57 protein-coding genes are annotated in these 57671 nt (G+C 35.0%); 26 read left to right on the forward strand and 31 right to left on the reverse strand.

Annotated elements, in window-relative coordinates:
- Positions 1-51: 51 nt before the first annotated feature.
- Positions 52-636, reverse strand: coding sequence for a phosphoribosylglycinamide formyltransferase (gene purN, locus EKL98_RS12105; RefSeq protein WP_126562653.1), 585 nt, complete (start codon positions 634-636; stop codon positions 52-54).
- A gap of 176 nt (positions 637-812) precedes the next feature.
- On the opposite strand from purN, the gene EKL98_RS12110 reads away from it, so the two are divergent.
- From EKL98_RS12110 to EKL98_RS12135, 6 genes are all read left to right on the forward strand, one after another.
- A complete protein-coding gene (locus EKL98_RS12110) occupies positions 813-1049 on the forward strand; it encodes an acyl carrier protein (RefSeq protein WP_007137004.1) in 237 nt (78 codons plus the stop codon).
- 178 nt (positions 1050-1227) lie between these two features.
- Entirely contained in the window at positions 1228-2481 is a 1254-nt protein-coding gene (fabF, locus tag EKL98_RS12115; RefSeq protein WP_126562655.1) for a beta-ketoacyl-ACP synthase II, read from the forward strand.
- 6 nt (positions 2482-2487) lie between these two features.
- Positions 2488-3228, forward strand: a complete 741-nt coding sequence (locus EKL98_RS12120) for a ribonuclease III family protein (protein WP_126461796.1) — start codon at positions 2488-2490, stop codon at positions 3226-3228.
- Between the two features lie 113 nt (positions 3229-3341).
- Entirely contained in the window at positions 3342-3830 is a 489-nt protein-coding gene (locus EKL98_RS12125; protein WP_126461799.1) for an IPExxxVDY family protein, read from the forward strand.
- 5 nt (positions 3831-3835) lie between these two features.
- Positions 3836-5266, forward strand: coding sequence for a pyruvate kinase (pyk, locus tag EKL98_RS12130; RefSeq protein WP_126562657.1), 1431 nt, complete (start codon positions 3836-3838; stop codon positions 5264-5266).
- Positions 5267-5614: 348 nt separating this feature from the next.
- Positions 5615-6397 (forward strand): alpha/beta fold hydrolase, encoded by a 783-nt coding sequence (locus EKL98_RS12135; RefSeq protein ID WP_126452739.1) that lies wholly within the window; start codon positions 5615-5617, stop codon positions 6395-6397.
- Here EKL98_RS12135 and EKL98_RS12140 read toward each other — a convergent pair.
- The 7 genes from EKL98_RS12140 to EKL98_RS12170 all read right to left on the reverse strand — a co-directional run bounded on the left by EKL98_RS12140 (position 6394) and on the right by EKL98_RS12170 (position 17134).
- Positions 6394-7065, reverse strand: coding sequence for an ATP-binding cassette domain-containing protein (locus EKL98_RS12140; RefSeq protein ID WP_126562659.1), 672 nt, complete (start codon positions 7063-7065; stop codon positions 6394-6396). The genes EKL98_RS12135 and EKL98_RS12140 overlap by 4 nt on opposite strands.
- Positions 7062-7301 carry a hypothetical protein gene (locus EKL98_RS12145; RefSeq protein WP_126461807.1) on the reverse strand — a complete coding sequence of 80 codons (240 nt, stop codon included), beginning with the start codon at positions 7299-7301 and terminating at the stop codon, positions 7062-7064. The genes EKL98_RS12140 and EKL98_RS12145 overlap by 4 nt, the downstream gene beginning before the upstream one ends.
- Positions 7302-7367: 66 nt before the next feature.
- Complete coding sequence (locus EKL98_RS12150) at positions 7368-10145, reverse strand: PD-(D/E)XK nuclease family protein (RefSeq protein WP_126562661.1); 2778 nt, start codon at positions 10143-10145, stop codon at positions 7368-7370.
- A 63-nt stretch (positions 10146-10208) separates the two neighbouring features.
- A complete protein-coding gene (locus EKL98_RS12155; RefSeq protein WP_126562663.1) occupies positions 10209-11561 on the reverse strand; it encodes an OmpA family protein in 1353 nt (450 codons plus the stop codon).
- A gap of 112 nt (positions 11562-11673) precedes the next feature.
- Entirely contained in the window at positions 11674-12867 is a 1194-nt protein-coding gene (gene kbl, locus EKL98_RS12160; RefSeq protein ID WP_126562665.1) for a glycine C-acetyltransferase, read from the reverse strand.
- Positions 12868-12914: 47 nt separating this feature from the next.
- A complete protein-coding gene (locus EKL98_RS12165; RefSeq protein WP_126562667.1) occupies positions 12915-16505 on the reverse strand; it encodes a UvrD-helicase domain-containing protein in 3591 nt (1196 codons plus the stop codon).
- Positions 16506-16678: 173 nt separating this feature from the next.
- Positions 16679-17134, reverse strand: coding sequence for a DinB family protein (locus EKL98_RS12170; protein WP_126554694.1), 456 nt, complete (start codon positions 17132-17134; stop codon positions 16679-16681).
- A gap of 75 nt (positions 17135-17209) precedes the next feature.
- Here EKL98_RS12170 and EKL98_RS12175 point away from each other — a divergent pair, with 75 nt between their 5' ends.
- The 5 genes from EKL98_RS12175 to EKL98_RS12195 all read left to right on the forward strand — a co-directional run bounded on the left by EKL98_RS12175 (position 17210) and on the right by EKL98_RS12195 (position 20989).
- Complete coding sequence (locus tag EKL98_RS12175; RefSeq protein ID WP_126452753.1) at positions 17210-17560, forward strand: arsenate reductase family protein; 351 nt, start codon at positions 17210-17212, stop codon at positions 17558-17560.
- A complete protein-coding gene (locus EKL98_RS12180) occupies positions 17560-18447 on the forward strand; it encodes a DMT family transporter (RefSeq protein WP_126554696.1) in 888 nt (295 codons plus the stop codon). Before EKL98_RS12175 ends, EKL98_RS12180 begins: the two co-directional genes overlap by 1 nt.
- Before the next feature lie 184 nt (positions 18448-18631).
- The gene (locus EKL98_RS12185) at positions 18632-19492 is read left to right on the forward strand and encodes a YicC/YloC family endoribonuclease (protein WP_126554698.1); all 861 of its coding nucleotides are present in this window, start codon (positions 18632-18634) and stop codon (positions 19490-19492) included.
- Positions 19493-19521: 29 nt separating this feature from the next.
- Entirely contained in the window at positions 19522-20097 is a 576-nt protein-coding gene (gmk, locus tag EKL98_RS12190) for a guanylate kinase (protein ID WP_126554700.1), read from the forward strand.
- Positions 20098-20119: 22 nt separating this feature from the next.
- Positions 20120-20989: a helix-turn-helix transcriptional regulator gene (locus EKL98_RS12195; RefSeq protein WP_126562669.1), complete on the forward strand. Its 870-nt coding sequence runs from the start codon at positions 20120-20122 to the stop codon at positions 20987-20989.
- Positions 20990-21195: 206 nt separating this feature from the next.
- On the opposite strand, the gene EKL98_RS12200 is transcribed toward EKL98_RS12195, so the two are convergent.
- Together EKL98_RS12200 and EKL98_RS12205 are read right to left on the reverse strand one after the other, a co-directional pair.
- Positions 21196-21993 carry a hypothetical protein gene (locus tag EKL98_RS12200; protein WP_126562671.1) on the reverse strand — a complete coding sequence of 266 codons (798 nt, stop codon included), beginning with the start codon at positions 21991-21993 and terminating at the stop codon, positions 21196-21198.
- Positions 21994-22176: 183 nt separating this feature from the next.
- A complete protein-coding gene (locus EKL98_RS12205) occupies positions 22177-22758 on the reverse strand; it encodes a DUF4468 domain-containing protein (RefSeq protein ID WP_126562673.1) in 582 nt (193 codons plus the stop codon).
- Positions 22759-23106: 348 nt separating this feature from the next.
- Here EKL98_RS12205 and nadD point away from each other — a divergent pair, with 348 nt between their 5' ends.
- A complete protein-coding gene (nadD, locus tag EKL98_RS12210) occupies positions 23107-23718 on the forward strand; it encodes a nicotinate (nicotinamide) nucleotide adenylyltransferase (RefSeq protein ID WP_126461831.1) in 612 nt (203 codons plus the stop codon).
- Here nadD and EKL98_RS12215 read toward each other — a convergent pair whose 3' ends face one another.
- Positions 23719-24615, reverse strand: a complete 897-nt coding sequence (locus EKL98_RS12215; RefSeq protein ID WP_126562674.1) for a LysR family transcriptional regulator — start codon at positions 24613-24615, stop codon at positions 23719-23721.
- Positions 24616-24701: 86 nt separating this feature from the next.
- Between EKL98_RS12215 and EKL98_RS12220 the strand changes: the two genes are divergently transcribed.
- The 5 genes from EKL98_RS12220 (at position 24702) to EKL98_RS12240 (ending at position 28452) form a co-directional block, all read left to right on the forward strand.
- Complete coding sequence (locus EKL98_RS12220; protein ID WP_197037211.1) at positions 24702-25466, forward strand: type 1 glutamine amidotransferase domain-containing protein; 765 nt, start codon at positions 24702-24704, stop codon at positions 25464-25466.
- Between the two features lie 4 nt (positions 25467-25470).
- Positions 25471-26634, forward strand: a complete 1164-nt coding sequence (locus tag EKL98_RS12225) for an iron-containing alcohol dehydrogenase (RefSeq protein ID WP_126562675.1) — start codon at positions 25471-25473, stop codon at positions 26632-26634.
- A 310-nt stretch (positions 26635-26944) separates the two neighbouring features.
- Positions 26945-27940 (forward strand): NAD(P)H-dependent glycerol-3-phosphate dehydrogenase, encoded by a 996-nt coding sequence (locus EKL98_RS12230; RefSeq protein ID WP_126562677.1) that lies wholly within the window; start codon positions 26945-26947, stop codon positions 27938-27940.
- Positions 27941-27978: 38 nt separating this feature from the next.
- Positions 27979-28194: a hypothetical protein gene (locus EKL98_RS12235; protein WP_126461843.1), complete on the forward strand. Its 216-nt coding sequence runs from the start codon at positions 27979-27981 to the stop codon at positions 28192-28194.
- 9 nt (positions 28195-28203) lie between these two features.
- Positions 28204-28452 carry a hypothetical protein gene (locus EKL98_RS12240; protein WP_126562679.1) on the forward strand — a complete coding sequence of 83 codons (249 nt, stop codon included), beginning with the start codon at positions 28204-28206 and terminating at the stop codon, positions 28450-28452.
- Here EKL98_RS12240 and EKL98_RS12245 read toward each other — a convergent pair.
- The 3 genes from EKL98_RS12245 to EKL98_RS12255 form a co-directional block, all read right to left on the reverse strand.
- The gene (locus tag EKL98_RS12245) at positions 28423-28830 is read right to left on the reverse strand and encodes a hypothetical protein (protein WP_126461849.1); all 408 of its coding nucleotides are present in this window, start codon (positions 28828-28830) and stop codon (positions 28423-28425) included. The two genes, EKL98_RS12240 and EKL98_RS12245, sit on opposite strands and share 30 nt — an antisense overlap.
- Before the next feature lie 78 nt (positions 28831-28908).
- Positions 28909-29928, reverse strand: a complete 1020-nt coding sequence (pheS, locus tag EKL98_RS12250; RefSeq protein ID WP_126562681.1) for a phenylalanine--tRNA ligase subunit alpha — start codon at positions 29926-29928, stop codon at positions 28909-28911.
- Between the two features lie 83 nt (positions 29929-30011).
- The gene (locus EKL98_RS12255; protein ID WP_126461854.1) at positions 30012-30368 is read right to left on the reverse strand and encodes a hypothetical protein; all 357 of its coding nucleotides are present in this window, start codon (positions 30366-30368) and stop codon (positions 30012-30014) included.
- Between the two features lie 146 nt (positions 30369-30514).
- On the opposite strand from EKL98_RS12255, the gene EKL98_RS12260 reads away from it, so the two are divergent.
- Positions 30515-31018, forward strand: a complete 504-nt coding sequence (locus tag EKL98_RS12260; RefSeq protein ID WP_126461857.1) for a CvpA family protein — start codon at positions 30515-30517, stop codon at positions 31016-31018.
- A gap of 251 nt (positions 31019-31269) precedes the next feature.
- On the opposite strand, the gene rpe is transcribed toward EKL98_RS12260, so the two are convergent.
- From rpe to EKL98_RS12285, 5 genes are all read right to left on the reverse strand, one after another.
- On the reverse strand, positions 31270-31932 hold the full coding sequence (gene rpe, locus EKL98_RS12265; RefSeq protein ID WP_126461860.1) for a ribulose-phosphate 3-epimerase: 663 nt from the start codon (positions 31930-31932) through the stop codon (positions 31270-31272).
- Between the two features lie 477 nt (positions 31933-32409).
- Positions 32410-33273: a sigma-70 family RNA polymerase sigma factor gene (locus tag EKL98_RS12270; protein ID WP_007137700.1), complete on the reverse strand. Its 864-nt coding sequence runs from the start codon at positions 33271-33273 to the stop codon at positions 32410-32412.
- 163 nt (positions 33274-33436) lie between these two features.
- Positions 33437-35578: a polyribonucleotide nucleotidyltransferase gene (locus EKL98_RS12275; RefSeq protein ID WP_126452801.1), complete on the reverse strand. Its 2142-nt coding sequence runs from the start codon at positions 35576-35578 to the stop codon at positions 33437-33439.
- A 233-nt stretch (positions 35579-35811) separates the two neighbouring features.
- Positions 35812-36078 (reverse strand): 30S ribosomal protein S15, encoded by a 267-nt coding sequence (gene rpsO / locus EKL98_RS12280; protein ID WP_066079886.1) that lies wholly within the window; start codon positions 36076-36078, stop codon positions 35812-35814.
- Between the two features lie 112 nt (positions 36079-36190).
- Positions 36191-36646 carry a GAF domain-containing protein gene (locus tag EKL98_RS12285; RefSeq protein WP_126461863.1) on the reverse strand — a complete coding sequence of 152 codons (456 nt, stop codon included), beginning with the start codon at positions 36644-36646 and terminating at the stop codon, positions 36191-36193.
- A 77-nt stretch (positions 36647-36723) separates the two neighbouring features.
- Between EKL98_RS12285 and xrtF the strand changes: the two genes are divergently transcribed.
- The 7 genes from xrtF (at position 36724) to EKL98_RS12320 (ending at position 42501) form a co-directional block, all read left to right on the forward strand.
- Positions 36724-37269 (forward strand): exosortase family protein XrtF, encoded by a 546-nt coding sequence (gene xrtF, locus EKL98_RS12290; RefSeq protein ID WP_126461866.1) that lies wholly within the window; start codon positions 36724-36726, stop codon positions 37267-37269.
- Positions 37250-37693, forward strand: coding sequence for an exosortase F system-associated membrane protein (locus EKL98_RS12295; protein ID WP_126562682.1), 444 nt, complete (start codon positions 37250-37252; stop codon positions 37691-37693). The genes xrtF and EKL98_RS12295 overlap by 20 nt, the downstream gene beginning before the upstream one ends.
- 523 nt (positions 37694-38216) lie before the next feature.
- Complete coding sequence (locus EKL98_RS12300) at positions 38217-38486, forward strand: hypothetical protein (protein WP_126562684.1); 270 nt, start codon at positions 38217-38219, stop codon at positions 38484-38486.
- 213 nt (positions 38487-38699) lie between these two features.
- Complete coding sequence (locus tag EKL98_RS12305) at positions 38700-39104, forward strand: HYC_CC_PP family protein (protein WP_126461880.1); 405 nt, start codon at positions 38700-38702, stop codon at positions 39102-39104.
- 71 nt (positions 39105-39175) lie between these two features.
- Entirely contained in the window at positions 39176-41188 is a 2013-nt protein-coding gene (locus EKL98_RS12310) for a TonB-dependent receptor plug domain-containing protein (protein ID WP_126554722.1), read from the forward strand.
- A 15-nt stretch (positions 41189-41203) separates the two neighbouring features.
- Entirely contained in the window at positions 41204-41548 is a 345-nt protein-coding gene (locus EKL98_RS12315) for a heavy-metal-associated domain-containing protein (RefSeq protein ID WP_317125142.1), read from the forward strand.
- A 272-nt stretch (positions 41549-41820) separates the two neighbouring features.
- Positions 41821-42501: a DedA family protein gene (locus EKL98_RS12320; RefSeq protein WP_126562686.1), complete on the forward strand. Its 681-nt coding sequence runs from the start codon at positions 41821-41823 to the stop codon at positions 42499-42501.
- 73 nt (positions 42502-42574) lie between these two features.
- Here the strand turns inward: EKL98_RS12320 and EKL98_RS12325 are convergent, their stop codons facing one another.
- The 12 genes from EKL98_RS12325 to EKL98_RS12380 all read right to left on the reverse strand — a co-directional run bounded on the left by EKL98_RS12325 (position 42575) and on the right by EKL98_RS12380 (position 56749).
- On the reverse strand, positions 42575-44896 hold the full coding sequence (locus EKL98_RS12325; protein ID WP_126562688.1) for a hypothetical protein: 2322 nt from the start codon (positions 44894-44896) through the stop codon (positions 42575-42577).
- 224 nt (positions 44897-45120) lie between these two features.
- The gene (groL, locus tag EKL98_RS12330) at positions 45121-46749 is read right to left on the reverse strand and encodes a chaperonin GroEL (RefSeq protein ID WP_126452813.1); all 1629 of its coding nucleotides are present in this window, start codon (positions 46747-46749) and stop codon (positions 45121-45123) included.
- Positions 46750-46808: 59 nt separating this feature from the next.
- Complete coding sequence (locus tag EKL98_RS12335; RefSeq protein ID WP_126452815.1) at positions 46809-47084, reverse strand: co-chaperone GroES; 276 nt, start codon at positions 47082-47084, stop codon at positions 46809-46811.
- A 140-nt stretch (positions 47085-47224) separates the two neighbouring features.
- The gene (gene secG, locus EKL98_RS12340; protein WP_126461888.1) at positions 47225-47572 is read right to left on the reverse strand and encodes a preprotein translocase subunit SecG; all 348 of its coding nucleotides are present in this window, start codon (positions 47570-47572) and stop codon (positions 47225-47227) included.
- A gap of 3 nt (positions 47573-47575) precedes the next feature.
- Positions 47576-48427, reverse strand: a complete 852-nt coding sequence (locus tag EKL98_RS12345; protein ID WP_126562690.1) for a tetratricopeptide repeat protein — start codon at positions 48425-48427, stop codon at positions 47576-47578.
- Between the two features lie 103 nt (positions 48428-48530).
- A complete protein-coding gene (locus tag EKL98_RS12350) occupies positions 48531-49034 on the reverse strand; it encodes an LptE family protein (protein ID WP_126461894.1) in 504 nt (167 codons plus the stop codon).
- 91 nt (positions 49035-49125) lie between these two features.
- Positions 49126-50382: a sigma-54 interaction domain-containing protein gene (locus tag EKL98_RS12355; protein ID WP_126562692.1), complete on the reverse strand. Its 1257-nt coding sequence runs from the start codon at positions 50380-50382 to the stop codon at positions 49126-49128.
- Between the two features lie 88 nt (positions 50383-50470).
- The gene (gene miaB / locus EKL98_RS12360) at positions 50471-51916 is read right to left on the reverse strand and encodes a tRNA (N6-isopentenyl adenosine(37)-C2)-methylthiotransferase MiaB (RefSeq protein ID WP_126562694.1); all 1446 of its coding nucleotides are present in this window, start codon (positions 51914-51916) and stop codon (positions 50471-50473) included.
- A 161-nt stretch (positions 51917-52077) separates the two neighbouring features.
- Positions 52078-52863 (reverse strand): hypothetical protein, encoded by a 786-nt coding sequence (locus EKL98_RS12365; protein WP_126461903.1) that lies wholly within the window; start codon positions 52861-52863, stop codon positions 52078-52080.
- A 23-nt stretch (positions 52864-52886) separates the two neighbouring features.
- Entirely contained in the window at positions 52887-53618 is a 732-nt protein-coding gene (locus EKL98_RS12370; protein WP_126461906.1) for an MIP/aquaporin family protein, read from the reverse strand.
- 18 nt (positions 53619-53636) lie between these two features.
- Entirely contained in the window at positions 53637-55133 is a 1497-nt protein-coding gene (gene glpK, locus EKL98_RS12375; protein WP_126461909.1) for a glycerol kinase GlpK, read from the reverse strand.
- 32 nt (positions 55134-55165) lie between these two features.
- Positions 55166-56749, reverse strand: coding sequence for a glycerol-3-phosphate dehydrogenase/oxidase (locus tag EKL98_RS12380; RefSeq protein WP_126554736.1), 1584 nt, complete (start codon positions 56747-56749; stop codon positions 55166-55168).
- 146 nt (positions 56750-56895) lie between these two features.
- Between EKL98_RS12380 and EKL98_RS12385 the strand changes: the two genes are divergently transcribed.
- Entirely contained in the window at positions 56896-57660 is a 765-nt protein-coding gene (locus EKL98_RS12385; protein WP_126461915.1) for a DeoR/GlpR family DNA-binding transcription regulator, read from the forward strand.
- The last annotated feature ends 11 nt before the right edge of the window (positions 57661-57671 follow it).

Below are 57671 nucleotides of genomic sequence, written 5' to 3' on the forward strand. Positions count from 1 at the left end.
AAAGGACTGTTGATTCATATCTTCGGAAAAATCGCTTCCGCTTTTATAAACTTAACATTTTAACCCTTGATTCGCATGAGTTAATAATCTTTCAATCACTTCCGGAAAATACTTTTGTTCCAATTCATGAATTTTCTGGGCAACTTCTTCTGGAGTTTCGTGCCCTGATAAAATTATTTTTTTTTGAAAAAGAATATTTCCTTCGTCATAATTTTCATTAACATAATGAATGGTAATTCCGGTTTCTTTTTCATTATTTTCTACAATGGCTCGGTGAATATTCATCCCGTACATTCCTTTACCACCATATTTTGGCAACAAGGCAGGATGTATGTTTATGATCTTATCCGGATAGGATGTGATGATATTTTCAGGGAATTTCAATAAAAAACCAGCCAAAACAATCAGATCAGGCTGAATTGTATTTATTTTATGTAATACTTCCCCTTCAATAAATTGTTCTTTAGTAAAAATATTCGTTGCAACACCATGGTTTTTTGCTTTGTCAAGCACCTTGGCGATGGAGCTGTTTGCAAAGACTGCTTGAACCGTTGCAAGTTTAGATTTTGCAAAATACTTTATGATGTTTTCAGCATTAGTACCCGATCCAGAAGCAAAAACGACAATTTTTTTCATAACCTAGCTTGTTTTAATGATGCAAAAAAAGGGATAAAAAATGAAAATAAATAACATTGTGGCAGCTTTGTTAAAATAAATTTCATAATTTAGTTGTCACATTTATTAACTAAATAGTTGTTTTCAAATAAAGTTTTTTATTTTTGCCAACAAATTAAATTCTAAAATTAAAGATTATGTCAGACATTGCATCAAGAGTAAAAGCGATTATCGTAGACAAATTAGGTGTTGACGAAAACGAAGTTGTAACAGAAGCAAGCTTCACTAATGATTTAGGAGCTGACTCATTAGACACTGTTGAGCTTATTATGGAATTCGAAAAAGAATTTGACATTCAAATTCCAGATGATCAAGCAGAAAACATCGCTACTGTAGGTCAAGCAATCTCTTACATCGAGGAAGCAAAAAAATAATAAATACGCACCCGTTTACAATCTTGTAAGCGGGTGTTATTATTATTTTGAAATTAAATTCGAGATTGGATTTCAATCAAAAAGATATTTATTGTAATACCCATGGCTCTTTTTGTAAAAATACAGTAAAGAAAGCATGGGTTTTATTTGTTTAAAGATAACAAAAAATAAAGAATTTATGGTATTAAGACGAGTTGTTGTAACAGGTTTAGGTGCTCTTACTCCTATTGGAAATAACATTCAAGAATATTGGAATGGACTTATTAATGGCGTTAGTGGAGCAGCACCAATAACTTATTTTGATGCTTCAAAATTTAAAACTCAATTTGCGTGTGAATTGAAAAATTTTAATGCTGAAGATTTCTTAGACAGAAAAGAAGCTAGAAAAATGGATCGCTATGCGCAGTATGCTATGGTTGCCTCTGATGAAGCGGTTGTAGATGCCGGTTTCAATTTTGAAAAATTAGACAAAGACAGAGTAGGTGTTATCTGGGGCTCTGGAATTGGAGGATTAGAAACTTTTCAAATTGAAATGTTGAATTTTGCTGCAGGTGATGGTACTCCTAAATTTAATCCTTTCTTTATTCCAAAAATGATTTCGGATATCGCAGGAGGACATATCTCTATAAAATACGGATTCAGAGGTCCAAATTTTACCACTGTTTCTGCTTGTGCTTCTTCTACAAATGCTATTATTGATGCTTTCAACTATATAAGATTAGGTCATGCTGATGCTATGATAACCGGAGGCTCTGAAGCTGCGGTGACCATAGCCGGAATGGGTGGCTTTAATGCCATGCATGCTTTATCTACCAGAAATGACGATCCTAAAACCGCTTCAAGACCAATGGATAAAGATCGAGATGGTTTTATCTTAGGCGAAGGAGCTGGCGCATTAGTCCTAGAAGAATACGAACACGCTATTGCTCGTGGAGCAAATATTTACTGCGAAATTGGCGGTGGCGGAATGTCAGCTGATGCTTACCATATTACGGCACCGCATCCTGATGGATTAGGCGCTAAAAATGTAATGTTAAACTGTTTGAGAGATGCCGGTTTACAAGCAACTGATGTAGATGGTGTGAATATGCACGGAACCTCTACGCCACTTGGTGACATGGCAGAATCTAAAGCAATACTTCATGTTTTTGGGGAACATGCTTACACGATGAATTTAAATTCGACTAAATCTATGACGGGCCATTTACTTGGCGCAGCCGGAGCAGTAGAAACAATTTCTTCGATACTTTCCTTAAAACATGGACTAGTGCCACCAACAATAAATCATTTCACAGATGATGAAAATATCGACGCTAAACTAAATTTTACGTTCAACAAAGCTCAGAAAAGAGAAATGAATGTAGTGATGAGTAATACTTTCGGTTTTGGAGGTCACAATGCTTGTGTACTAGTAAAAAAATTAGAAATCTAATTATAAATGCGTATAATTAGAAAAATATTTTCAAAATCCCGTTCTCCAGAAGACGGGATTTTTTTTGATTCTATTCAGAAAATTTTAGGATTTGCCCCTTTAAATCTTGATTTTTATAAAAAAGCATTCACCCATCGTTCCTCTAATCGCCTTGATATTTTAGGAAATCCAATCAATTACGAACGGTTAGAATTCTTGGGAGACGCAATGTTAAGCTCCGTTATTGCGGCTCATCTATTCAATAAAGCACCCGCTGGGGACGAAGGATATTTGACTAAAATGCGTTCTAAAATTGTGAGTAGGGAGCATTTGAACGAATTAGGGAAAGACTTAAATTTAGTGCAATACATAGAAAGCAAAGTGCCACTTCAGCATTTTGGCGAGAACATCCATGGTAATATTTTTGAGTCATTGGTGGGAGCGATTTACTTAGACCGAGGTTATGTATATTGCGAAAAATTCATTCAAAAAAGAGTAGTAGTGCCTTATGTAGATATTGCAAGACTCGAAGGAAAAGTAATCAGCTACAAAAGTCTGGTGATAGAATGGTGTCAAAAAGAAAAAAAAATATTTCATTATGATATTTTTGAGGACAATGCCATTGACGGGCAACGTCTGTTTGGTGTAAAACTTAGCATTGACAATAAAGTGATTGCTAAAGCAAGAGCCACATCAAAAAAGAAAGCAGAAGAAAAAGCATCCCAACGCGCTTATTTTGCATTTCAAGAAAAAATGGACAGAAAATAATTTAATATACATAAAACTATATCGTTTTCGTTTATAAATTAACAAAAACATCACCTTTTGAACGGTCAATACTTCGATAGAAATACTATATTTACATCTTATTTTTTCATGAAATGGCTATTCTTAAACTTGATCTGGGCGAATTTGACGAAATAGATTACTATCTTATTGCGATTCATACTTCATTAGAGGACTATCGTTTGGCATTTTTTATTAATCAAATGCTGCCTGTGAATCTTAGTAAAAGTAAAAGTGAAATTCAAATTAATATTAAAGAAGGAGAAACAGGTTTTTCCAGATTTTATTATGAAGACATCGAAAGCGGTATTTCTTGGAATTTGATTCAAAATAAAAATGAGGTCATCCAGTATAATAAAGGAAATAACCAAAATCTATTTTCTAACGTGTCCATGGAAGTTTCAACAAAAGTCTTTTTACTTCCTGAATTCAAAAAAGTAGATTATTTTTTAAAAATAGAACATCACGAAGATGCCATAAACGTGTCCCAAACGCAGCTCCTATTAAATACCATAAACAGCATATCTACTGTTTATATAGTAGATACAAATAAAATAAAATCTAAAAACAATTTAATTTTTTAATACAAATGCTTACAAACAAAAAAACTAAAATTGTAGCCACACTTGGGCCTGCATGCAGTACAAGAGAGATCATAAAAGACATGATCGAAGCTGGTGTAAATGTGTTTCGAGTGAACTTCTCGCATGCGGACTACAATGATGTAAAAGAAAAAATAAGCCTTATACGAGGTTTAAATGAAGAGTTTGGTTATACAACTGCGATTCTTGGCGATTTACAAGGGCCAAAACTTCGAGTAGGAGTTATGGAGGAAGGTGTCGTCGTACACGATGGGGATCTAATTACATTTACAACTGCCGAAGATATTCTTGGAACTGCTAAGAAAGTATTCATGAAATATCAAAACTTTCCAAATGATGTAAATCCTGGAGAAAGAATTTTGCTTGATGATGGTAAACTCATTTTCGAAATCGTGGAGACGGATAAAAAATCAGAAGTTATAGCAAGAGTAATTCAAGGTGGCGAATTGAAATCAAAAAAAGGGGTAAATTTACCTAATACAAAAATATCCCTACCGGCAATGACCGAAAAAGATATTGCAGATGCCATTTTTGCCATTGGCCAAAATGTAGATTGGATTGCCTTATCTTTCGTGAAAACACCACAAGATTTACAAGAATTACAAGAATTAATCGCCAAACATTCAGAACATAAAATTCCAATTATTGCCAAAATCGAAATGCCGGAAGCACTAGAAAACATTGACAAAATTGTTGCTTATTGTGATGGTCTGATGGTTGCCCGCGGAGATTTAGGAGTAGAACTTCCTGCTCATGAAGTACCGTTAGTTCAAAAAGAACTTATTCGCAGAGCCAAAACGGCTAGAATTCCAGTTATTGTTGCCACGCAAATGATGGAAACAATGATTACGTCTCTTACACCAACTCGTGCCGAAGTTAATGATGTTGCTAACTCCGTTATGGATGGTGCTGATGCCGTAATGCTTTCGGGAGAAACAGCAACTGGAAATTATCCGGTTCAGGTAATTCAAAAAATGACTCAAATCATTGAAGCTGTAGAAGATTCACCGCTAATCCAAGTGCCACAAAATACGCCACAGATAAAAACAAAACGATTTATCACTAAAACAATTTGTCACCACGCTGCCTCCATGGCTAATATAATCAAAGCAAAAGCAATTTGTACTTTGACAAATAGTGGGTATACCGCATTTCAAATTTCTGCATGGAGACCAAATGCACACATTTTAGTGTTTACCTCAAATAAGAGAATCCTTACTCAGCTTAATTTATTATGGGGTGTAAAATCTTTCATGTACACTAAAGATGTAAGCACAGATGATACCGTAACGGACATAAATGAAATTGTAAAACAAAAAGGCTTTGTACAAAAAGGAGATTTCCTTATCAATTTAGCAGCAATGCCTATTAAGGAAAAGGGGATGGTAAACACCCTGAGAGTTTCTGAAATAGAATAATAAAACGTTCTCATTACGTATTAAAAATCCGTCTGGTTCAATCAACAGACGGATTTTTTGTTAAAAACACGGTAAAGAATTGATTTTCAATACATAAATTACAATTGCACTTTACTTATTGGGTTATGACAGATTTGTCTCAATCTAAAATTGCTATTTTGCTTTTTATAGTTAGTTCTAAATAGTACACTGATTATGTATCTTTGTTCGCGGATTACGGGGCTCCTTATTTTTAAGTTTTGTCAGGCGCAAATAAATAACATTTGTTGCATTTGAACGAAAGGGCGGAAATGTCTTTTTTATAAAGTTACATTAATTAGCTGAATCTAGTACTTTAAACAAAAAACCTTGAAACAAATTCTCTTTAAAAATACCAACATCTCCTATTCCGATACCGGGAAGGGAACCGCTATTGTCTTACTTCACGGTTTCTTGGAAAATAAAGGCATGTGGGATTTTTATATTCCGGAGTTTGCTAAAAAAAACCGCATCATCACCATTGATTTATTGGGACATGGCGAAACGGAATGTTTGAGTTACGTGCAAACGATGGAGGATAATGCTGATGCTGTGCACGCTGTTTTATCGGAACTACGCATCCGTAAAGCCATTTTTGTAGGGCATTCTATGGGCGGTTATGTAGCTTTGGCTTTCGCCGAATTGTATCCGGACACGATAAAAGGATTGGTTTTATTAAACTCGACCGCAAGAGCCGACAGCGAGGAACGAAAAACAAATAGAGATCGGGCTATAAAAGCAGTAAAACAATCTTTTGTCAATTTCATCTCACTTTCTATTGCAAATTTATTCAGTGAAAACAACAGAGAGCGCCTTTTATCAGTAATTGAAAGCGTAAAGAAGGAAGCTTTAAAAACACCCCTTCAGGGAATCGTTGCCTCACTGGAAGGAATGAAAATACGACAAGACAGAGAAGTGTTGTTGCATTTGGCACCTTTTCCTAAACTTTTGATTCTGGGCGAAAAAGACCCGGTTCTAAATTACGAAGAAACCAAAGAACAGATAGAAGGCACAGCCATGAAACTGGTGACTTTTCCGGACGGACACATGAGTCACATTGAAAACCAAGACGAATTGTTGAACGTATTATTAGCTTTTTTCAAAAGCATCTAATTCATTCCAGGTTTCAAATACCCTTTTTCCACCAATTCGCTTTTGTCTTTTAAATGGTACATTTTTCCTTCTTTCATCAACGCCAGTTTTGTGGAGACTTTTATCACATTTTCATAATTATGATCCGTGATAATAATGCCTTTTGTGCTGGACATTGCAGTGATTAATTCATTAATTTTTTCAATCATTATGGGTGATAAGCCATTGTGTGGTTCGTCTAGTAAAGCAAATTTCGATGCATTATTCAGGATTAATTTAATTTCTAAATACCGTAATTCTCCGCCAGATAAATGTTTTATTTTTTTCTCTATCATCGATTGAATCATATCGTCAGCATAAAAATCCTGTAATTTATCTTTGGCAATAGCCAATTGAATAGTCTTTTTTATCGAAAATGAATTTGGAATAAAATTATCTTGAGACAAATAACTGATTTCGTTTAGCAAATCACTAGTTTTTGATTTCACGACGCCATCTACCCGAACAAATTTAAAATCAGCAGTTACAATTCCGAAAATGATTTTTAACAAGGTCGATTTCCCGGAACCATTTCTTCCTAAAACCCCAATAATATCAGCAGTTTCACATCTCAAATACACATCAGAAACTATACTTTTCCCCTCATATTGTTTTTGGATACTATCTATTTCTAAAATATTTTTAGTCATACGAATTTCAATACTACATTAATGACTAAAATCAGCATTAGCGAAAAAACAAAATTCATCAGAAAACCATAAATGAATAGATGCAATTTAGAGATTCCGTTGTTGTAATAAAACAGATATTCGTTTTTAGCATTCACTTCTTTTATCAAAAGGCTAATGAAGAAACCAAAAATAATAAGGGCGTATTTGAAGGTTTCAAATCCGCCAAAAACCCATGCTAAAGTGCTTATTGACATGTTAATTGTTAAGGTGCTTTTGTAAAATTCGAAGATATTGGCTAGTTTTCTGATTGGGAATTTTGTTTAAATTAGTTTTTCTTCAAAAGGAATGTTTTCATCTAAAATTTCGCTTAATAAAAGAACCATTTGCTCTAAATAATTACCTAATATTTCTTCATTTATAATTGCATTTATTTCGTTGATTTCTTTAAAATTAAACGCAAGAAAACCTGCTTTTAAATTCTTAAAAGAAATTATTCCTGCTTCAATTGGTTTTCCTTTAGCGTCATGCTCATACATATAAGCATACGCCAGCACCTGAATGATTTTGTCGCTTTTAATATCTTCAGTAAGTCCTTTCCATGATTTCAGTGTAACGCTTGCTTTTTCTACTTTTCCGGTTTTATAATCGATAATTCGAATGATTCCGTTGCGCTCTTCAATCCGGTCTACATTTCCTTTTATCAATACCGGAAAAGGCAAATTAGGATGATTTATAATTCGCTCGAATGTTTGTTCCAAAGCTATAATTTTTATTGCATCACCATTCTTGATACTTTCCAGTTCCACTTTCAGGAAATTGGAAACATTGCGCTTGGCGACTTCAAATGCCAGCAAATTTCTACCCTTTTTGATTTCACCTTCTTTGTACACCAATTTGAATTGTTTCAAAACCTCTGTATCTATTTGTTTGAAACAATTTAGAATATCACTTTCTGATATAAATTTATCAATGAAAGGTTCGTATAAAACTTTCAAAGTTTCGTGGATAATAGTTCCCAAGGTATTCAAGGCAATATTTTCCTCTACTTCTTCTACTTCGCTGATGCGTAAAATCTTCTGGAAATAAAACTGAATTGGATTCCGGATATAACTCGTCATCGCCGATGGAGAAAACCCTTTTTCGGCTATTTCTTTCAATCGCAGCATAACACGTTCTGATTTTGGAATCACCATAGGCTGATACGCTGTTTCGGGTAGCACGGCATTATAAATTTCGTGAGTCAGCGTATGATTTTTTTGTTTTTCGACTTCCAGTTGCGTGATGAATCTGCTTTTTTCTCCGGCATCCAATCCTTCACTCTCGGTATTATAAATTAAATAAATGTTCTTTGCTCTTTGTAATAGATGATAGAAATGATAGGTGTAAATTGCATCTTTTTCTTTGAATGTGGGCAAGCCCAATTCGCGTTTTACATCATAGGGGATAAACGAATTTTGCGATTTTCCGGCCGGGAATTTCCCTTCATTCATCGAAGTGACAATAACGGTTTCAAAATCTAATACACGGCTTTCTAAAACGCCCATAATTTGCAAACCATTGAGCGGTTCTCCTTCAAATGAAACCTCGGCCAAATCAATAACTTGTTTGTAAATGGCATAAAGAGTTTCGATTTTATCGATATGTTCGTGCTTTGAATAATAATTAATTAGTTTGTTAATGACTTTAAAAATAGCAAAAACAAAAGCTTTGGTGATTTTTTCTTCTTCGTTGTCGTTGCTTAAATTTCCTTTGATGGTTTGCAATAATTTTGAAATGGTCTCTAAAACTGGAATCGAACCCTTTTCCCATTTTTGGAATAATAAAAGAAATATTTCACTTGGAATTCCATTCAATTCCATCAATTTATGATGCGTAATAAAAGTATAATTATTTTGGTTAATGGTTTGGACTAGCGCGCTGGTTTTTGCGTATGGTTCCACCAAAGGGTGGGTTAAAATATCTAAGATATCTTTGTAGTATAAGACATAGCTTTTAGCATTTCTGGACAATGCATTTGTGTGCATTTTGAATAATTTAGCAGTCAAAATCTGAGCTGGATTGTTCTTGCTGGAATATCCCATCGTAATATTCAAAGCGCCAACACTTGAGGGTAATGAATATAAAAGCGGTACCAAAAGATTTTCTTCGCCCAGAACCACAGCAACTTTATCTAGCGTTCCATCAGTCCCTAGGCTTTGTGATTCATTGATGATATTCTCGATAATACTCCCGGCTATTTTGGCTTGACCAATTGTTTTGGGTGTGCCAATGACCTGAATGTTTTTAGTTTGAGAAAAATCATTTACAATCCATTCAAACGGATGTAATTTATAATGTTTCCAATTTTCTTTAAAACGCCTTACAAATAAACCAGCATCATGATAGGGATCATTGAGAAAGGTTTGGTCTGCGTCCCAATATATTTTGGCTTGATCAGAAGCGATGAGGTGTTGGATTATTTTTTCTTCGGCTGCATTCAATGCATTAAAACCCGCAAAGACGAATTTTTTGTCATGTAGGGAATTCGAAAAATGATTTATGTTATGCACTGCTTCACGATAGATTAATCCTTGATAGCCGATTCCCTTGTTCAGTAAATGAGCGTACAATGATTGATAATAGTTGGGCAGTAGTTTCCAAAAATCAATATATTTTTCTAATAATGCCGTTTTGTTTTCTACTTCAATTCCCCATTTTTTGATGTCTTCAATGTCTTTCAGATAGGAAAGAACATGGGATGGATCTAGTAAATAGCGGTCAATTTCATTGAAGTCCTGCAGGAGTGTTTTGGCCCAATTGGCAAATAATTCAAAGGATTGTTGATTTGCTGTCGCGGTAATAGATAAATACACTTCATAGAATTCGAATAATAATTCGATAGGATCTATAGTGCGGATACCAGCTATGTTTTGAACAAAATCCTCAATACTTATAATTTCGGGTGAAATTATGTTGGTTGCGACTTGTTTCTTTAAGGCTTCAATCAGGAATATTTTAGCTCGTTTGTTTGGTAAAACAACAATCGTATTGGAAAGAGTGTCAGCGTATTTTGCGATTAAAACCGAAGCTATTTTATCTAGAAAAGAAGTATTTGTCATTTTATAAAAATAAAAAAAACGCCTCGATTTATCGAGGCGTTTTCTAAAAATTTTTGAACAATATTATTTTTGCAATAACAATTCAGTTCTTCTGTTTTTAGCTTTACCTGCAGCAGTTTTATTTGTTTCAACTGGAGTGCTTTCGCCAAAACCAACAGTATTTAAGTTTTCAGCTTTTATTCCTCTTTCGATCATAGCTTCTTTAACGATACTAGCTCTATCTTCAGAAAGTTTTTGGTTGTATTCATCTGAACCATCGCTATCTGTATGTCCTTCAATGCTAAATTTAGCATTTGGATAATTTTTTAGGATTTCTGCCATTGCATCTAATCTAGCTGGAACATCTCCAGTTTTGAAAGTTGCTTTACCAGAATTAAAGTAAACTGCTCTAGCTTGAATTTTAAGATTGTCTAAAGCTTCAGTAGTTACTTCAGGACATCCTTTGTTGCTAGCTGGGCCAGCAATAGTAGGGCACTCATCATCTTTGTCTAGAACACCATCTCCATCAGTATCTGGCCATGGGCATCCACCGTTTTCTTTAGGACCTGCAACTGTAGGACATTTGTCATCTTTATCAGCAACACCGTCTCCATCTGTATCAGGACATCCTTTTAATTCTTTAGGACCAGCTTCATTTGGACACTCATCTTCACTGTCTTGAATTCCGTCTCCATCTGTATCAGGACATCCGTTGAATTCTTTTAAACCAGCAACTTCTGGACAAGCATCATCTTTGTCATATATTCCATCACCATCTGTATCTTTTCCACCAAATTTGAAGATAATACCAGCAGAGTGTTGAAAATGAGATGGAGCATCAGGAGTTCTAGAAACATCTACTCTATCACCAAAAGATTTTTTGTATCTAGTTGCAAGTTCGAAACCAACATTTTCGGAAAACCATAAAGTTAAACCAGCACCTGGGTTTAAAGTTCCAAAACTACTGTCTCCAAAGAATGTATATCCACCACCAATAGAAAGAGATGGGTCTATAACTTTAGATTTAATTAAATTCATGAAGCTGTATCTTATCGTAGCATCAACACCATAATACATTAAATCACCAGGATTAGTGACAAGATATCCTCTGGAGTCATGACCTACAGCACCTGGAGCAAAAGTTACAAACTTATCAATTTTGTTTACAGATCCAGTAAGACCAAAAGAGAAATTATCTCCTACGTATTTTGAGACACTTAAATACGATACAGAAGGTAGGACGTTCCAGTTTGTTTTCGCGTCAAAAGGTTGCGAAAAATGACGGTCTAGCCAATTATTTCCTCCACCAGCACTAGTTCTAGTGTCTACGGCATTTGCTCCAAAAGAGATTGCCCATGGGTTGTTACTGTCTTGTGCGTGAGAACTTAAACCCATCACCATCATCGCAGCAACTAAAATTTTGTTAAGATGTTTCATACTTAATTTTTTTAATTACAATTTAGTTAATTACAAGCAAAAATAGGACGTAATTTTTAAACTACAAAATATTATGTTAAAAAAAACCTACAAACAAGGCTAAAAGTGCGAATTATATAACATTTAACTCTTTTCCTACCGCTACAAAGGCATTTATTGCCTGATCTAAATGCGCTTTTGTATGTGCCGCAGAAAGTTGTACTCTAATTCTTGCTTTATCTTTAGGAACTACTGGAAAAAAGAAGCCTATTACATAAATTCCTCTTTTTAATAATTCATTTGCCATAGTTTGAGACAATTTTGCATCATATAACATCACCGGTACTATTGCAGAATCCCCATCAATGATATCAAAACCTGCTTTTTTAATCCCATCTCTAAAATAATTAGTATTCCATTCTAGTTTGTCTCTAAGTGTTGTATCTTTTTCTAAGAGTTCAAAAACCTTAATGGAAGCTCCAACGATTGCTGGTGCTAAGGAATTTGAAAATAAATACGGTCTGGAACGTTGACGTAATATTTCGATAATTTCTTTTTTAGCGGTCGTATACCCGCCCATGGCGCCACCAAGTGCTTTTCCTAAGGTTCCTGTAATAATATCTACTCTTCCCATGACTCCTTTTAACTCAAGTGTCCCTTTTCCGGTAGCACCAATAAATCCAGCAGCATGGCATTCATCAACCATAACCATTGCGTCATGTTTATCGGCCAAATCACAAATTTTATCCAACGGAGCTACAACGCCATCCATGGAGAAAACACCATCCGTAACAATTAATTTGAAACGGGTACCGGCTTCTGTAGCCTTAATCAGCTGCTTTTCCAGGTCTCCCATATTGCTATTTTCATAGCGATATCGCGTCGCTTTACACAAACGAACACCATCTATAATAGAGGCATGATTTAAACTATCCGAAATAATACAATCCTGATCTCCTAATAAGGGTTCAAAAACACCTCCGTTTGCATCAAAAGCGGCCGCATAAAGAATGGTATCTTCTGTGCCATAAAACTCAGAAATCTTTTTTTCCAAAGTTTTATGAATGTCTTGTGTCCCACAAATAAAACGCACCGATGACATTCCAAAACCATGCGTATCAAGAGCGTCTTTTGCAGCCTGAACAACTTCTGGATGGGATGACAAGCCAAGATAATTATTGGCACAAAAATTTAAAACCGTTTCTCCTGTCGAAATGGTTATTTCTGCATCTTGTGGTGAGGTGATAATGCGCTCTGATTTGAAGATTCCATTGTCTTCTATTGTTTGTAATTCTGACTGTAAATAGTCTTTAATTTTTCCGTACATTTTTTATGTTTTTAAAATTCAATTTTGCGAATAATTCATTTTTTAGGCTACAAATTTACTACATCGATTTCTTTTCCTATATAAATTAGTGCTTTTTTTACCACTTTATACCCCATTAATTCAATTGCATTTTGATATTTTTCTAATTGTAAGTGGTATTTAGGATTATGTGTTCCTGTTTTATAATCCAACAGCAACACTTCTTTATTTTTTGTCAAAACCATTCGGTCCGGTTTTATAGTCTTTCCTTCCTTTTGAATAATTGTTTGTTCATTCAGTACCTCATTCCCTTCCGAAAAATAATCGGTTAGTTCTGTATGAGTGACAATTTCCTGTATGGTACTGTAAACGGCTTCCTTTTGTTTAAAAACGATGAGTCCGTTTTCAATCGCTTTTGTTATAGCTAAATCTATATCGTTTTTCGTTTTCACAAAAGATAAAATCTCATGAATGACGTTTCCATAGGCAATGGCTTCCTGTTGTTGTGTTCCCCACATCAATGCTTCTCTTTGTGCAATTTTGATGTTTTTTGGATTCAAAATTTCCAAAACTAACGGAATTGTTTTGGAGGTATCAATGTGTTTTTTTTCTTTTGATAATTTAGCGATATCCCCAAAATCATATTCCAATTTATCGGTATCGAATTCCCCTTTGCTCTCTAAATAATTAATAAAAAAAGCACACATATTATTTTTTGGAACTTCCCCTTTACTGGATAAATTCATATTTGAAATCACATACAACTGTTCCTCCGCTCTGGTCAAAGCCACATAAAGAACATTGATATTGTCTAATAATTCTTCCTGTTTCTTTTGATTGTAAATCTCAGCCGCTTCCTCTCCAAATCCTTCTACGGCGCTATTGTTATCAATTAATACTTTTGACAGGCCAAAAATTCCTCCTTCAGCATTGAGCCACAATTTATCTTTTGGTTTCCTGTTGTAATCTTCCTCTGCAAATGGCATAATGACTACCGGGAACTCCAATCCTTTTGATTTATGAATTGTCATAATCCGAACGGCATTATTTCCTTCTGGTGAGGGAATACTAAATTTTTGTGCGTTTTTATCCCAGAAATTTAAAAAGTCAGAAATTCCTGCTTGGTTGCGAATGTCACGTTCCAGAACTATGTCTAAAAAATATTGGACGTAGGCATTCCCCTCCCTAACCTTCCCCGAAGGGGCAGGAGCCGACACCGATAAGTTGGAGTCTTGAATTTCTTCTCGTTGAATTAATTCTTCTTTTATTCGTTTTAAAACTTCCGAAATATTCTTTATAACCTGTTCATTGGTAAATCGAATGACTTTATACCCTAATTTATTCAGGGTAATTGTTCTATTATTATCTAACTGAACCTGCTCTTCGGTAAAATGATAATCCTCATCCACTTCAACAACCAGTTTTTTCGATAAACAAACAAAATGAACAATAAAATCAGCTATCAAATGGTGTTGCCTGAATTTATAATCTTCAAATGATCTAGATTTAAACTCCATCCAAAGAATTTTCTCAGCATGTATTGATTCAATAAGATGGAATTTATCCTTACGATTAACCACTTCGTCATCCTTTTCTTTGGAGAGGGCCGGGGAGAGGAACTTTGCAATAATAACCTCTACCGCTTCATACAATGATTTTTTTCTAATGTCTTGAAACGACAATGAAATATTAAAACTCACCAGCCAATTTTCGAAATCCGTTTCCTGAAACAATGCCATTCCTTTGGCAATGAAATCAGCAACAGGTAATCTGTCCTGAATATGCGTTCCTATATAGTAAAGGAAATTCGCCTTAGCTTCTAAATCAGCGTTGTTTTTCAGGTATTTTAATAAATGAATAATCAATCGTACTTCAGTAGCATTTTGAATCATTAACGTTTCCGAGGATAAAAGCGGTATTCTTTGCTCTGTCAAATAGTTCGCAATCGCAATTCCCTGACTTCGTTTCCGGGTAAGAATGACAATATCTTTGTATTCAAATCCTTTTTGAATTACTTTTTGAATCGTATTCAGCGTGGCCAAAACATATAAATCAGTTTTATCTAAAGCTTCTTCGTCTCCAGAAGCTTCCGGATTATCATTTGTTTTCTCTACTTTTGGGATAAAAGAAATATTCACATAACCTCCTGTTTTGTCATTGGTTTTTTGGTGGCTGTGATTTTCATACAACTCTTTGTAATCTAAATGAGCAAATTCACCGGACAACAATTTAAAAAATTCATTATTAAATTCGATTACCTGCGAATAACTTCGGTAATTTTTATCAAGATGTTCAAGTTTTTTATCAGGATTATTGAACGGGTTTTGATCTTTACTCAATTCAATAAACTGTTCGGCTTTTCCGCCGCGCCACCTGTAAATAGACTGTTTGGGATCGCCCACAATCATCAAGGTTCCTTTTTCTCCATAATCATCCTGTCCGGAAAGGGCATTATCAATAAGCGGAATCAGGTTTTGCCATTGCATCTCCGAAGTATCCTGAAATTCATCGATAAAAAAATGGCGGTAGCGTTCCCCCAATCGTTCGTATATAAAAGGCGCCGGCTGGTTTTGAATTTCCCTATGGATTATGGCATTAAATTCTGAAATGGAAAGTACATTTTGTTCACTTTGTATTTTGGCTAATTCATTACTTACCGTATTTAATAAGGAAAGTGGTGTAATGTTTTTCAGGAAGGCTTTATAGAAATGGATCTTTTCGAAAGCTTTGTAAACTTTGTCTAAAAATTGCAATAAATCTGGAATTATGTTTTCAATAATCGCACGATCTTTTGCCGTTTTATTTATGGCTATATCTTCCAACTTACGAAAAATTTTATTCTTCGGATTGAATTTTCCCTGTTGAATACTATTGATATGATTGGGAAAAGTTCCTCTGGAAAAAGATTTTACATCAATTCCATTGGTGTCAATTAATAACAAGGCCGCTGTTGCAAAAACAACAGTCTGTTTTTCTAAATCTTTACTGGCTTCTACTAATTTCTTTTTTATTGCAACGAACTCAGCGATGGATTTATCCTGAAACTGCGTGATTTCGTTTCTGTTATTTTCATTGAGGATCAAACGGCCTGTCTCTAGAATTTCACGGGAAATATCCCAAGATTTATCATCGTCAGTTTTTTCCATCGTGAAATCGATGAGCAGTTTTGTCAACGTTTCATCTTCACCGGCCTGAGCAATTATAGCATCTACAGCCTCAATTAATAAATTTTCAGTGTCCAGGGTGACTTCAAAAGTCATGGGCAAATTCAAATCATGCGCAAAGGCCCGAATTACCTTGTGGGTGAATTTATCAATCGTAGAAATATCAAATGCAGCGTAGTTATGAATAATATGCTTGATAATTTGCTGTGATTTAGTTTTGATTTCGAGGATCGAAAGTTCTGTATCTATTGCTAAATCCTGCATCAAGTCCTGGGCTTTGTGGCTGGGCTCGTCTTTTGCAAATTCAGAAAGACTACCCACAATTCGGCTTTTCATTTCGTGCACCGCTTTGTTGGTAAACGTAATGGCCAGTATAGTGCGATAGGCATCATTTTTTTTTGCAACAAGAATAATCTTGAGGTACTCTTTGACAAGCGCATAGGTTTTTCCGGATCCAGCTGATGCATCGTATATGGAAAATGAAGGTCTTTGCATGTTGCTATTATTATACGCTGTGAGTTATATAAATTACTACTTTTTTTATAAAAAAGAACCCTTTTTATGGTATTCAAGTACAAAAAACCAAACTGCTTGTGCTTCCTTTTCAGGGTTGTGTTTTAATGAAAAACAAAGCAAGTAACAGGGGATTTTTCTTTTGCCAAAAGTGATTAAATAAATTTTCTAATGCTCATCATAATCCCAATGTGAAGCCCTTCATGAAAATCATTGAAAGCCATTGCATCCTGAGCACTTTTTAGCGTATACCCTGTTGATGTAGGATATTCAGTGAAGTTTTTGAAGTTTTTATTTTCAAAATCAAGTTTAGTTTGATTGATAGTTTCAAATAACAAATCCTTCATTTCGGCTAATTCTTCTTGTGTTGCAATATGTTCTGGCTTAGTTCCTTTTTTATATTTTTCTACCATTTCCTCAGAAACCATCATCGGTAAACCCGATAATTTATACACTAATACTTGCTGTGTCACTATTATATGACCGATGTTCCAAATCAGGTTATTGTTGAATCCTTCCGGAATCGTGTTGAGTTGCGCTAAAGTATATCCTTTTAAAAACTGTGAAACTATTTTTCGGCTGGTTAAAGTAATGTCTAATATTTGATTCATTTTTTTATTTTTTGATAAAAATAATCATTTTCCGTGTCAAATGAATTTTCTTTGCACAAAGAAATTGCTATTTATATGGACATAATATATTATCTCGCTTCTTGCGACACCTGCAGAAAAATCATAAAATCACTTCCTAAAGAGCATGATTTTAAGTTTCACGACATCAAACAAGATCCAATTACTGTTGCTGAATTAGAACGAATGCGCGAACTTTCCGGAAGTTATGAAGCGCTTTTTAGCAAAAAAGCACAACTGTACAAATCGATGGATTTAAAAAATAAATCCTTGACCGAAGACGATTATAAAAAATACATTCTGGAACATTACACGTTTTTGAGTCGCCCTGTATTTATCATCAAAGACAAGATTTATATCGGGAATACCCAACAAAATATGTTGCAGGTAATGAAAGCCTTGGCATAATGTCCAAAAGAAATCTTGCACTAATTGGTGCCACAATTGTTTCCATAATTTACGGAGTCACGTTTACTATTGCCAAAGATGTCATGCCGTTGTATATTGATGCCTATGGTTTTATACTGTTGCGCGTAGGTGGTTCAATGATTTTGTTTTGGATCTTTTGGCTTTTTATGCCGAAGGAAAAAATTGCCTCCAATGACTTTCCCCGAATTATTGCCGCAGCTTTCTTTGGCGTAGCATTTAATATGCTTACATTTTTCAAAGGATTAAGCCTTACTTCGCCTATTAGTGCTGCAGTTATCATGGTTTCGACACCAATGATTGTGTTGACGCTTTCGGCTATTATCATGAAGGAACGCATGCAAAAACGAATGGTTTTTGGAATTATACTTGGTCTGATAGGGACTGCTTTTCTTATTCTGTACGGAAAATCCATTGGCAGCGCCACAAACGCCGGGTTGGGAAATTTTCTGGTATTGGTCAATGCTATTTCCTATGGATTTTACCTGATTATCGTCAAGAAATTAATGGATAAATACAATGCGTTTACGTTTGTAAAATGGATTTATTTATTTGGATTTATTATGGTTTTGCCTTTTGGCTGGAGTCAATTTCAAACGGTGGACTGGGCTTTGGTTCCCATGGATATTTGCTGGAAAATTGGATTTGTTGTCGTCATTTCTACATTTCTGACCTATTTGCTTAATTTGCTTTCGATGAAAGAATTAAAACCAACGACGGTTGCCGTTTTTATTTATTTGCAACCGCTATTTGCCACTATTTTTGCGATAAGCTTGGGCAAAGACGAATTGAGTTTGGTAAAAATTGGTTCGGCAGTTTTGATATTTATCGGCGTTTATTTAGTGACACAGAAAAAGAGTGTGCAGTAATCAGCTGTTAGTGTTCAGCGCCTAAATTGCAGGTTATTGTCTTTTATAACGTTCGTTGGGCTATTTATATCAACTCAAAAATTAAAATCTGATTACTAAATATGTACTTATGCCGAGTCACTGTTTACTAAAAACGGACCACTGACCACTTTTTTAGTATCTTTGACCTCTTTTAGAAAATTATATGATACAATCAATGACGGGTTTTGGTAAAGCTACTTTGCAATTACCAACCAAAAAAATCACGGTAGAAGTGAAATCTTTAAACAGTAAAGGTTTGGATTTGAATGTGAGAATGCCTTCGCTGTACCGCGAAATGGAATTGGGTTTACGCAACCAAATCGCACTTAAGCTGGAAAGAGGCAAAGTAGATTTTTCTATTTTTATCGAAACTACCGCCGAACAAACTTCTACGAAAGTAAATGTGCCCATTGTAAAAGGGTACATCAATCAGTTAAGAGAAGTGTATGCTGATGCAGATGAAACGGAACTGATGAAAATGGCGATCCGTATGCCGGACACCATGAAAATAGAACGTGATGAAATCGATGAAAACGACTGGGTACAAATCCAAACCGTTATCGAAGAAGCCTTGCAAAACATCTTGACCTTTAGAAGAGATGAAGGAATGTCTCTTGAAAAAGAATTTCAATTGCGAATTGGCAACATTAGGCAGTATATGACCGAAGCTTTGGCGCTTGATCCAGAACGTGTTCAGGCAATAAAAGACCGTTTGCAAACTGCAATTGCTGAACTTAAAGTGAATGTAGACGAAAACCGTTTTGAGCAGGAATTGATTTATTATTTGGAGAAATTAGACATCACCGAAGAAAAAGTACGTTTGACGAATCACCTGGATTATTTCTTGGAAACCATCAACGGAACGGAGGCCAACGGTAGAAAATTAGGTTTCATTACCCAAGAAATGGGACGTGAAATCAACACGATGGGTTCTAAATCCAATCACGCACAAATGCAGAAATTAGTCGTTCAGATGAAAGACGAATTGGAAAAAATAAAGGAGCAGGTATTGAACGTTCTATAATATAGATACTGAAATAAATTCAGCATAAAATGAGCACAGGAGGAAAATTAATCGTTTTTTCGGCACCATCAGGATCTGGGAAAACCACCATAGTTAGGCATTTATTAAGCAAAGAAGATTTGAATCTGGAGTTTTCTATTTCGGCAGCTTCCCGCGAACCAAGAGGCGAAGAAGTAAACGGAAAAGACTATTATTTCATGTCTACCGAAGACTTTAAAAAACACATCAAGAACGAAGACTTCTTGGAATGGGAAGAAGTGTACCGCGATAATTTCTACGGAACTTTAAAAAGTGAAGTGGAGCGCATCTGGGCAAAAGGAAAAAATGTAATTTTTGATATTGATGTCTCTGGTGGATTGCGCATCAAGCATAAATTCCCGGAAGAAACGTTAGCCGTTTTCGTGAAACCACCAAGCGTAGATGAACTAAAAAGAAGATTAAAGGAACGTTCTACCGAAAGTGATGACAAAATCAATATGCGCATCGCTAAAGCTTCTGTTGAATTGGCTACAGCGCCACAATTTGATGTGATTATAAAAAACTACGATTTAAATATTGCTTTGGAAGAAGCTTATCAATTGGTAAAGAATTATGTAAAGGATTAAATCGAAAAAAGGAAAAAAATCTATGTCAAATTTTGAGCAGTTAAAGCGGCAGGTATCCATTTTGAGAGAAATTCAAAGAGTAGAATACCCTTCAGTGACTGAATTACAAAAACAATTCAATATAAAACCAGCAACTTTTAAGCGTGATATTGAAGCTATAAAACAGTTTTTCACTCCCAATTTAAGTTACGATCCTAAAGCAAAAGGATATAAAATTAACGGAGAAATCGAGGGAGAAGCTCTTTTAATCCTTGAAACTTTTGAGTTACTTGCTTTTGTTCACAGTACTGATGGGGTAAATGAATTTATCATTCCAGAGAAGAGAAAAGCCAGAGGTTCAGAACATTTTTTCATACTTAAAAAGTGTATAGAAGACCAAAAAGCAGTTACATTTTTACATCACAATTATGTCAATAATGAATCGGGGGAATTAAAAGAATGCTTTTTACAGCCACTTGCTCTAAAAGAAAGTCGTGGACGTTGGTATGTTTTAGGAACTAAAGAAGATGGAACGTTCCGGTCTTATGGACTTGATAGGATAACATTATTAGAAGAAACCAGAAACAAATTCGAAAGGAAACTAAACAAGATAGAATTGATAAAAAGATACGAAGATTGTTTTGCCATGTACACTTCTGAAATCCCTGCCGAAAAGGTAATTCTGTCTTACAGCAAGGAAGAAGCTAATTACATCAAATCGTACCCAATCCTTCCCGAACAAGAAATAAAAGAAAAGAATGGACGTGTAGAGGTCACTCTCAACATTAAAATTACTGACGATTTATTTACAGAACTATTGTCTCATGCTCGTTCAATTGAAATCATTGAGCCTTTGCACTTGCGTGAAAGATTTTTCAACTATTTCAAGGAAGCAATAGAGCGGAATCAATAATTTCTTTATATGCAAAAAGGCGTAAGTGACTGACGGATTTCAATTTACACACACACACACACACATTACAGAGTGTCATCTTAAATTGTCGGAGAATCTGTTTGAATATTGCGTTGATAATTCCAATCAAATCATCTAGTTTTTTAGCTGTGATATTAAATGTCTCTTGTCGTTTATATTATGGAGTTTACGTTTCTTCACCCCTACTATTGCAGTCCGTTATCATTTTTAAAATTACAAAGACCTTCCGTTCTTAAAAGGCATAACTCACATTTTGGAACTTTACTGCAAATATTTGCATAGTCTTTTGCGCCAAATATCCAAACTAAATTATCAACATAGGTTGTGTTTCGTTCAATATCCTTGCAGAATTCATTGAAAATTTGAGTTGCTTGCAAAGGATTGGTTTTTAAAGGGAATAAATCCAATCGATCAGTTCCGCAAATTCTTAAAATATGTAGGTCTGGTTTAACTGACCTTACACCGACATTTCTTAAATATTCCATCGCCAAAGTGAAACCTAGTTCTTTAATTTTATATTCACTTTTAGGATTTGATAGTAATTCAGCCGTTTGTTCAGCACTATTCAAGTTAATGAAGTTGTCCATACTACCGTACTTTGTAACAATTTTTTCGAATTGTTTAATATTCTCTCTTAAATTAAGAATTTGATATTTAATTTTTCGATTACCACATTTTATTTCACGGATATTTTCCAATAAATAGTTTGTATCTGATTCTTTTAATTTTTCTGGATTGTAATCCTGAAAAATTATTTTAAGATTTTTTAGGTTTTTTGCAATACCTCCCCACGACCTTTGATTGCTTAACTGAGACAATAGAAGAGCTTTGACATGATCACTTAATGTGAATTCATGCCCTTCTCCTCGCTTTTTACTTGCATCCAACTGTCCAAATCCATCAATAATTGAATTATAGTCGATGTTATTTTGAGTTAAAGTCTTTTCAATTAGTTCAATTATTTTAATATTATTTGTTGCCATTTTTAAAGTTTTAGTGACTAACATTGCTTCAAGCTTCTGATCCATCTCTACATAGCGTGTGGAGATTTTCTCCGAAGTTAGTTGTTATTTTGGAAATATAACTGGTCACGTTTCATTATTTTACCATTAATTTCCGTTGTAAATCCATTAGCATCATTTACATATCTAAAGGCATATATCAAGTTACCAATTTGATGTTTGTGATTTTGCTTCGCCACTTAAATATGCATCTAAAGATTTAGCTAAACCATTGTAATATTCAATATTTGTTTGAATATCTCGATAGTTATTTCTAAATGTACCATCTTCTTTGAAGATTAAATCGGATGTTTTTTCATCTAACGGCATTGAATAATAATATTTTTTTGACCAACCTCCAGAAACATATTTACTAGGTTCTGTATAAGTGGTAACGCTTGAAATATCAAACTTAACTTTACCATCTTTAAAGTAAAATTCAATTTCGTATTTAGTTGAGTAATAGGTTGTCATACCCATAACCTTCATCCAAGAAATATTAGAATCCATACCTTCAATTCTAATATAAGAGTTTTCGTTTTTGGCTAATATTACCTTTTCGGGGTTTTTGTAAGTTTCATTAATCCAATCTAATGCTTTTTGGTACAACTCCTTATCTGTTTGACCGTTTTTGTCTATTACAACATATTCAGTGAAACCTTTTTCTTTAGTAAAAGAAAATTCCTTTTCTTGACCAAAACTTACTACACTTAACATAACCATTAATCCTAAAATAATCTTCTTCATAATCTAATTTTGTTTTTTTATTAAATTGCCGCAAGTTTATAACGGCATAATCCTTCTTCGTCACAATGGTGCAAAGATATTTGTCACCAGTATCAAAACATGATACTCAAAAATAAACTTGCAAAAAACCACAAATAAAAGAAACCAAAGCATGAAAATCGGGCTCTGTTTTGGCACATTCAATACTACATATCGGTAATTTAATCATTGCCATTCAGCAGAATTAGATTTCTTTGTTTTATTTATTTAAATTTACTCTCGAAAAACACTGTCATGGAGGAATTTTCTAGTGTCATTCCGAGGAACGAGGAATGACAAACTAACTTAGGCAAACTACATTGATATATTATGAAAATAGGACTTTATTTCGGAACGTTTAACCCCATTCATATTGGACATCTTATCATTGCCAATCACATGGCCGAGCATGCTAATATAGACCAAGTATGGATGGTGGTTACGCCACACAATCCTTTGAAGAAAAAAAATACTTTGCTTGATGATTACCATCGGTTGCAAATGGTATATCTTGCTACTGAAGATTTTCCAAAAATCAAACCTTCGGATATTGAGTTTAAATTGTCACAGCCCAATTATACAATAAATACCTTAGTTCACTTGCAGGAAAAATACCCCAATTACGAATTCTCGTTAATCATGGGCGAAGACAATCTAAGGTCGTTGTACAAATGGAAAAACTACGAAGCTATTCTGGCGCATCACGAGATTTATGTGTATCCTAGACTCGAAACCAAGGGCCAAACCGGCGAAGCTATTTCTTTGGAAGTAGAAAATCTAACTTTCAAGAATCACCCAAAAATCCACCTGATTGACGCTCCGGTTGTTGAAATATCATCTACATTTATTCGGGATAATATCAAAAAAGGGAAAAATGTACAGCCTTTATTGCCCGCTAAAGTTTGGGAATGTATTGATCACAATAACTTTTATAAGAAGTAATTACGCCAGAATTCTTTTTAATTCCAATTGAATATTCTCAAAAACAGGACTCAAATTATCATTTTTACCGGATAACACATATACTTCTGTACTTGGCATTTGCTTGCTGTTCCACATCAATTGGATTTTATTTTCTGCTATTAAACTTTTTGCGTTTATATCCCAAACAACGGCTATTCCGGTATTTTTCGAAATTATTTCAAGCATTTCATACTCGGACGGAATGATATAATTGGGAATCATCGAGGGCCTTTTTTTACTAAAAACATGCAGCCAAAACAACTTTATATGCGGAATCTGTGCATTGTGGCTGAACCACTTTTGGTCGTTTAACCACTGTTCAGTTGCAGAGAAATTCTTTATTTTGATATTAGATTTTAACTCAGAAGCATCAATGTTATTGGAACCAACAATCACTTGTTTGATTTCGCCAACCTTTTTCTGAATGGTGTCAAACGTGTCATATTGTTTGGTAACAATAGCAAAATCGAGTTTTTTAGAATCGACCAATTCAAAAAGTGTGTCGTTCTCATGGAAACTAAAATCTATAAAATCAAATTCTGAAATTAAGGCATTTCCCAAACTGATCATCAAGTGTTTCGAGATGCCAATGGATATTAATCGATTCGCATCAAACGCTTTGGCACGAAAACCATTCTCCACATTTTCCAATCGGTCCAACGCCTCGATGATTAGATTATTGAGTAACTTAGCATATTCTGTTGGCTCCACACCTTTTGACTTTCGATTAAAAAGTTTATATCCGACATGTGCTTCCAACATTGATATTTGTTGACTTACAGCGGGTTGACTGATAAATAATTCCTTGGCAGCCAACGAAAAATTACCGTTTTTATAAACGGATTTAAACGTTCTGTACCATTCGAGATTAACCATGATATAAATATATTTATCACAAACATAATTTAAATTATTTTTACTAATAGCATATTCGCACTAAATTTGTAGAAACAAAATAAGAAATGAAGAAAATTGCATTCTTTGCCATTATAGCATTAACAGTAAGTTGCATTACAGCAACTGCACAAAATAAAAAAAGTATGAAAAAAGTATTATTTGTTGTTACGAGTCACGATAAACTAGGTAACACGGGAGAAAAAACAGGATTTTGGACAGAAGAACTTGCCGCGCCATATTATGAATTAGTAGATAAAGGAGTTGTTATTGATATTGCTACCCCGTTAGGAGGACAACCACCTATAGATCCAAAAAGTGAAGATCCATCTGCAGCAACTGAAGATACTAAACGATTTGATGCTGATACTGAATTATTGGCAAAACTGAAAAATACGCACAAATTAGCCGATGTAAAAGAATCGGATTATGATGCCGTTTTTTATCCAGGAGGTCATGGACCGTTATGGGATTTAGCCACGGATGAAAATTCAAGCGCTTTGATTGAAGCTTTTTATACGAATAATAAACCTGTCGCTTTTGTATGTCATTCACCAGCAGTGTTGAAAAACGTAAAAGTAAATGGGGATTTTTTGGTAAAAGGAAAAAAAGTAACCGGATTTTCTAATACGGAAGAGGAAGCTGTAGGCTTAACTGATGTCGTACCATTTTTATTAGAGGATGCGTTGCAAGCTAACGGGGCCAAATATTCAAAAATAGGGGATTGGCAACCGTATGCAGTAGAAGATGGCTTATTGATTACAGGTCAGAACCCGGCTTCATCTAAACTCGTTGCAGAAAAATTATTAAATCAATTGAATTTAAAAAAATAAAAACATGTTAAACTTCGAATTATACAATCCTACTAATTTAATTTTTGGAAAAGGACAAATTGAAAAACTTTCTACTTTAGTTCCACAGGGGGCAAAAATTCTTTTGGCTTATGGAGGCGGAAGTATTTTTAAAAATGGAATCCATGAACAGGTAGTTAATGCTTTAAAAGGTTTTGAAATCGTCGAATTTTCGGGAATTGAGCCAAACCCGCATTTTGAAACATTGATGAAAGCAGTTGCGATTATCAAAGAGCAAAAAGTAGATTTTATTCTTGCAGTAGGTGGTGGATCCGTAATTGACGGGGTAAAATTCATTTCGGCTGCCGTGAACTTTGACGGAAACCCTATTGATATTCTTCAAAAACGAGTATTAACTAAAGATGTATCTAAAATTATTCCTTTTGGAACAGTTTTAACGTTACCGGCAACGGGAAGTGAAATGAATTCTGGCGGTGTAGTTACCATTGAATCTACACAAGAAAAATTATCATTTGGTGGTAGCGCCTTGTTTCCAAAATTTTCTATTTGCGATCCAACCGTCATTGAATCCTTACCCAAAAGACAATTGGAAAACGGAGTTGTTGATGCCTATACCCATGTTTTGGAACAATATCTAACCTATCCACATGAAGGATATCTTCAAGATAGAATTGCCGAAAGTATTTTACAGACCTTGATTCAAGTTGGCCCTGATGTTGTTGAGAATCCTAAAGATTATGCTTTGGCTTCTAACTTTATGTGGAGTTGTACGATGGCTCTAAATGGATTAATCCAGAAAGGAGTTCCTTCGGATTGGGCTACACACATGATTGGCCATGAATTAACCGCTTTGTACGGAATTGATCATGCTAGAACATTGGCGGTTGTAGGTCCAAATTTATACCGAGTGATGTTTGAAACCAAAAAAGGAAAACTGGCACAATACGGAAAACGTATTTTCAATTTGACTGGAACTGAGGATGAAATAGCAAACGAAGCGATCAATAAAACAGTTGAGTTTTTCCATACAATGGGAATGGAGACTAAATTATCGGATTACACCAAAGACTATGATAAAACGGCTGATTTTATAGTAAACCGCTTCAAAGAAAGAGGTTGGCTGGGATTAGGAGAAAAAGAAAATATCACTTTAGAAAAAGTGAAATCAATTGTAGAAATGAGTTATTAATTCAAATAATCAGATTACCGATTGAAGTATTTTTAAATAAAAAGGCGTTCTCATTTTGTATGGGAACGCCTTTTAAAATTCAAATTATAACTAACTAATTCAATTCTGTTTTTTTTGTTAAAACAGTAACTATAATAAAAGAATAACGGTAGTAATGTGTTTATATTGTGTTTGAAAATCAAATGTTTTAAATTTAATTTAATATATTGTGATATTATTATTGAAAACCCCTGTGAATCCCAGATTTAAGGCGGTGCTTTTTTGGCTTGATTCATAGTTTTTAAGTACTTTTGATTAAATTCAATAAAAAATGACTGAAAACATAAAATTTGCAGTAATTGGTGGTGGGAGCTGGGCAACAGCCATAGCTAAAATGTTATGCGTAAATCTTACCGAAATTTCATGGTACATGCGCAATGATGCTGCTATAGAACACATCAAGACCTACAAACACAATCCAAATTACCTAAGCTCTGTTGAATTTGATACCCAAAAATTGAAGCTAACCAATGATATCAATGAAGCAGTAGCCTATGCGGACTACGTTATCTTTGCTATTCCTTCCGCTTTTTTAGAGGGTGAATTAGAAAAATTGACTGTTTCGTTGAAAGATAAAATTATTTTTTCGGCTATAAAAGGGATTGTTCCTGAGACCAGTTTGATTGTAGGGGAACATTTCCATGTAAAATATGATATTCCTTATTATAACATTGGTGTAATCTCTGGTCCTTGTCACGCAGAAGAAGTGGCTATGGAGCGGTTATCATATCTGACAATTGCATGTGGCGACTCTGATAAGGCAAAAATTGTTGCCGATACTCTTGCTGGAAATTACATTAAGACTAAAATTACAGATGATATTATAGGAACTGAATATGCTGCGATGCTAAAGAACATTTATGCCATTGCTGCAGGAATGGCCCATGGACTGGGTTATGGAGATAATTTCCAATCCGTATTGATGAGTAATGGGATTAGGGAAATGAAAAAATTTATCAAGAAAGTTCATAAAATGAAACGCAACATCAATGATTCTGCTTATTTAGGCGATTTACTGGTTACAGGCTATTCCGTTTTTTCGAGGAACAGAATGTTTGGTAATATGATAGGTAAAGGCTACACGGTGAAATCAGCAATGATGGAAATGAGCATGGTTGCTGAAGGATATTACGCTACTAAAAGTGCTTATAAGCTAAATCAGGCTTATGGTGCCAAAACACCTATTATTGATGCCGTTTATGAGGTTTTATACGAAGGAAAAGATGCGAAAACCATATTTAAGAAACTGACCGACAAACTGGATTAATTCTGCTATATATTTAATAATCAAAATACAATCATGTCATGAGTGAAAGATGGAAATATCAAATTAAAACTGGCGGAATTTGGGGTGTATTTATGACAGTTTTCAATGTGTTATTCGACATAAAAGAAATCCCTTTTTCAGTACAAGTCGCTACGCCTAATTTTTATATTCGAGCAGCTGCTTATATCGGTGTAGGGATTTTTGTTTTAGGTTATTTTACATGGAAATCCAAAGTTAAACAACAAAATCGCTAAATCATTTTTATGAGTAAAAGGTGGCGATTTCAGATTAAAAACGGGATGCGTTGGGGAATTATTCTTTCCCTAAGCTTGCTCGTTTTTGACTTATTCGAACGCTCTTTTGAAGATGCTTTTTTCTCCAAAAGAAACCTGTTCCGAACGCTTTATTTCGTCTTATTCGGAATATTTGTAATAGGATATTTAAATTGGAAGAAAAAAATTAAACGCGACAATAGTGCTGATTTATCTCACGATAATACCATCAATAAATAAAATAGGCACTTCTTCGACTGCTGATTCGCAGATGGATTGTGCTTTGAAAATGTATTTTTTATCGTATAGTTTGTCTCCGATAAAGAAAGTCAGCATGAATTCATTGTTGAGTGCCAAAACGCTTTTTTCAATCATTTCGATTTTCATTACTGAAACTGGCGGAACTGCTACAAAAGCGTGGCGCAAGAGGGATGTTTTTTTCATTTCACCGTTGATGGTTCCAAATGCCTTAGAAACAACCATGACGCTTTCGATTAAAAAGTCACTGTCATTTATTAAATAGGCGTACCATACTTTTTCCATGAAATCGTCGCTCCATTCTTGGACTGCAGCTAGGAATACGTTTTCTACTTCGGGGGTGATGATGTCGGATTTCATTTGATTGTTGAGTGATGATTACCGATTTTTGATTTCAGATTTAAACTTCTAAAATCAAAAATCAGTGCTCTTAAATTTTTATATACTTGATTTGAATTGTTCTAAGAAACGTACGTCATTTTCGTAGAACATACGGATGTCGCCTATTTGATACAACAACATGGCAATTCTTTCGATTCCCATTCCAAAGGCAAATCCGTTGTATTCCTCAGGATTGATGCCGCAATTTTTTAAAACGTTTGGATCCACCATTCCACAGCCCATGATCTCTAACCATCCGGTTCCTTTGGTTATTCTATAATCAGTTTCTGTTTTAAGTCCCCAATAAATATCAACCTCAGCGCTTGGCTCCGTAAAAGGAAAGTAGGAGGGACGCAGACGGATTTTTGATTTTCCGAACATCTCTTTGGTAAAATACAAAAGGGTTTGTTTTAAGTCGGCAAAAGAAACATCTTTGTCTATATACAGCCCTTCCACTTGGTGAAAAATGCAGTGAGAACGAGAGGACACGGCTTCATTACGAAAAACTCTTCCCGGAGAAATGGTCCGAATTGGCGGTTTATTTTCTTCCATGTAACGTACCTGTACAGAAGAGGTGTGTGTGCGCAACAAAATATCAGGGTTGGTTTGTATGAAAAATGTGTCTTGCATGTCGCGAGCCGGATGGTATTCCGGGAGGTTCAATGCGGTAAAATTATGCCAGTCGTCTTCGATTTCAGGACCTTCGGAAACATTGAAACCAATATTTGAAAAGATATCAATAATTTGGTTCTTCACCAATGAAATAGGATGGCGGGAACCGATAGTTATTGGTTCAGCCGAACGCGTGAGATCCCCGTAAAAGCCTTTGGTTTCTTCTTTGTTTTCTAAAGCTTCCTGAAGGGTTTTTACTTTGTCTTCGGCAGATGCTTTGAGCAGGTTGATTACTTGTCCGAATTCCTTTTTTTGATCGTTAGGCACATTTTTGAATTCCGCAAAAAGGTCTTTTAAAAGCCCTTTGCTTCCTAAGAATTTGATTCGGAACGTTTCTAGTTCTGCTGCGTTTTGCGTTGAAAAAGCATTTGCTTCGCCAATATATTCTTTTATCTTATCTATCATTTTCATTCCAATAATTAATTATGCAAATTTAGTGATTTTTGTTGATAGGGACAAGTCACGACTGGCCCGTACAATAAATAATATCAATCAATAAGTTCCTTCTCCAGGAAATAATTCACAATGGCTTCTTTCATTAAAACGGATTGTTCTCCAGCTTTTAGCGGTGGTAATTCCTCTTTTACTTTGTAATGTGGCCAACCTTCCTCGTCAAAAAATTCAAATTCATAGAATCCATAAGGCTCTAATAACCTGCAAATCGCGATATGCATTAGGTTTAGTTTTTCGTCTTTCTTGTATTCGTTATGTACTTTCCCGAGTTCTTGTACGCCAATTAGATAAATAATAGCGTCTAAATCTAAATCTTCCCCTTGAGAAAATTGATTGGAAAGTATATTTACAAGCTGTTCCCAGCGTTCTTTAAGTTGTGTGTCTCTTGACATTTTTGTTGAATTATGAATTATGAGTCATGAGTTATTAATTCATTTGTCATAAAATTATTTTTCGCAAAGATAAGAACTTGAAAATTGACTATGGTAAAGAATAATTCTTTTATATTTGCTGTTTGATCGTTGCAAATTAATTAAGTATGGGATTTTTTGATATCATTTTGGGTGTATTGCTTGCTTTTGCTTTTTACAAAGGCCTTCAAAACGGTCTTTTTGTGGAGTTAGCATCACTAATTTCACTACTGGCCGGTATTTATATTGCAGTACAATTTTCCTCCTATATGCGGGATATTTTAGTGGGATTTGTCAAATGGAATCCTAATACCATTCAAGTAGTAGCTTTTGTTCTTACGTTCATTATTGTAGTTGTTGTGGTTTCAGGTTTAGGTAAATTCCTGACAGGAGTAGCTGATTTTGCTTTTTTGGGCTGGTTGAATGCTTTGGGAGGTGGTTTTTTCAGGGTGCTGAAAACTGTTTTGATTCTGGGTATTGTTTTCGCGGTTTTCGAGAAGATTAACTACAACCATCTGTTGGCCAAAAAAGAGACGCTGGATAATTCTCTTTTTTATAATCCAATCCAAAAAACAGCTGGATTCATTTATCCTTCGCTACAGGAATGGTATGGTAGTTTGAAGAAAAAGTAAGTAGTAATGCGTTTTTAGTTGCAGTTTCAACCTTAAACCACAGCGAGAAAATTTAGATGATTGGTCTTTTAAATCCGTAATTGTTTGTTTAAGCTTTTTCTATTTTGTCTTTAAAGCGCTCAATGAGTTTTTCAGAGCGTTCCTTTATAAAAGTTGCATTGACCGTGACAGCCTCTAGTTGGTTTTTGTAATTGCTATTTTCATTTTAAACCCGTCCCGATCTAATAACTATTGAATCGGGACTTTTAGTATTATAGGTTTGTCAATTTCTTCAGATCAGCAATTGTAGCTGTTGGATTTTCTGCTTTAAAAACATAACTTCCGGCTACCAGTACATCAGCTCCGGCTTCTACAAGTTGTTTTGCGTTTTTGTTGGTAACACCGCCATCTACTTCAATAATTGTTTTTGCTTCTTTTTTAGTGATTAAAGCTTTTAGCTTCTCAATTTTAGCATAGGTATTTTCGATAAATGATTGTCCGCCAAAACCTGGATTTACACTCATGATGCAAACCAAATCAATGTCGTTGATTACATCTTCTAGCAAGTCAATATTTGTGTGTGGATTAATGGCAACGCCAGCTTTCATTCCTTCGGCTTTGATGGCTTGCAGGGTTCTGTGAAGATGGGTACAAGCTTCGTAGTGTACGCTTAGAATATTGGCGCCCAATTCAGCAAAAGTTTTGATGTAGCGATCTGGATCTACAATCATCAAGTGAACGTCGATTGTTTTTTTTGCATGGCGGTTTATGGCTTCCAAAACGGGCATTCCGTACGAAATGTTAGGTACAAAAACACCATCCATGATGTCAATATGAAACCAATCGGCTTCACTGTCATTGATCATTTCGATATCGCGTTGTAGGTTTCCAAAATCGGCCGCAAGTACTGATGGTGCAATAAGAGTATTTTTCATTGTGTAGTTGTTATGTAGTAAAGATGCACTGCAGTGCATCTTTACAGTTTGTGTTGTTTGTGCAAAAGTAGTTTTTTTGCAGCAATTGGTGAAAGTTTTTTTAGAAGGGACAACTCGCGAGTTGTCCGTACATTGCGCGTAAGGGATAGAGGCGGCATCCTCGTAGCGTAGCGGAGAGATACAGCCGATAGCCCGACCCGAAGTTTTTACGGAGGGTTACGCCATAGTAGTGAGAAATGAATGGTGAGAAGAATTTAGATTTTAAAAATATAACTCCTGATATCCGAGCCGAGCCAAGCGAACTGAATGGAGTTTTGCTTAAAAAAATAAAACTCCGGTAATCAGCCGGAGTTTCAATCATCAATCAAAAAACGAACAGTTAATCAGACCGTCGTTAGCTATTAGTCACAAGTTTAAAATCAAAAGTCATAATGTTGTAGAACGTTATGACTTTTGATTTTTAAAAAATTGACTGTTTTATCCTAAATAGGTTTTTAGTATTTTGCTTCTTGAAGTGTGTTTTAATCTTCGGATTGCTTTTTCCTTGATTTGACGAACACGTTCTCGAGTCAGGTCGAAAGTTTCGCCAATTTCCTCTAAGGTCATTGGGTGTTGATCACCAAGACCAAAGTACAAACGAACTACATCAGCCTCTCTTGGAGTCAATGTTTCTAGGGAACGCTCGATTTCGGTACGCAATGATTCGTGGATTAATTCTCTGTCTGGATTTGGTGATTCGCCGGAACGTAAAACGTCATAAAGGTTAGAATCTTCTCCTTCTACAAGAGGCGCATCCATGGATAAGTGACGGCCAGAGTTTTTCATACTCTCTTTTACGTCATTTACGGTCATATCAAGTTCTTTTGCAATTTCCTCAGCAGAAGGTGGGCGCTCGTTAGATTGCTCTAATAAAGCGTACATTTTGTTGATTTTATTGATAGAACCAATTTTGTTCAAAGGCAAACGAACGATACGAGATTGTTCAGCCAATGCTTGTAAGATAGATTGACGAATCCACCAAACGGCATACGAGATGAATTTAAAACCACGTGTTTCATCAAAACGTTGTGCTGCTTTTATAAGTCCAAGGTTTCCTTCGTTGATCAAATCGGGAAGGGTTAATCCTTGATTTTGGTATTGTTTGGCTACAGATACTACGAAACGTAAATTGGCTTTCGTCAATTTTTCTAATGCTTTCTGGTCGCCGGCTTTAATTTTTTGTGCTAATTCTACCTCTTCGTCTGCGGTAATAAGGTCAACTTTACCAATTTCTTGTAAATACTTGTCTAATGAAGCGGTTTCACGATTGGTTACCTGCTTGGTGATTTTTAGTTGTCTCATGTTTTTTTTGTCTCCTAAATTTTAAGTGTACAAATGGTTATACGTATGAAGTTGCCTAAAAGTTACAATTGTTTTAAAATAAATTTATATAAAACAAAAATCCCGTTTCAAATTCATGAAACGGGATTCCCTATAAATAAACCTTTAGTAAACTAAGATCTGATTACTCTTTTCTTTCCTCACGAGGAGGTCTTGGTAAAAGTGCTTTTCTGGACACTTTTTCTTTTCTGGTTTTTGGATCCAGTCCAAGGTATTTCACCATAAAGACATCGCCCATATTGACCACATCCGAAACGTTTTCAGTGCGTTCCCAAGCTAACTCGGATACGTGTAATAAAACTTCGTTTCCTGGAACAGCTGTGTATTCTACAACGGCACCAAAATCTAGCATTTTGATTACTTTCACTTCGTAAGCTTCGTTCATTTGTGGTTTGAAAGTGATGGACTCAATTTTAGCCAATACCGCTTCAATTCCGGCAGGATCTGTTCCTAGAATTTCAATAACTCCTTGCTCATTTACTTCATTGATAACGATAGTAGTTCCTGTAGATTTTTGTAATTCTTGAATCACTTTTCCACCAGGTCCAATCAATGCACCAATAAAGTTGCCAGGAATTGTTCTTGTGATGATTTTTGGAGCATACGCTTTTACATCTGCTTTTGGAGCAGCTAAAACTTCTATAATTTTTCCAAGAATATGCAAACGACCTTCACGAGCTTGAGCTAAAGCTTCTTCCATGATGTTGTACGCCAATCCTTCAATTTTTATGTCCATTTGACAAGCGGTAATTCCATCTGCGGTTCCGGTTACTTTAAAATCCATGTCTCCTAAGTGATCTTCATCACCAAGAATATCAGACAATACAGCGAATCGGCCTGTTTTTTCATCAGAAATTAATCCCATTGCAATCCCGGAAACGGGTTTGGTCATTTGAATCCCGGCATCCATAAGAGCTAATGTTCCGGCACAAACGGTTGCCATTGAAGATGAACCATTTGATTCTAATACTTCAGATACAATACGAATGGTATAAGGACAATCAGCAGGAATCATGTTTTTCAAAGCACGTTGTGCTAAGTTTCCGTGACCCACTTCTCTTCTTGAAGTTCCTCTTAATGGTTTTGCTTCACCAGTAGAAAAAGGAGGGAAGTTATAATGCAAGTAGAATTTTTCTTCGCCTTGTTGTGATGGAGAGTCAATTTGGTTTGCTTCTCTGGAAGTTCCTAAAGTAGCTGTTGCCAATGCTTGAGTTTCTCCTCTTGTAAATAAAGCAGATCCGTGAACTGAAGGTAAATAATCAACTTCAGCCCAAATTGGACGAATTTGATTTGTTTTTCTACCGTCCAGACGTGTGCCTAAATCAAGGGTTACATTACGAACGGCTTCTTTACTGGATTTAGCAAAATATTTTGAAACTAAATCACCGTTTTCAGCTAATTCTTCCTCAGTAAACAATGCTTTTACAGCTTCTTTTGCTTCCGCAAATTGAGCTGTTCTTTCGTGTTTTGCTGTTCCTTGTTTTGCAATTGCATAACATTTGTCATAAGCTGCAGCATTTACTTTTTCATAAATAGCCACATCTTCTCTTTCTTGATCGTAAGTTCGTACTTCTTTTTTACCAAAAGCAGCAACTAATCGTTCTTGAGCAGCAATTTGAATTTTGATTGCCTCGTGCGCAAATTTAATCGCTTCAACCATTTCGGCTTCTGAAATTTCTTTCATTTCTCCTTCTACCATTGCGATAGATTCTTTTGAAGCGCCAATCATCATGTCAATATCAGACAATTCTAATTGAGTACGACTTGGGTTGATGATGAAATGACCGTCAACTCTGGCTACACGAACTTCAGAAATTAAAGTTGAAAAAGGAATATCAGATAAAGATAAAGCTGCCGAAGCGGCTAAACCGGCTAATGCATCTGGCATTACGTTTTCATCATGCGACATCAATTGAATCATCACTTGCGTTTCTGCATGATAATCTTTTGGGAAAAGAGGACGCAATACACGATCCACTAAACGCATAGTTAATATTTCATTATCGCTTGGTCTTGCTTCTCTTTTAAAGAAACCACCTGGAAAACGCCCGGCGGCAGCAAATTTTTCACGATAATCTAATGTTAAGGGCAAGAAGTCAATTCCTGGGCTTGCTTTTCTGGCAGATACAACTGTTGCCAGCAACACTGCATTTCCCATTCGTACTTCTACGGCACCGTCAGCTTGTTTGGCTAATTTTCCGGTCTCGATTGAGATGCTTCTCCCATCTCCTAAATCGATAATTTCTCTTGAAACTTTTGGAATCATAATTGTATTTTCTTGATTAAACAATGGATTTTAGTTGTGTTGTAGTTATTTTGCGTAGTTAATGCTTAAAACCCAATGAAAAACGAAACTTTTTTATTTGCAAATACAAATTGGTACTTACCTTATAATGCGGTCTTAATTCTAATCCCTTTTGTGTCAGGATTATAAAATGAACTTTGGACGCGGAAATATAAAAACAAAAAGAGGCACTCTCGCGCCTCTTTACATATTGATTATTTTCTGATATTCAATACTTTGATAATTTCACGGTATCTGTTGATTTCTGTTTTCTTCAAATAATCCAACAAAGATCGTCTTTTACCTACTAGCAAGACTAATGAACGCTCTGTATTATAATCGTGACGATTTTTTTTCAAGTGCTCCGTTAAGTGGCTAATTCTGAAAGTGAACAAAGCAATTTGAGCTTCTGATTTTCCAGTGTTTGTTTTTTCTCCGTGTTTAGCGAAGATTTCTTCTTTAATCTCTTTAGTTAAATACATTCCAATATTTGTTTAATGATTTTTATGTATGCCTTACAGCTATTGTAAGACGGGTGCAAAAGTAAAAAATAATTATGAATTATGAATTATGAATTATGAATTATTTTAAATCTTAATACAATTTTGCAATTTCCTCATTCACAAAGGCTAAGAACTTTTCGTCTTCTTTTGTAAATGGATCTATGACATGGCTGTCAATATCAATTTGTCCTATGTTTTCTCCGTTTACAAAAAGGGGTACAACGATTTCTGATTTCACGGTAAAACTACAAGCAATATAATTATCTTGCGCTGCAACGTCAGGAACTACAAAGTTTTCGTTTGAAACAGCCACTTGTCCGCAAATTCCTTTTCCAAAAGGGATTACCGTATGGTCTGTTGCTGCTCCCACATAGGGTCCTAAGTGTAATGTTTTAGACTCGTGATTTGCAAAATAAAATCCTACCCAATTATAATAGGCAACAGAGTTACTAAGCAGCTCACAAATAGACAATAGTTTTTCGTCTCTTGACAACGTTGTATTTAATGTGATTTCGGTTACTTTTGGTTGTAGTTCTTGAAATGTCATGTTTTTTTATTTTTATTTGTACAAAAGTATTTAAAGCCAGTTTTAAAAATTACATAAATTTGTTAAAAAAATAGATTTTGAAAAAATATTTTATTCTCTACAAGCCTTTTTTGATTTTTCTAGGTACTTTTTTTTTAACTTATATAGTGCTGACTTTTTTGTATCAGCGTTTTCTTAATGGTTTTGAAGAAAATCAAATAGATTCTGTTACCAGAATGGTAAGTGAAAATACAGAGCAAGTGCTGCAGTTATTTAATGATGAATCTTCAATTGAAGAGAGCACTGCATCTCCTTATATGAAGTTGTTTTATAACCAGAAATATGTAGCCCGAATTGTAGAAGGATGTAATGCAATTAGCGTAATTATTTTGTTTATTTCATTTGTCGTGGCTTTTTCTGGAAAACTACTAACGACGCTGCTTTTTATCTTTGGAGGAAGTCTGTTTATTTATGTATTGAATGTTTTGAGAATAGCTGTTTTAAGCGCACTTATTTTTTATTTTCCAAAACAGGAACCCTTCTTGCACGGAGTTCTTTTTCCTTTGTACATTTATAGTTTAGTTTTTGTATTGTGGTTAATTTGGGTTCGTAAATTTTCAAGATATGCTTCAAAAGATTCTTAATAACAAAGTTCGCGTACTGCAATTTCTTTTTTTTGTTGTATTGCTGGTGCTTGTTCGTGCTTTTGAAAATCAGTTGTTTTATGATCCTTTTCTGGATTTCTTCAAGAAAGATTTTGCGAAGTTACCGTTGCCAAGTTTCAATGCAGTCCAATTATTTTATGGGCTATTGTTTCGTTATACATTAAATACCGCTATTTCATTGGGGATTATTTATGTGCTTTTTAAAGAAATAATGATGGTGAAATTCGCCTTTGTGCTGTATTATTTTCTTTTTATGATTTTAATGGTTGCTTTTTTCTATATCATCTATTTTACTTGGGGAAACCACAATTGGATATTGTTTTATATCCGTCGGTTTCTAATTCAGCCTATTTTTTTATTATTGTTTGTTCCTGGATTTTATTATCAGAAACAAAATAAGTAGTCTTTTTTGTTTGTCTTCAATGTCGATTTAAGTGTCTGTAAATCAAATTTCTATTGCTATTAAAACAGTGAAACATTCTGACTATATAGCCTAATTTAATTCGGATAAACTTAAAAAATCACTGATCAAATCTGGTGCTAGCATTATGGCGGTTGACGCAATTTTACAGGCTATAAAAAAGCAGATGTATGAGGGTATTTCTACAAAATAAATCTACAAAATGGCTTTTTCATTATTGAAGAAAAAGCTGATTTTCATGTCACACGTTATAATTTAAGAGAAACAATTGGACTCTTAAGTACTGCAGTTTTTTTTTGAAAAATATATAGGACGAATTTTTTCGCGTAGCATTATAAATCAATAAATAATTTGACCTTACAAGGTAAATGTGTCTCGCATGAAATAGATGTGCTGGTCAAAAAAACGAAACGATCGCTATGGTCGAATGTAAGTATCATACGGGTCGAGAGGTTGCTACGGATGTGAAAGTTCCGAGGTATATTCGGTCTCGTTTTAAATCCTTTTGGATAGCGTTAAAATTCAGGAAGAAGACAGAATCTCCAAGATCCCATATATTATTGATACTTCAATGGGAATCACTGCACTGAATATTTTTTCTACTAATAAAAAATGGCACAAGTTACCGCCGGGAGAATGTGCTGAAATGAGTAAAATGTTTTCATTAGTTCCGGATTATAAGGAAGCCATGGAGGGGATTTGTAATAATTACAGTGGGGTATCACGCCGAAGGAACACGAGAAAGAAAATTGATGCAAGGGGCAAAAGGAATTAATATTCGCGGGTAATATTATCCGGTAAAAGCAAAAATTCAGGAAATAAAAAGGTTGTCAGCGCATGGTGAAAATCAGCCACTGGATGAACTCCGTATCAAAGTCCAGGAAAAATATAGTTTTGAATGTAAAGTTCCTTTGATAGGACAAGAACTTGAATTGTAGATTTTAACTTGAATTTAGCTTTTGGAGTTTGATTAAATCACTACTTTTGCATGATGAAATTCAAAGGACTGGTTAGTGTTCTTCTTGCTTTTTTCCTATTGGTTTCCAATGTAGGAGTAGCATTTAATCTGCGTTATTGCGGAAATGAAATTTCGTCTATTACTCTTAAAACTCCTGTTGAAGATCAAAAATTAGAAAAAAAATGTTGTAATGTTGTTGAAAAAAAATCAAATTGTTGCGAAGACAAAGAGGTTAATTTTCAAAAGAAGACGGATAAATTAGTCCAAAAAACAGTTTCTGCCGATACAGATTTTACATTTTCAATAAAAGAATGGAATCCTTATGTCTTTTCATTTATTTCAAATTTTCAAAACAGCCAATTTACGTCGTATTGTTTCGATACAAATGCGCCGCTTTTTTTTAAATTATACCACCAATATATTTTCTACGCGTAGCTTTTAATGTTTTAGTAGAACTTGAATCACACTTTAGTGGTTTTACATTATTCTAACATTAAAAATCAATCATGCAAAAACAAATTTCAATATTTTTATTGTTTCTTTTATGTGCTTTTAATTCTTATTCGCAAGATACTTTGCAAGAGATAAAAATACAAGGCAGCAGCAAAAGTTTAAAAAAATCGTACAAACTAACAACTAATACTACAACACTGACAAGCAAAGAATTACTGAAAGCCGCTTGTTGCAATCTGGCAGAAAGTTTCGAAACAAATCCTTCAATTGATGTTAATTTTTCGGATGCTTTGACGGGAACGAAACAAATAAAAATGCTAGGATTGACGAGTCCTTACTTGATGATTACCGAGGAAAATATTCCTTCGGTACGTGGTGCTTCTCAAGCCTATGGGTTGTCATTTACACCAGGAACTTGGGTAGAAAGTATCCAAATTACCAAAGGTGCAGGAAGTGTTGTCAATGGCTTCGAAAGTATTTCGGGACAAATTAATACCGAATTAATAAAACCAATCAGCGATATTCCATTTTTTCTAAATGTCTATGGTTCGACAGATTCTCGATTTGAATTAAATACACATTTCAATACTAAAATTTCTGATAAATGGAGCAGTAGTTTATTTGTACACGGAAATACCAGAGTTGCAAAAAACGATATGAATGACGATGGCTTTCTTGATAATCCATTAGCAAAACAAATCAATGTTTTAAATCGGTGGCAATATACCAATGCCAAAAAAGGGTGGGTGAGTTTCATCAATTTCCGATATATGAATGATCAAAAACAAACAGGAGAATTAAATTTTGATCCGGATAGAGACAGGGGAACGACAAATTATTGGGGTTCCGAAATCAATACGGAACGTTTTGATGTTTCCGCTAAATTAGGCTATGTTTTTCCTGACATGCCATATCAAAGTATTGGTTTTCAGAATGCCTTTAACAGTCACGATCAAAACTCTTATTTTGGACTAAATCAATATAATATTGAACAAAAAAGTTATTATTCGAACCTGATTTTCAATTCGATTATTAATAATACAATGCATAAATTTTCTACAGGTCTAAACTTTACCTATGATAAATACGGTGAGTTTGTCAATGTGAATGATTACAGCAGAATTGATAACTCAGTAGGTGCTTTTTTTGAATATACGTATGATAATACGGAGAATTTTAGCGTAGTTCTAGGCGGCAGAATAGATAATCACAATCGTTTAGGGACTTTTGCTACGCCAAGATTACATGTGCGATACAATCCTTGGGAGAAAGGTGTTTTGCGATTTTCAGCAGGTAGAGGGAAACGAAGTGCTAATGTTTTTGCTGAAAACCAACAGCTTTTAGCTAGTTCAAGAACTTTTGAATTTTTAGATACCAAAGGAAAAATATACGGTTTAAATCCTGAAATTGCATGGAATTATGGATTGAGTTTTATGCAGGGTTTTTTGTTTTTTGGCAAAAGTGCTGATGTTGGTTTTGATTTCTACAGAACTGATTTTCAGAACCAAGCAATTGTTGATATAATGCAAAGTCCGCAACAGGTTTTGTTTTATAACTTGAACGGAAAATCGTATGCGAATAGTTTGCAAGTAGAATTTAATTATGAACCAATAAAGCGTTTTAATTTGAGAACAGCCTACAAATACTATGATGTTCAAACGGATTATTTATCAGGAACCTATCAAAGACCACTACAGGCAAAACATCGTTTCTTTGGAAATTTAGGATTTGAAACGCAAATATTAGAAGAAGGAAAACAATGGAAGTTTGATTATACGCTTAACTGGCTCGGAAAACAACAATTACCCAATACGTCAATCAATCCTGAAGTTGACAGGCTGCCTGAATTTTCACCTTCATTTTCTGTGATGAATATACAGGTTACACGATCTTTTTCTCCAACTTTCGAAATCTATATTGGCGGAGAAAACATTGGTAATTACAAGCAGGACAATGTTATCTTGGGTAATGAAAATCCATTTGGACCTACTTTTGACGCATCAATAGTTTATGGTCCAGTTTTTGGACAAATGTATTATGCGGGTTTACGTTTTAAAATTAAATAGGTTAAAAAAAATTAAATGATGAAAAATATAACACTAGTAATGTTACTGATTTTTGTTGGGTTTACGGTTCAGGCTCAAGAAGGGAAAAGCAAAAATGCTAAGGTTGAATTTCATGTGAGCGGGAATTGTGACATGTGCAAAAAGAGAATTGAAAAAGTGGCATTTAGTGTTTCTGGTGTGAAATCTGCCGAATGGCATATGGATTGTGGTACTTTATATCTGATTATAAACGAACAAAAAACGAATGTTCCAACAATTCAAAAAGCGATTGCGAAAGTAGGTCACGACACAGAGGGAGCCAGGGCTTTAAAGGAAGATTATGACAGTCTTCATGCTTGTTGTCAATATAAACGAAAATAATTTTAAAGAAACGCCAAAGTGAAAACTTTGGTTTTTTTAATGCCATACTTTAATTTTTTTTGAGTAAAAATTGTAGTTGTTAACTATGAAAAACGGTTATACACATAACTAAAATCAGGATTTTTATAAACAACTTTTGGCTGTAAATAATGTAAAGATAATTCTGCTACTTTAAATAGTTAATAAAACTTTAAAATAGTATCATAAATTGTGGTTGAGATATATTATCCGTACTTTCACGCACGAATAATTTTAGCATAAAACACCTTAGAATGAACGATTTTGATTGGAAGAATTTAATTGACCCACTTTTTTATATTCATTTTGATGTTAATGGAATTAAATTGGGTATTTATATAGTTTTATTTATTGTTTTTGCGGAGACGGGTCTTTTTGCAGGTTTTTTTCTGCCAGGAGATAGTTTATTGTTTTTGGCAGGAATTTACAGTCGCGAATTGATAGAGAATATTTTAGTTATCAATAATGATTTTCTAAATGTGGTCCTCCTATCCACACTTGTCGCATTGTCAGGAATTTTAGGAAACGTAGTAGGCTACTGGTTTGGTTCTAAAAGCGGGTATTATCTATACAACAAGGAAGATAGTTTTTGGTTTAAGAAAAAGTACTTGGTTCAATCAAAAGATTTTTTTGAAAAATACGGAGGTAAGGCAATTATTTTTGCTCGATTTCTTCCAATATTGAGGACTTTTGCACCAATAGTTGCCGGAATCGTTTCAATGGATAAGAAGAAGTTTATGTTTTATAATATTTTAAGTTCTTTTATTTGGTCGTTCACCCTAATTTTTGCCGGACATTATTTATATGGTTTTTTACTTGAGAATTATAAGATTGATCTAAAGGAGCATATCGAATTAATTGTATTGATTTTAGTAGGGATTACTGTTTTACCGGTAATTTATAAGTTTAGCAAAAAAGCTAAAGTTCAAGAATAAATCTAATTTAAAAATTAAAAATGCCACCAAATAATGTAGGACTATTTGGTGGCATTTTTAATAGTTCTTCGATTTACTTTAATTGAACCACTTTTTCTTCATGAAAAATTTGTCCGTCTGTAGTCATGCCCTCAATGATAATTTTGCAGTTTTTTTTGTTATAATCTAGAATATCAAATGTGAAATTACCGTTTGAATCTGAAATTGTTTTTGTAAACCAATTAATTGTGCCAAAATTATTAAAACCGTTACTAGAAGCATTCTCGTATTCTAAATTTTGAAAAGTACTACTTTTTGAAAATGCATCTTTTACAAAAAACGAATTTGGATTTGATTTTTTGGAGTGAGTATTTTGTTGTTTTTTGGTGTAAATTCTAATTATCCCAAGATTATTGTTACCGCCTGCCACTATAGCTAGAGCATTAATATAGATTTCATCAAGTTCATCCATTTTTAAAAATTCAAGTTCATAATAATCAAAGTAGAGTTGCCTATCATCAATATAAACAATAGGTGTGGGTGGTGGTCCTACACTTAATTGAGGCAATCTACTATATATATTTATCTTGCCAATGGTTCGATCTACCATGAACCCATTTTGTTCTATGAAATTTAAAATTCTTGAAGAGTTGTTGGTACTATCAATTTTATGACCACGAAGCATTCTGTTTGAAAGAATATTAATATGTGTTAATTGTTTTTTTTTGTTTTTTGACACAACTTCTTTAAGTTGAATGGCTTTTTCCTTAAAGTATGGTAAATCAAGATTTACGGTTTTAATAGTATCATTTTCTAAATTACAGTTCTTTTTAATAAGACCAGTAAAAACTTTATTATATAGTTTTTTTCTATTGACAACTTGTAGCGCTAATTTTGCATCAACATATTCAAAATTTGGTTGTTTATGCAAGGATAAATTAACATAAGTAGAATCTGTTAAAAGCAGATTTTGGAATTCGAAAGTACCATTTTCAGTGACATCAGCTGATGCCGTTATGAATTCTTTACTGCTTACTAGTTTTACTTTATGAAATGATTTACTTTTAAGTGGGTTAGCTACGGTTCCTTTTAAATTAATTCCAATGTCAAAAGTATAATGTGCAGTAGGTGGTTGCAGTTTCATGTAATCCCAATCATATTTTAGGCTTTCTTGATTCAGTAGAGCCAAATCTAATTCGTAATATTTTAATCTATTTACATCATTTAAATAATAATTAGAATTTAAAAGAGATGTCTTTAAATAAGGGTTGATAGTCAATCCTGCGATGATAGAATTGTTATCGTCGATACTTTTCGTTTCTACAGGCAAAACAGAAATACTAATCATATTATTAGTTGAATTGGAGAATGCGGCAAGTTTTATAATGTTTCCCTGTTGATTATTTTTTATAACATCATAATTATTTTTTGTAATTGGACTAATGTATATTTGTCTTTCAGACCATTGTTTTAATTCGTTATCAATTATTCTGATAGTATTAATTCCTGGATTTAGACCTGTATTATTGACAACAATTATTTGCTCTAAGTTATTAGGATTAATGTTTAAAGGTTCAACGATGAAATTTTGGTCTTGATGAATAACTAAATTTAATCCACGAAATTGTAAGCTATTGAAACTAGATTTATTTGTTTTTACTTTGATTTTAGTTTTGTTGTCTAGCATGAAGGAACTTGCTTCAATAGCAACGCCTATTAAATTAGCAGGGGGCAAATTATTTTCGATAATTTTGTCTTCATATTTCACTGCTACTGTTAGCACTTCTGTAGTTGGGATTGTGTGAAATTTTCCGAAGCCAAAATTATTTAATTTGACGGTTTGCAAAGCCTCTCCTTTGCTATTTTGTATAGTTGCTTCAAGATTTATAGGTGTATTATTATTGCAGTCTTTTACTTGTATCCCGATCGTATTTGAAACTCCGCTGATAAGATTTTTCCCTTCTGGATTTAGGTAAACTTTAAGTGTTTCTTTAACTATTTTTTCCGTATTCTGAATGCCTTGGTCTGGATTGATTATGTTTACTTTTACCAAAGTAGATTCATTTTCTGTAAAGTTGTTCATCCAGTTAGTATATACTTGGATGTAATAGTTTCCGGAGTCCAGATTAGGGCCAAGTTTAATATGACCCGAAAAAACACCATTATCAGCAAATACTAATTTTTCAGAGAGTTGTTTTCCTTTTTCGTCAAGTAATAGTACAAAAACATTGGAAGTGTAAAATGGTTTAGTAGTCTTTCTAGTAACTATGTATCCTTGATACCATATAGTCTCTTCGCTTAAGAATGTTGATTTATTTACATGAATATGGATTGCTTCTCTATCTAATTTAAAATAATTTTTAAGAACAACACCAATCTTTGATTTTACGGTTTCTTCATTATTCTGGCTAAACATAACTGAAGATACTAAAAAAGTAACGAATAGAAAAAAACGCCTTGGTTTTATCATAAAAAACAGATTGCCTTAGTTACTAATTTAGTAGTAAAGGTATGAAATTAATTCACTAATGCAATGTTAACTCTACAAAAACAATGAGCCCGAAATATAATCGAGCTCATTTTCTTTAAAAAATCTAAATATATTGGTTTATTTTAAATTTTAATCTAAAAGATGTATTGTTACATCATCCCTGGCATGCCGCCACCCATTGGGTTTCCACCACCATTATCTTCTTTAATATCAATTAAAGCACATTCAGTAGTCAATATCATTCCGGCAACTGAAGCTGCATTCTCTAAAGCTACACGAGTTACTTTTTTAGGATCAATAATTCCTGCTTTAAGCATGTCGACATATTCGTCTGTTTTTGCGTTATAACCAAAATCACCACTACCTTCAGCGACTTTTGCAACAACTACAGACCCTTCAAGACCTGCGTTTTCAACAATAGTTCTCAATGGAGACTCCACTGCACGAGATACAATTTGAATTCCGGTTGCTTCGTCAGCATTATCTGCTTTAATAGCACTAAGTGCATTTTTAGCTCTCAGTAAAGCAACTCCACCACCAGCAACAATTCCTTCTTCAACTGCAGCACGAGTAGCGTGAAGTGCGTCATCTACTCTGTCTTTTTTCTCTTTCATTTCTACTTCAGATGCAGCACCTACATAAAGTACAGCAACTCCACCAGCTAATTTAGCCAAACGTTCTTGCAACTTTTCTTTGTCATAATCAGAAGTGGTAGCTTCCATTTGACCTTTGATTTGGTTGACACGATTTTTGATCATATCCGCATCACCTGCACCACTTACAATTGTAGTATTATCTTTATCGATAGTCACTTTCTTAGCAGTACCTAACATTTCGATAGTTGTGTTTTCTAAAGTGTATCCTCTTTCTTCTGAAATTACAGTTCCACCAGTTAAAATAGCGATGTCTTCTAACATAGCTTTTCTTCGGTCTCCAAAACCAGGCGCTTTTACAGCGGCGATTTTCAAGGCTCCACGTAATTTATTTACCACTAGTGTAGACAATGCTTCCCCATCTACGTCTTCAGCAATAATCAATAATGGTTTCCCAGATTGTGCTACAGGCTCAAGAACCGGTAATAATTCTTTTAAAGAAGAAACTTTTTTGTCATATAAAAGGATGTATGGATTTTCTAGTTCTACCTCCATTTTTTCTGAATTGGTAACAAAATAAGGAGAAAGATATCCTCTGTCAAACTGCATGCCCTCAACAACATCAACATACGTATCTGTTCCTTTAGCTTCTTCAACAGTAATAACCCCTTCTTTTCCCACTTTTGCGAAAGCAGCAGCGATTAACTCCCCAATTACTTCGTCATTGTTAGCAGAAATTGAAGCGATTTGTTTGATTTTTTCAGAATCCGTACCTACTACTTTGGCTTGTTTAGCCAAATCAGCAACAATAGCATCAACTGCTTTGTCTATCCCGCGTTTCAAATCCATAGGATTGGCTCCGGCAGCAACATTTTTCAATCCTTCTTTTACGATCGCTTGTGCCAAAACGGTTGCAGTTGTAGTTCCGTCTCCGGCTAAATCATTCGTTTTAGAGGCTACTTCTTTTACCATTTGTGCGCCCATATTTTCTAGTGGGTCTTTCAATTCAATCTCTTTTGCTACAGTTACACCATCTTTAGTAACGGTTGGTCCGCCAAAAGCTTTTCCAATAATAACATTACGACCTTTTGGCCCTAGCGTTACTTTTACTGCATTTGCCAATGCATCAACACCACGTTTTAATCCGTCACGTGCTTCTATATCAAATTTTATATCTTTTGCCATTTTAAATTTTGTTTAATGTTTATTTGAAGGGACAAGTCACGACTTGTCCGTACTTTAATTTAGATAATTGCAAGAATATCGTCTTCACGCATGATCAAATAATCTTTTCCTTCTAGTTTCAATTCAGTACCAGCATATTTTCCGTACAAAACAGAATCACCAATTTTCACTGTCATAGTGTGGTCTTTTGTTCCGTTTCCTACAGCAACAACAGTTCCTTTTTGTGGTTTTTCTTTGGCAGTATCAGGGATGAAGATTCCTGACGCCGTTTTTGTTTCAGCAGCAACGGGCTCGATAAGGACTCTGTCTGAAAGAGGTTTAATGTTTAAATCCATGATTTTATATTTTTTAGTATTCAATATTAATTAATAAAGATGAAGATTTCAGAAATTGTGCCATCTTAATCAAACTGACACATTTTCTTATAAAAAATGCCAGCTTTGACAGGCTGGCATTTAGAATATGTAGAAGTGATTTATTTTACTGGATTTGTAGCTGCAGGTGTGTTTTGAGCAGGTACTGCTATAGGAGTAGTTGTGTTTGGTGCAGCGGTTCCCATATTGTCAATGATTTTAGAATCAGTATCACTTAATGTTCCTGTAAAGCTCAAGCTTGAAAGTAATATAAGTGCGATTAATATAGTTGCTAATGTCCAAGTGCTTTTGTCTAAAAAGTCAGTTGTTTTTTGTACCCCGCCTAACATTTGAGAACCACCTATTGTAGAGGATAATCCACCACCTTTAGGGTTTTGAACCATGATTACTACGATTAATAGAAAACAAACTATAGTTATTAAAACTAAAAAAATTGAAAATGTGCTCATTGTTTAATTATTATTATGTTGTAAAATCTTAATATCCGTTATGCGGTCTGCAAAGAAACTACTTTTTTCTGGATATTTCAAAATTAATATTTCATAAGCTTGTATCGCTTTTTGATATTTTTTTTGTTCCAAGTAAACTCGGGCTAAAGTCTCGGTCATCAAGTACGAGTTATCTGGTGCATTTAGGTCTAAGGTCACTGAGGAAGCAGCGCCGTGTTTTACAGGAGAAATCTTTGGACTTGTTTCTATAAATTTATTGATTAAGTCTAATTTTTTTCTTTTCTCCTCGTCCATTGGATCAGCCGGTTTTTTAGAATCCTCATTCTCTCTTTCTATAGGTTCTGTACGAGAGAGCTGTAGCCATTCTTGGAAGGAATGTTGTTCTTTTGCCGAAAAATCCAACGGTTTTCCAAGATCCATTTTTTCTGCTATTGGTATAGAATTCGTTTGGATTGGGGCGGTTGGAGAAGCTTCCTTTATTGAGGTAAGAATGGATTGTTCTAAAGGATTTAATTTGGGTTCTTTTTTTTCTTGAAACGAAATAATTTCACTTTCAATTACCGGAATGTCAAGGATTTCAAGTGCTTTTTTAGTAAAGAGACTTTTGTGAATTGAAGTAAAAACATCGGAGGTAATAAAGTCAAATAAAATGGATCTGTCCGTTGTATAAGCAGCCGTTATTTTTAAAGCACCATTGTATTTATAACTGTTCTCATTGTACAGGCCTTTTAGGTGAAGTGCTCTGGCGCTCTGAAAATAAGGAAATTCGTTTAATACTTTTTCCAAAGCTTCTGTTTGCTTTTGATGTACAACATCAGGTTTGTTAATCAAATAAGTATAATCAGTTACATTCATTTTTCAAGTGTTCGATGTTCAGTAATCAATGTTCAACAATCAGGCTTCAAGTTTTAGTATATTGCACTGAATACTAAAAACTGCCAACTGGATATTTCTTTATTTACCATTTAGCCAGAGATTCATTAAATATATCTTGTGTTATTCTTTCAAAAATATCTTTTAAAGCAGCATTCAAGGTTGCGCCTGTCAATTGTTGTTGTGCAGGATAATCAAAGAAAAAAGTAAATGGTTTTTCAAAATCATCTGTTTCTTTTTTCTTATTGGTAAAACGAACATTCACACGAATTGTCAAACGGTTTTGAGAAGCTTGCTGGTCTGCCGTTGCTGTCATAGGGCTAATTCTGTAATCAACAATTTCTCCTTCATAGGTTAAATCTGCACCATTTTGTACCAAGTTTAAATTGGTTTGATTCTGAATCAAATCTTGAAGTTCTAGTGTAAATGTCCGGTCAATTCCGGGTTCAATTAATTCAGCATTATTCTGAAAAAAGCCCACTTGAAATGTTTCAGCATCAATTTTCCCCGTCCCTGTAAAGTTGTAAACCGAGCAACTGTTGATGCTTATTATAAGTACGGAGAGAAGTATACGTTTTAGATATTTCATTTTATTTTTTAAAAATTGCTTCGCCGGCTCACCAATGTTCGGGTCAAATATATTCATTTTCAATTAAACACGTTGTATTTTTCGGACTACATTATAAATCAAATTGTTTGATTTTCCGGTATAAAGTTCTTTCGGAAATTCCCAATTCATCTGCGGCGGCTTTTCGTTTTCCTTTATTTTTTTCTAATGATTTCTTAATCATTTCTATCTCTTTTTGTTCCAGACGCAAGGTTTCCTCTTCTTCGACAGTTTCGGCAAAAAGATAATTATCATCTCTTTCCTGATAATCGTTGTCATTGTTTTTTGCAGCTATTAAAGTTGCTCTTGGTTCTTCTTCAAAATCAATTTCACTATCATTTTCCTTAGATCCATATATTTTCTTGATCAAGTTTTGATTTGTTTCCTGGACTTTAGAAACGCCATTCTGGATGAGTTCTAAGGTCAGTTTTTTTAAATCATTTAGATCGCTTTTCATATCAAAAAGTACTTTGTACAAAATTTCTCTTTCGGTACTAAAATCACTTTCGTTTTTTTGGTCTTTAATAACGGAAGGTAAATTGTTTCCTTGTACGGGTAAATAGGATTGTAATGTCACTGCAGATATCTCCCTGTTAGTTTCTAAAACGGATATTTGTTCCGCTACATTTCGCAATTGTCGGATGTTTCCGCTCCAACGAAATTTTTGCAATAATTGCACAGCACTTTCATCCAGTTTCAAAGGCGGCATTTTATATTTATGGGCAAAATCAGCGACGAATTTCCTAAACAATAAGTGAATATCCTCTTTTCGATCGCGCAAAGGGGGCAAAGTAATATCCACCGTACTTAAACGATAATAGAGGTCTTCACGGAATTTCCCTTTTTCGATAGCATCAAATAAATTGACATTTGTGGCCGCCACAATTCGCACATTTGTTTTTTGTACTTGTGAAGAACCTACTTTTATAAATTCACCATTTTCAAGAACACGCAACAAACGCACTTGGGTGGTCAAGGGTAATTCGCCCACTTCATCCAGAAAAATAGTTCCTCCATCAGCCACTTCAAAATAACCTTCCCGAGTTCCTGTTGCTCCGGTAAAAGCGCCTTTTTCATGCCCAAAAAGCTCACTGTCAATGGTTCCTTCTGGAATGGCGCCACAGTTTACGGCAATGTATTTTCCGTGCTTTCTGTGCGAAAGTGAATGAATAATTCTGGGAATATTTTCTTTTCCAACTCCGCTTTCTCCGGCTACCAAAACGGTAATGTCAGTAGGAGCAACTTGAATGGCTTTTTCTATCGCACGATTAAGCTTCGGGTCATTCCCGATAATCTCAAATCGTTGTTTAATATTTTGAACTGATTCCATATTGTTATTGCGAGGCACGAAGCAATCTCATTAATAATTACTTAAATTCTTTTATTTCTAATGAATTAAAAATTAGCCACTAATTTTATTAATTCATTTCACTCAAACCAACCGCTTTCCCTTTCAAAGTGCCGCTTGTACAACTTTCAACTTTAACCAAAACAAAATCTCCTATTTTATAATCTTCTTTCGGAAAAACTACGGTAATACTTTGTGAATTTCTGCCGGAAAACTCCTCAGTCGATTTTTTCGAAACTTTTTCTACTAAAACTTCTACGGTTTGTCCAATGAATTCTTCACTGCGGAACCAAGCATGTTTTTGTTGTAAATCGACAATTTCCTGTAGTCTTCTTGCTTTTGTTTCATCGGTAACATCATCTTCCATTTTTCTTCCAGCCAAAGTTCCCGGACGTTCGGAATACGAATACATATACCCAAAATTATATTTCACATACTCCATCAAGCTCAAGGTATCTTGATGATCCTCTTCGGTTTCTGTAGGGAAACCAGCAATCATATCCTGTGAAATGGAACCATTTGGAATAATAGTCCTGATTTTGTCAATCAAAGTCATGTACTCTTCACGCGTGTGCAAACGGTTCATTTCTTTCAGAATTCTATTGCTTCCAGATTGGACAGGCAAGTGAATGTGTTTGCAAATATTAGGATGTTTTGCAATCACGTGCAACACACTTTCATGCATATCCTGCGGATTAGAGGTTGAAAATCGAATACGCATTTTAGGAAAACCTACGGCTACCATTTCAAGGAGTTGGTCAAAGTCAACAGCAGTTGCTTTTTGCATTTTGGTAGCGTTCTCAAAATCTTTTTTTAATCCGCCGCCGTACCAAAGAAAACTATCCACATTTTGTCCCAAAAGTGTAATTTCTTTGAAACCTTTGTCCCACAAATCCTGAATTTCTTTCATTATACTTTGTGGTTCACGGCTGCGTTCGCGTCCTCTGGTAAAAGGTACCACACAAAACGTACACATATTATCGCAACCACGAGTAATTGAAACCAAAGCCGTAATTCCGTTGCTCATCAATCGAACAGGAGAAATATCGCCATAAGTTTCATCCTTCGATAAGATCACGTTAATGGCATCACGTCCTTCTTCTACTTCTTGCAAAAGGTTCGGCAAATCTTTATAGGCATCAGGACCTACAACGAGGTCAACAATTTTCTCTTCTTCCAGAAATTTACTTTTCAAACGTTCTGCCATACAGCCCAAAACGCCCACTTTCATCTTTGGATTAATGCGTTTTACGGCATTGTATTTCTCCAGACGTTTGCGAATTGTTTGCTCTGCTTTATCCCGAATAGAACAGGTATTCACCAAAACTAAATCGGCTTCTTCCAGAATTTGCGTCGTATTATATCCGTTTGAGGATAATATAGAAGCTACAATTTCACTATCCGAAAAATTCATTGCGCAACCGTAACTCTCAATAAAAAGTTTCTTCGTGTTCTCGGGTTTGTTTTCTAAAACAAGACTTTCTCCCTGCTTGCTTTCTTCTATTATCTTTTCCATTGCATATTTTCAAAGTGCAAAGATAACGCAATTGAAATAAATATGACAAGATGTCAGATTAAGAATTAACACTATTTTGGGTTTTAATTTTGGAATAACGAAAACGTTCTTTTGTTTCTAAAAGAACGTTTTCGTTATCAAACCAGGTGTTGTTGTTGTAATTAGAACAATACCACACCCAATTGAATTCGGGCAATTTTAAGGGCTGGATTCCACATGGCTACTGCGGAAACAGGAAGTTTGTAATTTAGAATGTGAATGTTTTTATACGCCCTGATTCCGGTATTTACAATATCAAAATTACTGTTGGGATCATTTGTATATAAATGGGATTCTCCGTTTAAGGCAAATCCGGCTCCTAAATAGGCCTCTAAAGTGATTTTTTGATTTTTCAATAACGGATATCCTAATTCAACATAGGTGGAATATCTGTTTTTATAATCGAGGTTATTCATTAATTCACGATCATTACCGTAAAGCAGAAAATCAGCTTCTATCCGCAAAGGAAATCGGTCAGGAAATTGATAGGATGTTCTTAAGTCAAGAATGTGCGTGGTTGTTTTTCGATCGTAATTAAAAACGGCAGGGTTTTCAATATTTGTAGTATTGAATAGGTCCCATAAGGCGATTGAAAAACCATTTTTTTTGTATTGAATGTAATAATCAATTTCTTTGTACTCGCCATCAAACCCATTCCCGCCCCAAAGACCCACGGTTAGATTTCGTTTTTTGTCCAAAGCATAATGAATGTTTCCCATGGCAGTCATGCTTCCGTTGATAACCAGTCCTCTCCAGAGGTGGCTCGTTTTTAATTCTACATCAAAATCTAGTCGGTTCGTTTTTGTGTTTGCTACAGCTGCTGGAATGGTATCGGCAACAGGAGTTTCTTGGGCATATCCAGCTAGCCCTATAATAGAGATTATAGTGGTAAAAAATAATTTTCGCATGATTTTACTTTTAAAAAAGAAGGTTAGAGAAGTAACATATATAAGGTTGCGGCCAAACAGGAACCTATTATAGGGCCAACGATAGGAACCCAGGCATATCTCCAATCGCTGCTGCCTTTTATGGGTAAAATAGCGTGTATGATTCGAGGTCCCAAATCTCTTGCAGGATTTATAGCATACCCTGTGGTTCCTCCCAAGGATAATCCTATAGCCCAAACTAAAATAGCGACCGGTAAAGCGCCAACAGTTCCAAGTCCAATTGCAGCGCCAGTATCAGAACTCATGATCAGTTCTGGACCGGCAATATAGAATATCACGAAAATTAATACAAAAGTGGCGATGATTTCACTCATTAAATTGGAGGAGTAATTCCGAATCGCGGGTCCTGTGCAAAAACAAGCAAGTTTTCCGCCTTCATCTTCTGTGGCTGCAAAATGATCTTTATGGGAAAGCCAAACTAAAAAGGCTCCTAGCATAGCTCCAATGAATTGAGCCAAGATGTAGGAAGCAACCTGTGACCAGGCAAATTTTCCTATGAGTGCCAAGCCTAAGGTGACAATAGGATTTAAATGCGCACCGCTAATCGGACCGGCAACAGCAACGCCTACAAAAACGGCAAAACCCCATGCTGTACTGATGACAATCCATCCGGAATTATTTCCTTTGGTTCCTTTAAGAACTACATTGGCAACTACGCCATTACCTAATAAAATCATTAGCATGGTACCGAGAATTTCTGCAATAAATGGAGTCATAATGTATGGTTTTAATGATTAATTTTCTATCCAGTTTCCAGCTCGGCCTACCGCTTTATCCCAGTTTTTTACCAATTCAGTGACAGTGTCTCTGGGCATTTCGGGTGAAAATTCACGGTCTATTGTCCATTGTTTTTGTAATTCATCTACGCTGTCCCAATATCCAATAGCTAAACCGGCTAAATAAGCTGCTCCTAGGGCTGTTGTTTCTAATGTCTTTGAGCGAATCACTTTGAAATTAAAAAGATCCGATTGAAATTGCATCAATAAATTATTTGCAACTGCTCCGCCATCCACTCGTAGTTCTGTTCCTTTTTTTTCAAAATCGGCCTCCATGGCTTTTGCTAAATCATAGACTTGATACGCTATTCCTTCAAGAGTTGCTCTCGCAATGTGCGCGTTTGTGGTTCCTCTGGTTATCCCAACTATGGCTCCTCGAGCGTATTGGTCCCAGTAAGGAGCTCCTAGACCTGTTAATGCGGGAACAAAATACACACCTCCGTTGTCCGGAACGCTGGCTGCTAGTTCTTCAATTTCATGGGCAGCATCAATCATTTTAGCACCATCTCTTAGCCATTGTACGGCTGCACCACCCACAAAAACACTGCCTTCCAATGCATAAGTTGTTTTTCCGTTAATTTTCCAGGCTATGGTTGTTAATAAATTATTTTTAGAATAAACGGGCTTTTCGCCAGTATTCATTAGCATAAAACAACCGGTTCCGTACGTGTTTTTTACCATTCCGGGATTGATACACAACTGTCCAAAAAGAGCTGCTTGTTGGTCTCCTGCAACGCCTGCTATAGGGATTTTTGTAGAAAACAGCGTGGTTGAGGTTACTCCATAGACCTCACTACTTTGTTTTATTTCTGGCAATATCGATTGCGGGATATCGAATAAATTTAATAATTCCTGGTCCCATTCTAAAGTATGAATGTTTAACATCATCGTACGACTAGCATTAGAAACATCAGTCATGAACATTTTACCTCGGGTCAATTTCCAAATAAGCCAAGTGTCGACAGTTCCAAAACACAATTTTCCTTGTTCTGCTTTTTCACGAGCCCCTTCCACATTATCTAAAATCCATTTTAATTTTGTGGCAGAAAAATAAGCGTCTAAAACCAGTCCTGTTTTTTCTTTGATCATATCTCCGTGCCCTTGAGCTTTCAATGCGTCACAATATTTTGCAGTTCTCCGGTCTTGCCAAACAATGGCATTATAAATTGGAATACTGGTTTCTCTATCCCAAACAATTGTGGTTTCTCTTTGATTGGTGATGCCAATGGCGGCGATTTCTTTTCCTGAGATTCCTACTTTTGCAATAACTTCAGCGGTTACGCTCATTTGTGAGGACCAGATTTCGTTTGGATCGTGTTCTACCCATCCTGGTTTTGGGAAAATTTGTTCAAAAGATTTTTGAGACACGTTGACAATTTCTCCATCGTGGTTGAAGACAATTGCCCTGGAGGAGGTAGTTCCTTGGTCAAGGGCAAGAATTAGTTTGTTTTTCATTTTGGGTGTTTTTATGTTAATAGAGTTGTATATTATTTTACTTGAAATTCTGTTAAAAGGAAACCGTTGGCCAGAGTTCTAAATTCAGCTGTTTGAGCTTCGGCCCAAGGGGTGTCACGGCCTAATTCTTTGGCTAATAATTGAGCAACTTTTTCAGAAGAATCAATCGCTGCTCTGGCGTCTAAAAACAAAAGTCGCACGCGTCTGGCCAATACATCTTCAATGGTTCTGGCCATTTCGAAACGAATAGCCCAAGCCACTTCTGCCATGGTATAATCATAATCAGGATGTAGTTTCTCTTTTAATAAAGGCTCGTCTTCCTGTAATTTCAGTATTTTAGGAATGTCAGTTCCATAAATGTATAAATGATTCTCTCGGTCTGTTACGGAAGTTATTTTATTGCCGTGGATAGCGATGTGTTCCGTTTTACATCCTTTTTTAGGTAAATTATGGACTTTGATGGCTTTGCCAATAACGTCTTCAGCGATTTTTCGGTACGTAGTCCATTTTCCTCCGGTGATGGTGATTAATCCGGTATCCGAAACAATTATTTTATGACTTCTGGAAACTTCTTTGGTACTTTGCCCTTTTTTTTCTGGCGCTGCCAAAGGTCTTAAGCCTGCAAACACTGATAAAACATCGCCTCTTGTTGGTTTTTTCTCTAGAAATCTTTGAGCAGTTTCTAAAACGAAATCAATTTCTTGTTCCAAGGCAATTGGCTCCAGACTCGATTTTTTAACCAAAGTATCGGTGGTTCCTACCACAATTTTATCATGCCACGGCACTGCGAATAAAACGCGTCCGTCACTTGTTTTTGGAATCATTAAAGCATGTTCGCTTGGTAAGAACGATTTGTCAAAAACCAAGTGAATCCCTTGGCTTGGAACAATATATTTCTTGTATTCCAAATCATTCATTTTCATGATTGAGTTGGTAAAAACCCCGGTAGCGTTAATAACGGCAGTTCCGTTTAATTTATATTTGGTGCCGGTTTCTTTATCTTCAAATTCTACTCCCGTAACTTGGTTTTTATCGTCTTTCAATAAATTAATCACTTTCGAATAATTCAAAAGCGTAGCTCCTTTTTCAACGGCTGTTTGCGCAATGTTGATTGCCAAACGCGAATCATCAAACTGTCCGTCTTGATATACAACGCCGCTAACCAATCCTTTTTGTGTAATGGTCGGAAGCAATTCTATTGTTTTTTTTCTGGACACATATTTAGAAGCGCCTAAGCTTAATCGTCCGGCTAACATATCGTATATGGTTAATCCTACGGTATAGAAATAACCGCCCCACCAATTATAATTTGGAATCACAAAGGATTGGTTTTTCACCAAGTGACCAGCGTTTTGTGCCATTAGGCCTCTTTCTTTTAGGGCTTCGCGTACCAAAGCAATGTCTCCTTGTTCTAAATACCGAACCCCACCATGAACTAACTTTGTGCTTCGACTGGAGGTTCCTTTGGCAAAATCAATTGATTCCAACAGTATGGTTTTGAAACCTCTGCTAGCTGCGTCTAGCGCTATTCCTAATCCGTTAGCACCACCGCCAATGATAATTACATCCCAATTTTTGGTTTGTGTAAGTTGAATTAATTGTTCTGATCTTTTCATTTTATTGTTTTTATACCGTAACACAATATTTCGTTTTACAAACATAACGAAATAAATCGAAACAAAATGAAACTATTCAAAATAACCTGTTTTATTTTTTATTTCTAAAAGAATACCTATCTTTATTTCAATATTTAAACAGTAGTATGACTATAATTAATATCAGACAGGAACTAATAATAGAGGAATTAAATCAAAAAGGGTATGTTCATGTGGTGGAGCTGTGCGAAACACACAAGGTTTCGTCCGTAACCATACGGAAGGATTTGAGTTTTTTAGAAAGCAAGAATCTGTTGCATCGTACCCATGGAGGCGCTAGTAAACAGCCCATTTATGCGTTTGAAAGAAATGTAAGTGATAAAGAATTGCTTCAGGTAGAGCAAAAGAAGCTTATCGCAAGAGCGGCTTTGAGTTACATTAATGACAATGATTACATCATTATGGGCTCCGGGACTACGATTCATAATTTATCTAAAGTGATGGGGGGCTTTCAAAAATTAACTGTACTGACTCCTTCGCTTAAAGTTTCTTTAGAGCTCTGCAAACATTCGGAAATTGATACCATTCAACTGGGTGGTGATATTAGAAAAGCATCAACTTCAGTTGTGGGTGCTATTGCTGAAGGAATTTTGAGCCAGTTTTCCTGTAATAAATTATTTATTGGAACTGATGGGCTTCATTTAGAGTTTGGTTTAAGTACTTCAAATGCTATGGAAGCTCATTTGAATCAAGCGATGATTGATGTAGCCGAAAAAGTAATTGTTTTGGCCGATTCAACTAAAATGAATGTAAGGGGTTTTGGTAAAATCTGCAATGTAGAAAAAATTGATGTTTTAATTACCGATGAAGGTATCGATATCGAAACTAAAACGAAACTGGAAGAAATGGGGTTGAATGTCGTTGTTGTGTAAAAGGGCTTCTT

Source organism: Flavobacterium bomense, assembly GCF_003970355.1.

Excerpts from the sequence above, each read along its gene's own strand:
- purN (WP_126562653.1), bottom strand. The coding sequence starts at position 636 with ATGAAAAAAATTGTCGTTTTTGCTTCTGGATCGGGTACTAATGCTGAA.
- EKL98_RS12110 (WP_007137004.1), top strand. The coding sequence starts at position 813 with ATGTCAGACATTGCATCAAGAGTAAAAGCGATTATCGTAGACAAATTA.
- fabF (WP_126562655.1), top strand. The coding sequence starts at position 1,228 with ATGGTATTAAGACGAGTTGTTGTAACAGGTTTAGGTGCTCTTACTCCT.
- EKL98_RS12120 (WP_126461796.1), top strand. The coding sequence starts at position 2,488 with ATGCGTATAATTAGAAAAATATTTTCAAAATCCCGTTCTCCAGAAGAC.
- EKL98_RS12125 (WP_126461799.1), top strand. The coding sequence starts at position 3,342 with ATGGCTATTCTTAAACTTGATCTGGGCGAATTTGACGAAATAGATTAC.
- pyk (WP_126562657.1), top strand. The coding sequence starts at position 3,836 with ATGCTTACAAACAAAAAAACTAAAATTGTAGCCACACTTGGGCCTGCA.
- EKL98_RS12140 (WP_126562659.1), bottom strand. The coding sequence starts at position 7,065 with ATGACTAAAAATATTTTAGAAATAGATAGTATCCAAAAACAATATGAG.
- EKL98_RS12145 (WP_126461807.1), bottom strand. The coding sequence starts at position 7,301 with ATGTCAATAAGCACTTTAGCATGGGTTTTTGGCGGATTTGAAACCTTC.
- EKL98_RS12150 (WP_126562661.1), bottom strand. The coding sequence starts at position 10,145 with ATGACAAATACTTCTTTTCTAGATAAAATAGCTTCGGTTTTAATCGCA.
- EKL98_RS12155 (WP_126562663.1), bottom strand. The coding sequence starts at position 11,561 with ATGAAACATCTTAACAAAATTTTAGTTGCTGCGATGATGGTGATGGGT.
- kbl (WP_126562665.1), bottom strand. The coding sequence starts at position 12,867 with ATGTACGGAAAAATTAAAGACTATTTACAGTCAGAATTACAAACAATA.
- EKL98_RS12165 (WP_126562667.1), bottom strand. The coding sequence starts at position 16,505 with ATGCAAAGACCTTCATTTTCCATATACGATGCATCAGCTGGATCCGGA.
- EKL98_RS12170 (WP_126554694.1), bottom strand. The coding sequence starts at position 17,134 with ATGAATCAAATATTAGACATTACTTTAACCAGCCGAAAAATAGTTTCA.
- EKL98_RS12175 (WP_126452753.1), top strand. The coding sequence starts at position 17,210 with ATGGACATAATATATTATCTCGCTTCTTGCGACACCTGCAGAAAAATC.
- EKL98_RS12180 (WP_126554696.1), top strand. The coding sequence starts at position 17,560 with ATGTCCAAAAGAAATCTTGCACTAATTGGTGCCACAATTGTTTCCATA.
- EKL98_RS12185 (WP_126554698.1), top strand. The coding sequence starts at position 18,632 with ATGATACAATCAATGACGGGTTTTGGTAAAGCTACTTTGCAATTACCA.
- gmk (WP_126554700.1), top strand. The coding sequence starts at position 19,522 with ATGAGCACAGGAGGAAAATTAATCGTTTTTTCGGCACCATCAGGATCT.
- EKL98_RS12195 (WP_126562669.1), top strand. The coding sequence starts at position 20,120 with ATGTCAAATTTTGAGCAGTTAAAGCGGCAGGTATCCATTTTGAGAGAA.
- EKL98_RS12200 (WP_126562671.1), bottom strand. The coding sequence starts at position 21,993 with ATGGCAACAAATAATATTAAAATAATTGAACTAATTGAAAAGACTTTA.
- EKL98_RS12205 (WP_126562673.1), bottom strand. The coding sequence starts at position 22,758 with ATGAAGAAGATTATTTTAGGATTAATGGTTATGTTAAGTGTAGTAAGT.
- nadD (WP_126461831.1), top strand. The coding sequence starts at position 23,107 with ATGAAAATAGGACTTTATTTCGGAACGTTTAACCCCATTCATATTGGA.
- EKL98_RS12215 (WP_126562674.1), bottom strand. The coding sequence starts at position 24,615 with ATGGTTAATCTCGAATGGTACAGAACGTTTAAATCCGTTTATAAAAAC.
- EKL98_RS12220 (WP_197037211.1), top strand. The coding sequence starts at position 24,702 with ATGAAGAAAATTGCATTCTTTGCCATTATAGCATTAACAGTAAGTTGC.
- EKL98_RS12225 (WP_126562675.1), top strand. The coding sequence starts at position 25,471 with ATGTTAAACTTCGAATTATACAATCCTACTAATTTAATTTTTGGAAAA.
- EKL98_RS12230 (WP_126562677.1), top strand. The coding sequence starts at position 26,945 with ATGACTGAAAACATAAAATTTGCAGTAATTGGTGGTGGGAGCTGGGCA.
- EKL98_RS12235 (WP_126461843.1), top strand. The coding sequence starts at position 27,979 with ATGAGTGAAAGATGGAAATATCAAATTAAAACTGGCGGAATTTGGGGT.
- EKL98_RS12240 (WP_126562679.1), top strand. The coding sequence starts at position 28,204 with ATGAGTAAAAGGTGGCGATTTCAGATTAAAAACGGGATGCGTTGGGGA.
- EKL98_RS12245 (WP_126461849.1), bottom strand. The coding sequence starts at position 28,830 with ATGAAATCCGACATCATCACCCCCGAAGTAGAAAACGTATTCCTAGCT.
- pheS (WP_126562681.1), bottom strand. The coding sequence starts at position 29,928 with ATGATAGATAAGATAAAAGAATATATTGGCGAAGCAAATGCTTTTTCA.
- EKL98_RS12255 (WP_126461854.1), bottom strand. The coding sequence starts at position 30,368 with ATGTCAAGAGACACACAACTTAAAGAACGCTGGGAACAGCTTGTAAAT.
- EKL98_RS12260 (WP_126461857.1), top strand. The coding sequence starts at position 30,515 with ATGGGATTTTTTGATATCATTTTGGGTGTATTGCTTGCTTTTGCTTTT.
- rpe (WP_126461860.1), bottom strand. The coding sequence starts at position 31,932 with ATGAAAAATACTCTTATTGCACCATCAGTACTTGCGGCCGATTTTGGA.
- EKL98_RS12270 (WP_007137700.1), bottom strand. The coding sequence starts at position 33,273 with ATGAGACAACTAAAAATCACCAAGCAGGTAACCAATCGTGAAACCGCT.
- EKL98_RS12275 (WP_126452801.1), bottom strand. The coding sequence starts at position 35,578 with ATGATTCCAAAAGTTTCAAGAGAAATTATCGATTTAGGAGATGGGAGA.
- rpsO (WP_066079886.1), bottom strand. The coding sequence starts at position 36,078 with ATGTATTTAACTAAAGAGATTAAAGAAGAAATCTTCGCTAAACACGGA.
- EKL98_RS12285 (WP_126461863.1), bottom strand. The coding sequence starts at position 36,646 with ATGACATTTCAAGAACTACAACCAAAAGTAACCGAAATCACATTAAAT.
- EKL98_RS12295 (WP_126562682.1), top strand. The coding sequence starts at position 37,250 with ATGCTTCAAAAGATTCTTAATAACAAAGTTCGCGTACTGCAATTTCTT.
- EKL98_RS12305 (WP_126461880.1), top strand. The coding sequence starts at position 38,700 with ATGATGAAATTCAAAGGACTGGTTAGTGTTCTTCTTGCTTTTTTCCTA.
- EKL98_RS12310 (WP_126554722.1), top strand. The coding sequence starts at position 39,176 with ATGCAAAAACAAATTTCAATATTTTTATTGTTTCTTTTATGTGCTTTT.
- EKL98_RS12315 (WP_317125142.1), top strand. The coding sequence starts at position 41,204 with ATGATGAAAAATATAACACTAGTAATGTTACTGATTTTTGTTGGGTTT.
- EKL98_RS12320 (WP_126562686.1), top strand. The coding sequence starts at position 41,821 with ATGAACGATTTTGATTGGAAGAATTTAATTGACCCACTTTTTTATATT.
- EKL98_RS12325 (WP_126562688.1), bottom strand. The coding sequence starts at position 44,896 with ATGTTTAGCCAGAATAATGAAGAAACCGTAAAATCAAAGATTGGTGTT.
- groL (WP_126452813.1), bottom strand. The coding sequence starts at position 46,749 with ATGGCAAAAGATATAAAATTTGATATAGAAGCACGTGACGGATTAAAA.
- EKL98_RS12335 (WP_126452815.1), bottom strand. The coding sequence starts at position 47,084 with ATGGATTTAAACATTAAACCTCTTTCAGACAGAGTCCTTATCGAGCCC.
- secG (WP_126461888.1), bottom strand. The coding sequence starts at position 47,572 with ATGAGCACATTTTCAATTTTTTTAGTTTTAATAACTATAGTTTGTTTT.
- EKL98_RS12345 (WP_126562690.1), bottom strand. The coding sequence starts at position 48,427 with ATGAATGTAACTGATTATACTTATTTGATTAACAAACCTGATGTTGTA.
- EKL98_RS12350 (WP_126461894.1), bottom strand. The coding sequence starts at position 49,034 with ATGAAATATCTAAAACGTATACTTCTCTCCGTACTTATAATAAGCATC.
- EKL98_RS12355 (WP_126562692.1), bottom strand. The coding sequence starts at position 50,382 with ATGGAATCAGTTCAAAATATTAAACAACGATTTGAGATTATCGGGAAT.
- miaB (WP_126562694.1), bottom strand. The coding sequence starts at position 51,916 with ATGGAAAAGATAATAGAAGAAAGCAAGCAGGGAGAAAGTCTTGTTTTA.
- EKL98_RS12365 (WP_126461903.1), bottom strand. The coding sequence starts at position 52,863 with ATGCGAAAATTATTTTTTACCACTATAATCTCTATTATAGGGCTAGCT.
- EKL98_RS12370 (WP_126461906.1), bottom strand. The coding sequence starts at position 53,618 with ATGACTCCATTTATTGCAGAAATTCTCGGTACCATGCTAATGATTTTA.
- glpK (WP_126461909.1), bottom strand. The coding sequence starts at position 55,133 with ATGAAAAACAAACTAATTCTTGCCCTTGACCAAGGAACTACCTCCTCC.
- EKL98_RS12380 (WP_126554736.1), bottom strand. The coding sequence starts at position 56,749 with ATGAAAAGATCAGAACAATTAATTCAACTTACACAAACCAAAAATTGG.
- EKL98_RS12385 (WP_126461915.1), top strand. The coding sequence starts at position 56,896 with ATGACTATAATTAATATCAGACAGGAACTAATAATAGAGGAATTAAAT.